Origin of the sequence: Actinoplanes palleronii (genome assembly GCF_016862315.1) — a bacterium.
GTDB classification, from domain to species: domain Bacteria; phylum Actinomycetota; class Actinomycetes; order Mycobacteriales; family Micromonosporaceae; genus Actinoplanes; species Actinoplanes palleronii.
This window is the reverse complement of the sequence record NZ_BOMS01000098.1, coordinates 1-57,194: the sequence shown is the minus strand read 5'-3', so window position 1 is coordinate 57,194 and position 57,194 is coordinate 1. Positions and strand designations below refer to the sequence as shown.

Sequence of the window (57,194 nt, the reverse complement as noted above, 5' to 3'; positions counted from 1 at the left end):
CCTTGATTACCGTGCAGGCATGAACGGACTGGCAGTCGCGTGCCGGCGGGTGGTGCACATCTACCGCGCCGAGGCGGGTGACGTGGTGGCCCTGGCCGGGGTCGATCTCTCCATCGCGCCGGGCGAGACGCTCGCCCTGGTCGGCCCGTCCGGGTCCGGCAAGTCCACCCTGATCGCGCTGCTCGCAGGCCTCATGCGCCCGTCCGCCGGCCGGATCAACGTAGGCACGTATGACCTGGGCAAACTCGCCGACAGCGAGATCTCCCGGCTGCGCGGCACCGAGATCGGCGTGGTGCTGCAGGGCGCGGCGCGCAACCTTCTGCCCTACGCGACGCTGCACCGCAACATCTGGCTCGCCCAGCGCCGTGCCGCGCACACCCGCGGCATCAAGCTCGACGACCCGGACCGCATCCTCGACCTGGTCGGCCTGCCCGGCCAGGGCCGCCGCAAACTCGCCGACCTGACGCCGGGTGGCCGTCAGCGCGCCGCGCTCGCGGTCGGCATCGCGACCGGCCCGGGGCTGCTGCTCGTCGATGAACCGACCAGCCGGCTGGACACCGCGGGCCGCGACGAGGTCCTGGATGCACTCGAAACGGTGAACGCGGAACGTGAAACGACGATCGTGGTGGTGACCCACGACAACGAGGTGGGCTCCCGGCTGGGCCGCGCGGTCACCATCCGTGACGGCCGGGTCGGCGCCGAGGGCCGCGACGGCCAGGACTTCGCGGTGGTCGCCGGCGACGGCACGGTCCAGCTACCGCCCGAGGTCCTCGGCTCCTACCCGCCGGGCACGCTCTTCACCGTCCAGCACGTCGACGGCGAGGTCACGCTCGTCCCGGGCGGCTCCGAAACCCCCTGAAGATCAAATTCAAGAGCTTGTGGTCGTGCGTCCGCCGGGGTACGGACCGCCGCTCCCGCCGGGACCCCTGCGGGCTTCGCTGGCCGCTGGCGCGTCCAGAACGCGAAGCCCTCCGGGGCGACGTCCGCGTGTGGTCCCGGTCAAACCCAGCGTGTGAAGTTCCGGCGCGCACCGCACCACAACTCCCCACGCTCCGGGGGTTAACCGCTTGCGTGGGGAGTTGTGGTGCGGAGCGAACCGAAAGTCCCCACGCAACGGGGGTTCGCCGCTTGCGTGGGGACTTTGGGTGCGGAGCGAACCGCAAGTTCACACACACGAGGGGTTCGCCGCTTGCGTGGGGAGTTCGGGTGCGGGTTGTCAGAAGGGGCTGCGGTAGCGGCGACGGCGGCGGGTGTCCGGGAGGAAGCGGCGGCTGGCGAAGGCCGCGATCCCGAACGCGGCGACCACCACGGCGATCAGGATCGGCGTGCTGACCAGCGCGGACGTCGACTGGCTCGACGACTCGGACGCGGACAGGGCGGCCGGTGCCGCGGCGGCCGAGCTGGTGGCCGCGGCCGGCGGCGGTGCGGTCGGCAGCGCGGCGAAGTCGACGATGCCGCTGCTCTCCAGCAGGGTCAGGTGGGTCATCACGAACTGGTTCGCCCGCTGCGCGAGTTTGCGGATCGTGTCGTTGCGGGTGCTGGTCCGGATCGTCGCGATGGCCGGGAAGATCTTGCCGTGGGCGGCCCGGAGCCGGTCGATGTAGATCTGGTCGAAATCGGTGCCCTCGGCGGCCCGCATCTCGCCCAGCCACTTCTGCTGGTCGGCGTTGGGCTTGTCGGGCAGCGGGATGTCCAGCTTGCGCGACGCGGCCCGGACCATCTTGTCCAGGATCACGTGCTGGGCGGAGATGTCCTTGCCGATCGCCTGGATCCGCGGATCCTTCGACTTCTGCTGGGCCATCTCGCCGGCCGGGATCTCCCACAGCCCGGCGAGCCGCACCTTCGTCGCGAAGTCCTTGTCCGCGTCGGAGAGGTCACCCTCACCGGTGTCGGTGATCAGCTGGTTCGGCGGGTCGGGCACACCCGGCTCGACGGCCGAGGCCGCGTGCGGCTGCAGCAGGATTAATGCCAGGGCGGTGACGGCGACTCCCGTCAGACGACGCCAGCGTGACCCACGTTCGACGGCGTGCACACGAACCCCTTCCACAGCGCTCACACAGCTTCGTTGTGGAACAGAACGGATCCGGACCCCTGATTGGATCAATTAAAGCCAGAGTCTTTGGGCCCTTGCACAAATAGCAAAGCTGGACTATAACCTGCGCTGCAGGTCACGGCCGCCGAGCACGGCCGCCAGCAGGTAGGGCGCCAGGATCCCCCCGCCCCACCAGAGCAGCACCCCGGCGCGCGGCCGGCCCGGCAACGGTAGGTCGGGCGGGTGCACCCCGGCCAGCGGCAGCGCCCACCCGGTCGCCCACCACCCGGCCAGCCCGACCAGCATGCCCACCAGGACCGCGGCGCTGACCAGCACCGGGTACGTCCAGAACGTCGCCTGCCCGGCCACCCCGCGACGCAAACCCTGCACCCGCATGGCGACCAGGTCCTCGGCGCGCCGCCCACGGTCCACCGCCACGGTGAGCACCAGCGCTCCCGTGCCGAGCAGTGTCGCCAGCACCGCCGCCAGCAGGTAGAACCCGAGGGACAGCGCCGGCCCCTGCCGGTCCAGCCGGTCCCGGATCGCCGAAGCCCCGGTGTCGTCGACCACGGTCAGCCCGTACGCGGCGAGCCGGGCCGGCGCGTCCGCGGGGGCGGCGGCGTTCAGCCACACCTGCGGCTGCGGGGCCCGCTTGGTGCCGGCGGTGAGCAGGCCGGCGTAGCTCAGGTCGGCCACGTACGCGTGCCGGCCGAGGGACGGTACGACCGGCAGGGTCGCCACCGCCGCCACCGGGATCGGCTGCTCGGCCAGCCCGGTGATCGCCACGGGTGCTTTCCCGGCGTACGCGATGGGGAGCGGATCCGGCACGCCCGCGGGCCGCAAGCGGACCACCTCCGCGTAGGCCGGGTTGACGTCGGCCCGGACCGTGACGCCTTCCGGTGCCGCGGAGAGGGTGCCGCGCTCGGAGGCGAGCCAGCGGTCGCCGAGGGAGTGGATGATCACGCGGCCGGTGACCCGCTCCCGGCCGGAGCCGCCGATCTCGACACCGTTGATCCGGCAGCCGGCCCGGCAGACCTCCGGGCGCTGCCGGTACGTCTGCCGCCCTTTCCGCAGCTCACCGATGTCGACCGAGGCTTCCCCGGCGGACGAGGAGACCAGCACGCTCAGCCGCAGCCGATCGCTGTCGCTGGTCACGTCGATCGCGAGTTCCGGCCCGGTCACGGTGACCGGCTCGACCACCGACGGCCGAATCTGATCAAGTCGGGGGAACGGCCCGTACGCGACCGTGGCCAGCCGGGTGCTGTCCACCGCGAGCCCGCCGCCGGGCAGCTGGGTGACCGCCATCGCCCACTCACCGGCCGGGTCGGCGGCGCGCACCGCGTCGAGCAGCTGGCGCCCGGAGACCGGCTGGACGGTGAGCACCCGTTCCGCGCCCGCGCCCAGCCGGGTCTGGGCGTCCCGGCCCTGCACCGCGGTGTCCACCGCGCAGCCCGCGTACCCGGCCACCGCCGCGGCCGCCGCCAGCAGCGCGAACAGCCGGGAGGCGCCGGGGCGCCGGGTCAGCTGGAGACCGGCCAGGGCCGGTCCGAGCCGGCCGCGGCGCAGCGCACCGGCGGCGATCCGGCCGATCACCGGGAGCACCGCCCGCGAGGCGAGCAGGGCCAGGATGAGCAGCGTGAACGCGGGGGCGAACAGGCCGACGCCGGTGAGCGAGCCGCCGGAGAGGACCAGCTGGGCGCCGGCCACCACGGCGAGGACCAGCAGCACCGCTTCGGCGTACGGCACCCGCCCGGCGCCCGGGCCGGGAATCCGCCGGAGCAGCCCGGCGACCGGCCGGGTGAGCTGCCGTCGCTGGGCCGCGACCGCGGCGAGCAGCGCGATCAGCGTGGCGATCGGGGCGTACCGCAGCGACGACCAGTCGGCGGCCGGCCCGACGCCGGGGAACCGGAACGCGACCACCGCGGTGATCAGCAACTGCCCGGCGAGGCAGCCGGCGAGCGCACCGGCCAGCACCGCGACCAGGCTCTCCCCGGTCGCCAGCCACCAGCGTGACCACCACCGGGCGCCGCGCAGGGCGACCACGGCCAGCTCGCTCTGCCGGCCCTCGGCGCCGTAGCCGACGGTCAGGTGGATGCTGAAGCAGGCGAGCAGCACCAGCGGCACGGCCAGCACCGGGACCAGCAGCGAGGCCGCGGCCCGGCCCTCGTCGATCCGGTCCAGCAGCCGCGGGATGTCGGTGTCGATCTGCAGGGTCTGGTCCAGCTCGGCGGCCGACGCGTCCAGGCGCCGCAGCTCGGCGCGCAGGCGGTCGAGGCGGTCGACGTCGAGGGCGCCGGGCGCGGCGATCCCGTCGATCGCCATTTCGGTGCGGACCACGTCCATCGCGGGCAGCGTCATCGAGGTGGTCAGCACGGGTTCGCCGGCGAAGCCGAGAGAGGTGACGAAGTAGCCGTGCCGACCCCAGTACGTCTCGCCCGGGCTGCGCGGGGTGTAGATCCCCGCGACGGTCAGGGTCTTGGGCTCGCCGGCCGGCACGAACCGCGGGACGCCGCCCGAGTTGTCCGGCACGGCCGAGGCCAGCGTGATCACGGCGCCCGGTGCCAGGCCGAGCCGTTCCGCGGTCCGCTCGCCGAGCAGCACGTCGCCCTCGCCGAACAGGCAGCGCCCGGCCACGATCCGCACGTGGGAGCAGGCGTCCTGCCGGAAGACCAGCCGGGTCGGGTCGCGGTCGGTCTTCTCCAGCCCGACCGTGGGCGTCTCCGCGGAGTAGTAGTACGTGAAGCCGGGCAGCGCGATCAGGGTCCCGCCCAGGTCGGCGAAGTCGTCGCCGGGCCCGTCGCCGGTCATCGCGTCCTGCACGGCGCGGACGGTCAGGCTCAGCTCCCCGGTCGCGGCGGTGGCGATCTGGCCGGCGGCCACCGCCCGGTCCGCGGCGATCAGGTAGGCCGGCGCGGCCACCGCCGACGCGACCGCCAGCAGGGCGAGCAGCGCGAGGGTGACCGACTGGCCGCGGCGGTGCCAGACCATCGCCAGCACGAGCATGATCACCGGCGGATTCCCCCGATCAGCGGGCGCAGTGCCGACCACGCGGGCAGACCCAGCAGGAGCAGGGCGCCGAGCGCGGCGGCCACCAGCACCCCGGGCGCCAGCGGCGAGGGCGCGGCGAGGACCTGCCAGCCGTCGGTGAACGGCGGCACCGCGCTGCCGGTCAGCGCCACACCCAGCACGGTGGCCAGCACCCCGGTCAGGACGCCGGTCAGGATCAGGACGGCTGGTCCGGTGTACCCCACGGTGACCGCGACCCGGGCCGGCAGCCCCTGATGGCGCAGCGCGCCCAGCTGCTCGGCGAGCGTGCGACGTTCCACGGTCAGCCCGACCGCCACGGTCACCGCGGCCAGCAGCAGCGCCGCCACCCCGGCGAGCAGCGCGAACCGCACCACCGCGGCCGGCCCCTGCCCGCCGAGCTGCTCCTCGCGGGCCGTGGCGGTGGTGTCGGTGCCGACCGTCAGGCCCGCCGCGGCCAGCGCGCCGACGATCCCGGGCGGAGCGCCAGGCGCCAGCCAGACCTGGAACCGGCCGCCCGGCTCGGCCACCGCGGTCAGCCGCCGGGTGGCATCCAGGTCGATCATCACCCCGGACCGTCCGACCACCGGGAGCGCCGCGACGCTCGCGGTCACCGCGACAGGCGTTTTTTCACCGTACGACCCGAGCAGCGCGTCGGTGTACCGCCAGTCGGACGGCGCCGGCCCGGCCAGCACGACCGGCAGCGGCCCGCGGGTCCCGGCCGCCCACGCCTGCGTGCCGACGTGCGGCCGGTCGCCGGTGTTCGGGTCGGCGACCAGGCGCAGGGCCCGGTCCGCGGCGACCAGGTCGAGCGCCGAACCGTCCGTGCCGGGCCGCCACCGCCCGATGTCGGCGAGCGCGGCCCCGTCCAGCACCACCGGGTCCGCCCCGTCCTGGCGCAGCTCGCGCAGGGTCACCGCGGCGCCGGCCGGTGCCGGGTCGGTGCGCCCGCTCGCGGACGGCGCGGTGGTCAGCGCCCAGTTCACGATCCGGCAGCCGGGCGCTGCGGCGCAGCCGCTGACCGTACCGGCCGCGGTCCGCTCCCCCGCGCCGAGCGCGCCGAACGAGACGGTGACCGGTGCGCCGGTGCCCTCGTGCCGCAGGGTCAGGGTGAGGCCGAGCGGGTCCGGGCCGTCCCGCCGGTACCGGACGGTCAGCCGGTCGCCGGTGATCGCCGGCGGCGCGGGGACGGTCGCCGCGGCGGTGGCCTCGGGCAGCGTGGTGACCGGGCCGTACTCCGGGCGCCAGGCCGCGACCGCGGCCAGCCGGGTGCTGTCCACCTCGAGGATCCGCAGCTCACCGTCGCGGGTGACGACCGCGGCCATCGCCTGGCGGCCGCTCGGGTCGGCCCGGCGTACCGCGTCGAGCAGCGCGGTCCGGTTCGTGTCGGGCACCGTGAGGACCCGGACCGCGCCCAGGTCGGCGGTGCTGCGCCCGGCCCGCGCCCGGTTTTCCGCCGACAGCGCGCCGGCCGCCGTGCCGAACAGCGCGACACCGACCACGACCAGCGCGAACACCCGTTCCACGCCGGGCGAGCGGGAGAGTCGCAGGGCGCTCAGGCCGAGCCGCAGCCGACCGGCACGCAGCGCGACCCGGCCGGTCCGGGCGGCGACCCGGCCCAGCAGCCGGGCGGTGATCAGCCCGACGGCGAGCGCGACCAGGGCCGGCGCGGCCACGCCCACCCCGGCCGCCGAGCCGGCCGCGCCTGTCCCGTCCGCCGCACCGGCCGCGTCTGTCCCGTCCGCCGCGCCGGAGCCGGCCTGGAACAGCGCGGCGCCGGCGACGGCCAGCAGCAGCACGTCGACCAGCCAGGACCACAACGGGTTGCCACTGCCGGACGCCGGACGCAGCAGCGCCGCCACCGGCCGGCCGAGCAGCACCGCCTCGACCACGGCCAGCACGGCCAGGCCGCCGAGCAGGACCGCGCCGGCCGCGGCGGCGGACCAGGCCAGCGCCGCCGCCCGGTCACCGGCCGCCGGGTGCGCGCCGGTCAGCGCCCGGGCCAGCAGGTAGCCGATCGGGGCGCCGGCCAGCACGCCGAGCAGCAGCGGCACCAGGTGCTGGCCCCAGGCCAGTCGCAGGGTGCCGGAGCGGCTGACCCCGCGCAGCTTGAGCAGGGCGGCGTCGGCCCGCCGGTCCCCGGACGTGTACCGCCCGGCCAGGCCGATCGCGAACCAGGTGAGGATCACCAGTTGCACCCCGGCGGTGAGCACGCCGCGCAGCACGGTGGCCCGGTCCTTTGCGATCGTGGTGAGCAGGCGGCCGGCGCCGGTGGCGAGCCGGACCTGGTCGGCGCCGAGGCGGGCGTCGGCAGCGGCCAGGTCCGCGGCGAGCGTGCGGTCGCCGCGGATCACCGCGTCGGGCAGCACCGCGTCGTACGCCTGGGCGACGTTCCACAGCGGCGCCGCGCGAAACGCCTCGACCGGCGCGAAGACCGGGTCCAGGCCGGCCGTCCCGCGGAACACCTCGTTGCTCCAGTACGGCCCGTCCGGATCCCGCCGGGTGTACCGGGCGACCACGGTCACCGTCACCGTCGCGGCCGTCAGCGAGCTGTGCAGCCGCAGCGACGCGCCCGGCGCGACCCCGAGGCGCTGCGCGGCCTCCTGGCTGATCGCGACCTCGGCGGGCCGGCCGGGGCACGGCCCGTCCAGCCGTACGTGCGCGCAGAAGCCGTCCCGGTACGCCATCCGGATCGGCGTGGCGGTCGCGCCCACCCGTACGCTGAGCAGCACACTCAGCCCGGTCACCGGCTCGCTCACCGGTATGCCAAGCCCCCGGCCGACCCGGTCGCCGAACGCCCGGAGCGCGGCCACCGGCTCGCCCTGGGTGTTCACGTCCTGCACCGCCGTGACCACCCGCTCGGCGGCGCCCGCCGCGGCCAGGTCGACGACCGCGGCGCGACCGGCCGACGCGTAGGCGAACCACGGCCCGGCCACCGCGACGGCGGCGGCCACCATGGTCAGGACAAGGATCGTCAGCACCTGCGCGGTACGGGCCCGCACCGCGCCGATCACCAGCACGAACACGTGGCGGCTACCGGCCGGTCATGAACGGGTCCAGGACGCGGTTCCGTCGGCCAGGTGCAGCTCCCGGTCGCAGGCCGCGGCGGCCTCCGGGTCGTGCGTGGCCAGCACCACGGTGGCGCCCCGGGCCGCCTCGGCGCGCAACAGCTCGAGGACCTTCTGCCGGTTCGCCGCGTCGAGCTCGCTGGTCACCTCGTCGGCGAGCACCACCCGGCCGCGCAGCGCCAGCCCGCGGGCGATCGCGGCGCGCTGCTGCTGCCCGCCGGAGAGCTCCTCGATCAGCTGGTTCGCCTGCCCGGCCAGCCCGACCGCGGCCAGCGCGTCGGCGGTCCGGCGGCGGGCGTCGGCCGGGGTGCCGCCGGTGGCGATCACCGCGACCGAGACGTTCTCGGCGGCGGTGAGGATCGCGGCAAGCCCGTTCTCCTGCGGGATCAGCACCACGCCCCGGCCGACCGCGGCGTCCCGGTCACCCAGCGGCGAGCCGTCCGCGGTGACCGTGCCGGAACGGGGCGCGAGCAGCCCGGCCAGCGCGCTGAGCAGCGTCGTCTTGCCCGCTCCGGAGGTACCGGTGACGGCCAGGATCTCGCCGGGGCGAGCGGTCACCGTCACGTCGCGCAGCACCGGATCACCGGCGCCGTATCCCAGGTCCGCGGTGGTCAGGTCCATGGTGAGCATGTATTCACTACCCCCGATCACCTGGGGACGCTACTACAGCCAGCCACGCTTCTTGAGGTAGTAGTAGAGCGCGGCGCCGGCGGCCACGATGAGGGCCGTGCTCAGCACGAAACCCCAGGGCTGCTCGTAGCCGGGATACGGCAGGTTCTGCCCGAAATAGCCGGTCAGCGCGGTCGGCACCGCGATGATGGCGGCCCAGGCGGCGAGTTTGCGGGTGGTGTCGTTCAGGATGTTGCTCTGCTCGTTGAGGTCGGCGTCGAGCAGCTCGGTGATCCGGGTGAGCGAGTGCTCGATCGACTCGAGGGCCCGCTCGGCGTGGTCCTGGACGTCCCGGTAGTACGGCCGCAGCTGGTCGTCGACCAGGTCGCTGTCCGCCCGGTTCACCTCGGCCACCACGTCCTGCATCGGCGCGACCGCCCGGCGCAGCATGGCCAGCGCCCGGCGCAGCCCGAACCCGTGCAGCCGGACCGCGCGGGGCGCGCCACCCTCGCCGAGCATCCGGTCCTCGATCGGGTCCATCGCCTCGTCGACCTGCCGGGCGGCGGCGTACTGACTGTCCACGACGACGTCGAACAGGCCGTACAGCAGGAAGTTGACACCGCCGGAGGCGGCCAGATCCGCGTCCTCGTCCCAGCGCTGGACCAGCTTGTCCACGTCGCCCTCGTCCTTGTGCACGGTGATCAGCGCCCGCTCGGTGACGAACGCGCTGATCTCCACCTTGTGCGCCTTCGGTGAGACGTCACCACCGTGGTCGAAGGCGACCGCGTAGACGTTGACGAACAGGTGGTCCGGGTACCGGTCGAGCTTGGGGCGCTCGTGCTCGGCGAGCGCGTCCTCGACGGCGAGCGGGTGCAGGCCGAACTCGGCGGCGACCGCGGCCAGGTCGGCCGCCGACGGCTCCAGCAGGTCGAGCCAGGCGACCGCCTCCGGGTGGTCGCTCAGGTGGCCGGCCAGCTCGCCGAACCCGAAACCCTGCTCGATCACCCGGCCTCCGGAGTAGAGGCGGGTCTGCACGGCACAGGAGATCGCGGTGGTCACCGGCCCACTATGCCCGGGTGGAAACCGGGCGGAAACTCGGCGCGGCCTACCATGAGCCGTGACTTGGCTCGATCACTGGCTGACCGTGTTCTACACCGCGAAGTGGCAGGTGACCCCGGATCAGGCGATCTACTGGCGGGAGATCGTCGGCAACGCCTTCGGGCTCGGCTCGGCGCTGTTCGGCCTGCGCCGCAACGCGCTCGCCTGGCCGATCGGGATCGTCGGCAACATCCTGCTGTTCACGGTGTTCCTCGGGCAGGCGCTCGGCAACGACCAGGGCACTCCCCTGTACGGCCAGGCCGCCCGCCAGGTGTTCTTCCTGATCACCAGCGTGTACGGCTGGTGGGTCTGGCGGCGCAACCGCCGGGTCGGGCACGGCGACGCGGTGGTGCCGCGCTGGGCCGGCCACCGGCAGCGACTGATCTTCATCCCGGGTGCGCTCGTCGCCGTGGTGCTCTGCTTCTTCGTCTTCCGCCAGGTCGGGGCAGGTTTCCCGGTCCCGTGGTGGTATTACCTGGCCGACTCGTGGATCTTCGTGGGGTCGATGCTGGCCACGTACGCGATGGCCCGCGGCTGGGTGGAGTTCTGGCTCTGCTGGATCGCCGTCGACCTGGTCGGGGTGCCCGAGCTGCTGCACTTCGGCTACTACCCGTCCGCGGTGCTGTACGCGGTCTACGCCGGGTTCGTGGTCTGGGGTTTCGTGGTCTGGCTGCGGATCTCCCGGCTCTCCCCGGCCGGCCCGGTCCCGGTGCCCGCCTGACTGTTTCGGCGCGCTGTCAGGATCAGGTGCACCAGCACGCCCGCCACCAGACCCCAGAACGCCGAACCGACGTGCGCCACGGTCATCCCGGACGCGGTCGCGGCGAGCGTGACCAGCGCGCCCTCCCGGGCCGGCCGGTCGTCGAGCGCGCCGGCCAGGCTGCCCAGCAACGCGCCCAGCAGGGCCACCCCGCAGACCGCGGCGACCAGCGGCTTCGGCAGCGCGGTGAAGAACCCGACCAGCCCGGTGCCGAGGAAGCCGCAGATCAGGTAGAAGACGCCGCAGGCCGCCCCGGCCACGTACCGGAGCCTGGGGTTGGGGTGGGCCTGCTCGCCGGTGCAGATCGCCGCGGTGATCGCGGCCAGGTTGATCGCGTGGCTGCCGAACGGCGCGAGCAGCACCGAGGTGAGCCCGGTACCGGTGAGCAGCAGCCGGTCGTCCGGCTGGTACCCGCTGCCGCGCAGCACCGCGAGACCCGGCGCGTTCTGCGAGGCCATCGTCACGATCAGCAGCGGCAGACCGATACTGACCAGCGCGGACGGGTTCAGCGTCGGCACCGTGAGGTGCGGTAGCGCGATCTCCAGCCCGACCCCGCCCAGGTGCAGGTCGTGCCCGGCCGCGGCGACCGCCACCCCGGCGCCGAGGGCGAGCAGCACCGCGTAGTTCGGCAGGAACCGCCGGCCCAGGAAGTACGCCCCGAGCACGGCCAGCACGATCGCCGGCGCCCCGGGCAGCTGCCGGAACGCGTCGAGCGCGAACGGCAGCAGGATCCCGGCCAGCATCGCCGAGATGATGCCCGGCGGGACCTTGGCCAGGATCCGGCCGAACAGTCCGGAGAAGCCCAGGACGGTCATCCCGATCGCGGCGAACAGGAACGCGCCGACCGCGTCCGAGTACCGGTACGCGCCCAGCGAGCCGACCAGCAGCGCCGCGCCGGGCGTGGACCACGCGGTGATCACCGGCATCTTGGTGATCAGGCTCAGCACCAGGCAGGTCAGGCCGCTGCCGACCGCGATCGCCCACACCCAGGAGGTGGTCTGCGCCTCGGTCAGGTGCGCGGCCGAGGCGGCGGTGAGCACCACCACGAACGGGCCGGAGAACGAGACGAGCACCGCGACCAGCCCCGCGACCAGGGCACTCACCGGAATTCTCACTGAAGGAGTCGAACACGGGTGTCCGACTCCCTCAGCACCGAGCGTCAGACCGTCTCAAGGACAGGGACCGGCTCCACCGCGCTGTCGCCGGCCCGCTTGGCGCGGAGCATCCAGAGGCTGAGCGGCACACCGACGGCGACCAGGGCCGCCGCGACGACCAGGGCGAACTGGTAGCCGACCAGGTAGCGGTGCAGTTCGGTGCCGGTGGTGGCACCGGCCCGGTTGTTCAGGATGGCGCCCAGCACGGTCACCCCGAGCAGCCCGAACACCTCGCGGGAGACGTTCAGCATGCTGGAGGCGATACCGGCGCGCTCGACCGGCAGCGCGTCGACGACCACGTTGCTCAGCGGGATGAGCAGGCCGCCGCCGACGCCGTAGAGCGCGAACCAGGGCAGCAGGGCCAGGTAGTGGGTGCCCTCGCCGTACTGCGCGATGCCACCGATCGCCGCGGCCATCACCGCGAGACCGAAAGCGGTCACCCGGGCGACACCGAAGCGGGCCTCGAAGCGCGGCGCGAGCATGGCGCCGACCGCGGTGATCAGAGCCATCGGGATGAAGCCGGCGCCCGCCTCGGTGGGCGAGAAACCGAGCACGTTCTGCAGGTAGATGGCCATGTAGAAGTAGATGCCGAAGACACCGAAGGCCCAGAGCCCCATCGCCAGCAGGCCACCGGTGAACATCCGGTTCCGGAAGAAGTCCAGGTTGACCATCGAGTCGGCGGTACGGCTCTGCTGGACCACGAACGCGACGGCGGCCACGGCGGCGACCGCGAACGACCCCAGGATCAGGCCGGACGTCCAGCCCTCGGAGTCACCCTCGATCAGGGCGTACGTGAGCGCGAACAGCGACAGCGACGACGTCGCCAGCCCGATCGGGTCCAGACGACGCCAGGCGCCGGCGGCCCGGGCCACGGTGGCTCGGCCGGCCGGCATGCTGATCATCGAGATGGCCAGCGTCGCCACGCCGATCGGCAGGTTGATCAGGAAGATCCAGCCCCAGGAGACGTGCTGGCTGAGCACCCCGCCGGTGAACGGGCCGATGGCCAGGGCGAGCGCGCCGACCGCGCCCCACACGCCGATCGCGGTGCCCCGCTCCTTCGGGTCCGGGAACAGCTCCCGGAGCAGCGCGAGCGCCGCCGGGGAGAGCAGCGCCGCACCGATGCCCTGCACGGCGCGGGCGCCGATCAGCAGTTCCTGGCTGCCGGCCAGGCCGGCCGCGACCGAGGCGACGGTGAAGACCGCCAGGCCGGAGAGGAACGCCGTCCGGTGCCCCAGGACGTCCCCGATCCGGCCACCGGCCAGCAGCAGACCGGCGAAGACCAGGATGTACGCGCTGGTGATCCACTCCAGCCCGGAGATGCTGAGGTTCAGCTCGCGCTGGATCGACGGCAACGCCACATTGACGACGTTGTTGTCGAGATACGTCATGAACGTCCCGAGGGCCACCGCGACCAGCGCCCACCACCGACGGTTCTGCTCCATGTTCTCCCCCTATACAAGGTACTTGTACGACGTACATGTACCTCGTACATGAGACCTGTACGTTGTATGGTTGTCAAGTGACCCCAGCGGAACGACTGAGCAAGGCGACCGTCGCCGAGCGCGCCCTGCGCCTCGCCGACGAGGAGGGCCTCGACGCGATCACCATCCGGCGCCTGGCCAAGGAGCTGGGCGTCACGCCGATGGCGCTGTACTGGCACTTCAAGAACAAGGACGAGCTGCTGCAGGGCGTCGTCGACCACGTGCTGAGCGGTCTGCGGGCCGACCGTGGCACCGGCGATCCGTGGCAGGTGCAGCTCCGCGCGATCGTGCAGACTGCGATAAACGTCATGCGCGCCCACCCGGCGCTGCCCGACCTGCTGCACTCGACGGACAAGACCCGCTCGGACAGCTTCGCCCGCGCCACCAACGACACCCTCGCGCTGCTGACCGAGGGCGGCTTCGGCGTCGAAGAGGCGTACTGGATCGCGATGTACCTGCTCAACGGCGCCATGGGCCTCGCCGCCGGCCAGCCCGACTGCCCGGCGACCGTGCCGCGGGAGCAGGCCCCGGAGTGGCGCCGGCAGAAGCGGGCCATGCTGGAATGCCTGCCCGCCGACCAGTTCCCCATGATGATCGAGTTCGCGAAGACCTACCAGCAGCCGCCCGACCTCGAGCACTACTACGCCTTCGGCCTCGACCTGCTGATGTCCGCGGTCGAGACGATGGCCGCCCGTCACCGTTAACCCTTTTCCGGTACGCATACCGAGCACCCGCCGCAGGCTACGAGCCGAGTCCCGCCCGTGAGGCCGCCGCGAGGCCGTGGCCACCCCGGGCCGCAGCGCGCCGCCGGCCCCCGGCTGGCTCTCAGGGGTGCCTCAACACCCGGGAGACACCCCTGAGGACCAGCCGGGTGGTCAGCTGACGGGTTTTCCCTCGGCCAGGCGGGCGGCGTCGCGGCGGTCCTGGAGGGCCTCGAACCAGCGCAGGCCGGCGGGGCCGCACTCGTCGCGGATCTGGCATTTGAGGTCGGCGGTGCGCACGTTCAGGGTCTGCACCAGGTCGCGGTTCCGCGTCCATTCGGAGCGCAGCTCGCCCGCGGTCCCGGCCAGCCCGCCGGTCTCGGTGCGCAACTGGACGAACGCCACCCGCGCCTTGCGGTTCACCGCGCGCCGGACCACCCCGCTCGGCTGCCAGCCGGTGATCCGCACGCTGCGGACCAGCTGCGAGACCAGCCCCAGCGACTCCTCCACCGACCGATAGTGCACATAGACGCTGTCCGCGCAGCCGTACGACTCGTGGTGCATGGTGCGCAGCACGGCGAAGTCCCGGCGGGTGTGCGCGTCGGTGAGCTTGGCCTCCAGCTTCGCGACCATCCGGGTCACCCGCTCGTTGTCGGCACGGATCCGGCGGAGCTCCTTGCGCGCACGCTGGTTGTGCGCGCGGACCTGTTCGACGGTGACCGGCGCGACGTACGGCCGGTCCCAGCCGCGGATCCCGACCAGCACCACGATCAGCGTGCCGCCGACCGCGCCGAGCAGGATCATCGTCTCCACGCCGGCCATCGGCCCGTACATGTCGTGGCCGCTCCACGCCAGGCACAGGGTGACCGCCGAGGTGGAGCCGACCAGCAGGAGCATCCGGTCGAGGTATCCGCGGATCGGGTGCGGGCGGCGGGCGCGCAGACCCGGCCGCCGGGCGCGGGACGCCGGCGGGTGCCGGTCACCGCGGCCGCGCAGCCGTCCGCCGGCCGGGCTCGCCCAGCGGACCAGCACGAACGCGAGCACCGGCACGGCGGCCAGCAGCACCAGCCAGACCGTGCGGTCCTTGGCGAACGAGGACGGGTGGTTCAGGTAGACGTAGGGGGCCAGCACCGGGGTGGCGAAGGCGGCGACGCCGTAGGGGGCGAGGCAGGGGCTGGCGAGCAGGGCGAGGATCGGCAGGCACCCGCTTCTCGCCCCGCTCATCTGCTGCCGCCTCCGCGCACCGGCCCGCGCCCGCGCCCGCCACCGGCCCGGCGGGGCGCCGCACTGCCCGCGAGCCGGGGTGCGGCGTCGCCATTGAGGACCATGTCGATGCCGGTGAGCACCTGGCTCCCCTGCTGGGAGTGATGGCTGAGCAGGTCGGCGCTGAAGCCGTGGATCAACTCGGCGTAGACCCGCGCCTCGTCCGGGGTGGTGCCGCGGCGGCCGAGGGCGCGCTGCATGTTCCGGATGCACTGACGCAGCGCCTCGGCGGTCAGGTCGGTGCGGCCCACCTGGCGGCGCAGTTCCCGCAGCGAGGCCGCGGCGTCGGTGCGCCGGTTGGCCAGCCGGGTGAGCGTCACCTCGGTGTCGGCGTCGATCCGCCGCCCGGCGACGTCGAGTTCCTTCATCGCGACCGTGCAGGCGGTCGACTCGGCGATGATCCGGGCGGCGGCCCCGAGCGGGCTGAGCGATTCCGCGACCCGGGCGACCGCGTCGCCGAACGCGACCCGCCCGTTGGCGACGGTGGCTAACTGGTTCGTCACCCCGGGGAGCCTATGGGCACATTTAGATCTTTTGCACCGTTCATCCGGGTTCGCTGAGCCGCCATACGGCTTCCCCCTGACGGCTGACACCGCCGGTTCACCCGCGGTCCCGGCTGGTTCTCAGGGGTGTCTCCGCGTCGCGGAGACACCCCTGAGAACCAGCCCACCACCTGCAGGCGCGCCACGGCCCTTCACCGCAGCCCCGCCGCGCGCGAGCACCGCGGTCGAGCACCGCGGTCGAGCACCGCGGTCGAGCACCGCGCGAGATCAGCGCGCGATCAGCGCCACCGCGCCCAGGACCATCGCCGCGATCAGCGTGACTCCGAGCGCGCCGAGCCCGAGGACCGACCCGACCCCGGACCGCACCGGCGCCCGATCCCACCGCCGCCCCGGCACCGCGCCAGAAGGCGACGCCGCGCCGGACCGCGCGGCCCCGCCGGGAGGCGGGACCGGGCGGGGAGACGAGGCCGGGCCGGGAGGCGGCGAGGACGGGGAGGACGGGCCGAGGAGTGCGATCACCACCGTTGCGGCGAAGCCCAGGATGCCCGCCACCCAGCTCACCTGCTCCAGGCTGTCCACACCCCACCACACCACCGCGACGAGGAAGGCGACCGCGGTCACGACGACAACACCACCGACAGCCCACCAGCGGCCACGAGTCATGACAGGCAATGTTGCCGCGCGACCGCCGCTGAGCGCAGGACCCCGGACGGGTGACTACTGCCGATACGTCGACAGGAACGTCGCGATCCGCCCGACCGCGTCGTCGAGCACGTCGGTCGGCGCCAGGAACACCAGTCGCAGGTGGTCCGGTGTGTCGATGTTGAAGCCGGTGCCGTGCGAGATCAGCAGGTGCTGCTGCTCGAGCAGGTCGATGACCAGCTTCTCATCGTCGTGGATCTTGTGGACCTCGGGGTCGAGGCGGGCGAAGAGGTAGAGCGCACCGGCCGGCTTCACGCAGTCCACGCCGGGGATGGCGACCAGGGAGCGCCAGGCGTGGTCGCGCTGCTCCAGGAGACGGCCGCCGGGGCGGATCAGCTCCTCGATGCTCTGGTAGCCGCCGAGCGCGGTCTGGATGGCGTGCTGGGCTGGCACGTTCGGGCAGAGCCGCATGTTGGCGAGCAGCTGCAGGCCGTCCAGGTAGTCGTCGGTGCTGGAGAAGCCGCTGGTGGCGAGCCAGCCGGAGCGGAAACCGGCGGCCCGGTGGGTCTTCGACAGGCCGCCCATGCTGACCACCGGCACGTCCGGGGCGAGCGCGGCGAGGGTGTGGTGCACCGCGCCGTCGTACACGATCTTGTCGTAGATCTCGTCGGCGAAGATCACCAAGCCGTGCCGGCGGGCCAGCTCGATCATGCCGAGCAGGACCTCCTCGGAGTAGACCGCGCCGGTCGGGTTGTTCGGGTTGATCACCACGAGGGCGCGGGTGCGCTCGGTGATCTGCGCCGCCATGTGCTCCAGGTCGGGGGCCCAGCCGGCGCTCTCGTCGCAGCGGTAGTGCACGGCGCGGCCACCGCAGAGGCTCACCGCGCCGGTCCACAGCGGATAGTCCGGGCTCGGCACCAGGACCTCGTCGCCGGTGTCCAGCAGCGCCTGCAGCACCATCACGATCAGCTCGGAGACGCCGTTGCCGAGCAGCACGTCGTCCGGCTGGACGCTTGTCACACCGAGGGTCTGGTAGTGCTGGGCGACCGCGACCCGGGCCGAGTAGATGCCGCGGGCATCGCTGTACCCCTGCGCGTCGACGAGGTTCTGCACCATGTCGGCGACGATCGGCGCGGGCGTGGCCAGCCCCCACGGGGCCGGGTTGCCGAGGTTGAGCTTGAGGATCCGGTGCCCGGCGGCCTCCAGCTCCTGTGCCCGGCGCAGCACCGGACCCCGGATGTCGTACCGGACGCTCTTCAGCCGTTGCGCCTGCCGCATCGGACCTCCTCCACTCGGCGTTACCCCCGGGAACGATGCCAGCCCCGGCCGGGATCCACCACCAGGTTGCCCCGGAAGACACCCGTGACCAGGACGAATCCGGTGGTCCCGACCGTCCGCCCGTCCCGGATGCTGAGCATTGGCAAGGCGACTTTTTCGTACGTACGAAAAAGGGGTCAGACCGTGGTCGCAGCGGCCTGGAGCGCGTCGGCGACAGCGGCCTTGATCCGGGCTTCCTCCCGGGCCTTGCGCCGTCGCCGGGCCCGGCGGGCCAGCAGGACCCCGGCGACGACCGCGGCGATCGCGACCAGCAGCAGGATCGTCCACGTCCAGGGCAGCACCCACAGGTGTGCGGTCGCCGAGACGTCGGCCAGCGCCGTCGTCGAGCCGGACTCGTCGGTGACCAGCGGGGTCAGCGTCGCGGTCGCGGTCATCAGCACCGCCGGGGTGAGGTCCTCGACCGGCACGGTGACCGTCCAGCTCTCGCCGGGCAGCAACTCGGGCGGCGCGGCGATGGCCGGCGCCTCGGTGCGGAACCAGCCGAACGGACCGGTGATCGTCACGGCCTGCCGGGCGGACTGCACCGCGTTACCGGTGTTGTGGATCTTGTAGGTGACCGCGGTCCGGCTGACCGACATGTCCTCGATGGCCAGCGCCGGGACCAGGTCACCGCCGACCCGCAGCTTGATCTTGATGCCGAGCCGGCGTTCCACGTTGACCTGGGCGGTCGAGTCGGGCGCGGTCAACGAGGTGACGATGCCGCCGACGTAGTCGCCGGGGGTGGCGTTGGCCGGGACGGTGACCGCGAACGGCACTTCGGCGGCCTTGCCGGCCGGGATGGTCACGGTGCCATTGCCGGCCTTGACCCAGACGCCGACGCCCTTCGACGTCTTGTCCCGGGCGAGCAGGTCGAGCTGCCCGGCCGAGGTGGTCAGGCCGTCGGCGGCGTAGACCGTGAGGGTCAGCGGCGTCGTGCCCTTGTTCGCGACGATCAGGCCGTCCTCGGTGGTGCCGCCCGGGTTCACCGCGTAGCTGAAGCTGGACCGGGCGGAGCCGTAACTGTTCGAGGCGGTGCGGACCGTCCAGGTGACGTCACCGCCCTCGGCCAGGGCGGGTGCGGGGCTGAGGCCGACGACCGCGAAGGCGGCGGCCAGGAACGCGACGGTGCGGCGCATGGCGAAGTCCTTAAAAAGGTGGGCGGGACGCCGGAGCGCCCCGCCCAGGAGAACAACGGTCAGCTGCTCAGCGCAGTGATCGTCAGGGTGGTGCGGTAGTTGCCCTTGTCGACGCTGTCCGGGAACTTCAGACCCAGGTCGGCGCCGAGCACCGCGGAGCCACGGGCGTGGCCCTGCGCGGCCGAGCCGAGCACCGCCGACTCGGAGAGACCCTTGCCGCCGTTGTCGTACCCGGAGGCCACCGCGCTGCCGGCGGTCGCGCCGGCGCCCTTGGTCACCAGGTACGGCGACCAGCCGAGGTACGCGCCGGAGAAGGACTTCGCGGCGTCGGCGAAGTCACCGACGCTGGCCGAGAGCGCCCAGGGCGAGAGCGTCCGGCGGCTGTCCGTCACCTTGATCGGGTTGATCTTGCCGTCCGCGCTGAGGAAGAACGCGTCCTTCTGCTGCGCGGCGGTGCCCAGGTCAACCAGGCCGTTCTGGCCGTCGATGGTCCAGCCGAACTCGCCCGGCGCCAGGGCCGGCACGTTCACCTGGATGTCCTGGTTGTCACCGTGGTACGGGTGCACCGTCACCTTGTCGACGACCGTGCCGACGCCCTTGGTGGCGGCGTCGTTGCTGCACGACAGGCCCAGCTCGACCGACGCGTTCGGCGCGGCGCAGGTGCCGCTCCGGACGTCCTCGACGACCAGCTTGTCGTTGCGCACCTGGACCTTGACGTACGACCGCACGTGCTCCTGGTTCTGCACGGAGTTGTACCAGTAGTCCTCCGGCTTCAGCGGGTCGGCGCCGTTGCCCGCGCCGCTGGTCCCGCTGCTGTCCGGGGTGGTGATGTCGTAGTACTTGGAACCCGAGGCCGAGTTCGCCGTCACGTACAGCACACCGCCGGGACCGGCGAACACCTCGGACTGGCCGGGCTGCTCGTCGGGGTTCGCCTTCGCGCCGTTCTTGATCAGGTAGCTGCGGGTGTAGACGTGGTCGTGGCCCTGCAGCACCAGGTCGACGCCGAGCTTGGAGAACGTGGCCGGGAAGTCGACCCGGCGCACCTTGTTGTCCGCGTCCTTGGCGTGCGACGCGGCCGAGTAGATCGAGTGGTGGTAGACCAGCACGGTCCACTTCGCCTCGGAGCCGTGCTTGTTGATCACGTCGGTGACGTACGCGACGTGTGCCGCGTCCCCGCCGCCGCCCTGCGAGGTGGCGTAGCTGTTGCTGTTCAGGTCGATGAACAGGGTGTCCTTGTAGACGTACCAGTAGTCACCGCCGGAGGTGGCGGTGCCCTTGCCGTCCGCGTAGTACGCGGTCGACCGGTCGGTGTTCGGCGTGTAGAGGTGCTGCTCGTACGCCTTGCCGCCGACGTCGTGGTTGCCGATGGTGGCGGCCCACGGGTACTGACGCAGCTTGTCGGAGGCCAGGAAGGCGTTCCACTGCGACTCCGTGTTGGCGGTCTCCACCTGGTCGCCGCCGGAGACCAGCAGCTCGGCCTTGGGGTTGGCGGTCAGCGACACGTCCAGGGTGTCGGTCCAACCGGCCTGGTCCTTGGCCACGTTGCCGGACGCGCCGATCTGCGGGTCGCCGTAGAACAGGAAGTCGTAGTCGCCTTCGAAGTCCTGCGTGCTGAACGCGTACGCCGTCGACCAGTCACCGGCCGAGCCCACCCGGTACGAGTACGAGGTGTTCTCCTGCAACCCGGTGATCGTCGAGTGCCGGTTGAACCCGCCGCTGGTGGCGATGTTCGCCGCGCCGGTCGCGGCGAAGGTCACCGCGTCCGCCGGGAACTCGCCGTTCGCGCCGAGCTTGGCGGTCGGCGCGACCTGGACCTGCTGCGCCACGTCCACCGTGGAGTACCAGGTGACGATGCGCTGTGCCTCGTTGGCGCCGACGCCGAGGATGACGGCGGAGACCGTGGTGCTGTCCGCGAAGGCGGGGGTGGCGAGACCGCTGCCGAGGGCGACGCTCACGCCGAGGAACACCGTGGTGGCGCTGACGGCCAGACGATGCCGGTGATTCGTTCTCATCGGTGTCCGTTCCTTTTCCTGATGAGAGAAGTGGCTTCCCAGTGGGAAAGTTCGGGGAAGCGAGATCAAGCTGGCCCTGCCCGGTGAACCGCCGGTGAACAAGATCAAGATCACTGTCGACGCACGCCGGAAGGCTCAGCCCTCGAGCAGGCGCTGCCCGAACCAGATCAGTCCCATCACGGACACACCCGCCGAAACGATCCCGGTGGCCCACCGTCCGGCCCGGGGTGACCTGCGTCGCAGCACGATCAGCAGAGGGAAGACCAAGGCGATCACGCTCAATTGAACGGTCTCGATGCCGACGTTGAAGACCAGCAACGACCAGAGCAGGGTCCAGGAGAACGCCTCGTCGATGCCGAGCGCGCCGGCGAACCCGAGCCCGTGCACGAGCCCGAAGAGGAAGACCACCCCGAGCCGGCCGTTGTTGTCCGGCCTGTCGAAGTACGCGGCGATCAGGTTCCACCCGGCCACCACCGCGATCGACAGCGCGATGACCGGCTCCACCACCCGGGCCGGCACGTCGACCAGCCCCAGCGCGGCCAGCATGAACGTCACCGAGTGCGCCACCGTGAACGCGGTCGCCGCCAGCACGATCTCCCGGAGCCGCCGTGACCCGGCGATCAGCGCCAGCAGGAACAGGATGTGATCGGTCCCGGTGAGCAGGTGCTCCGCCCCGAGCAGGAAGAACTCGCCGAACCGGTGCTGCCAGGACTGCCCGGTGGAGAACGTCGGTGCGCTCGCGTCCAGCGCGGCACTGCCGGTCCGGCCGTCCAGCGCGTACGTCACGATGGTCTTGACGCCCTTGACGTACGTCTCGGTGTCCGGGAACAGCGCGCTGCGCACCTCGTGGGCGTCACCGCCCGGCGGGCAGGTCCAGTCCAGGAGCATTGTCGCGTACGGGACACCCTCCCGCGCACCCATGGTGAAGTCACCGGACGGCGCGCCCGTGCAGGTCTCGTCGGAGCTGATCCCGAACCGCTCGGTGACGTACCGGACCGCGGACTCCCGGTGGGCGTTGAGCGCCGCGCCCATGGCGACGGCGTCCTCGGCCTCGAACGCGTCGGTGCCGGCCCGGAACAGCGGATCGTCGGACTCGTAGTCGGCGGCCGACACGATGAACAGGTCGTACTCCAGCTCGACCGTGGTACGCACGCGACCGGCGTCCCCGGCGGTGACGTCGACGTAGACGGTGGAGCTGAAACCGTGCGCGAGCGCCGGCGCGGCACTCAGCAGGACGGTCGCCGCGGCGGCGACCCCCAGGGCGGCGACGGTGAGGAAACGGCGTAACAAGGTGGCTCCTTAGAGGTGGCCTGAGCACCGTGCACGCCCCCGGTTAACAAGATCCAGACGGCGGGCGAACCGCTGACGACAACGTGATCCGGTGATCTCGGAACGCCCCGGATCCGGTGTAGGAAGGGTGTTCCGTCCGCTCGTTCTTAGGCAGAACCCCTTGCGCCACCCGCTCCGCGCCGTCGCCGCCCTCGCCACGGCCGCCACCCTGCTCACCGGCTGCGGCTCCGGCGACGACTGGTCCGAGCCGCACGCCGCACCGGTACCGGCCGGCACCCTCGGCCCGGGTTTCCTGGCCTCCTCGGCCACCCCGGCACCGGAGAGCACGATCACCCCGGCGCCCGGTTCCTGGTCCGGCGTTCACCCGCCCGAGGGGTACCGCGTGGTGCTGCTCGCCACCGGCGACGACGCGCCGACCCGCGCCCTGGTCACCGCTGTGACGTCATGGGCCACAACCGAAAAAGCCGATTTGCGGACGATCACCGCCGACGCCACCGACCCGATCCCGGACATCGCCGAGGCCGTCCGGCTGGCCCCCGACCTGATCGTCAGCGCCGGCGAGACCCTGATCGACCCGCTCGCCGTGGTCACCGCGAACCACCTGGACCAGCAGTTCCTGGTCGTCGGCGCGGAGCTGGCCGAGCCCACCGGCAACGTCACCGCGGCCGACTGGGCCGGCGCGTCCTTCCGCGGCGAGGGTCTCGGCTCGGCCACCACGTACGACCCGGCCTCGTTCACGGCCGCCCGCTGCGGTGACGCCGTCCGGGCCGGGGTCGCCGCCGTGCTGCACGACGTCACCGGTGTCATCGTCTGGCTGAGTTGACCCCGGCAGGATTTACCGCGGTGGACATCGACACTTAGGATCAGGTGGTTCGTACCGCCCCGGACCCCGGCGGCCCGCCAGCATCAGCAGGCTTCCGGGAGCACCATGGGGAATTCCTTGCCGTCAGGACATGCCGAGTTCTCGCAGTCCCGGCAGATGACCGAGGTCCTCTACCGCGCCGCGGCGATGGCCGGTTACGCACCCTCGGTGCAGAACCGGCAGCCCTGGCGGTGGTCCCTCGGTTCCGACCACCTCGACCTGCTGCTGGAGCGTTCGCGCACCCGGGACATCGACGACCTCCACGACCGGCTCACCCTGCTCAGCTGCGGTGCGGCGCTGCACCACGCGCGGGTGGCGTTCGCCGCGTACGGCTGGTCGGTGGACGTCCGGTTCCCGCCGGCCGGCTCGACCGGGCATCTGGCCCGGCTCCGCCTGGACGCGAACGTACCGACCGAGCTGGCCTCGGTCCGGCTGGCCCAGCTGATGCGGTGGCGGCACACCGACCGGCGCCGGGTGCCCGGCGCCGGTCCGTCCGCGGCGCAGATCGACGCCGTCGGCGAGGCCGTTGGCGCACGGCGCCGGGTGGCGCCTGCTCACCGGCGCGGAGACGGCCGCGCTGACCGGCACCGGGCCGGCCGGTGGCGGCCGCCCGGCGGTGTCCCAGTGGAACGACGAGCTGCGCGCCGGGCACCCGGCGACGGCCGCGTTCGCGGTGCTGCACGGCACGGCCGGCGACGTGCCCGGCTGGCTGCGGGCCGGCGAGGCGCTGTCGGGCGGCTGGCTCGCCGCGACCCGCCTCGACGTGGCCGTCCTGCCGCTGAGCGCGCCGGTCGTCGACACCCGGATCGGTGACCGGTTGCGATCGATGGCCGGCGATCTCGGCCAGGTATACCTGGCGCTACGCCTGACCCGGGACTCCGACGGCGCGCGGAGCGGCACGCCGCGGTTGCCGGCTCGTCAGCTGATCAGCCGCGGCTAGGTAGTGTTTCGGAACCCGGTCGGGTTCCGAAACACGAGCCAGCCGGGTGTCGCCCGATAACGGGCGATATCGAAAGGCGTACACTGCGACCACGGCTTAGGCCGTCGCCGCCCCAGACCCTGGCGGGGAACCGACTCATTCGGCCCCCAGGAGTTGCCGTGCCGGCATCTGCCCATCTCGCTGTCCGCCGCCCTCCGGCCGGTGCCCGATGACCGGGTCACCGCCGCCGGACGAGGTCGGCCGCCTGGTCGTGCGCCTGCGCGCGGCCGGCGGCACCGAGGCGGTCTGCCAGCACTGCCGCGCCGCGATCGGGACACCGACCGGGGTGGGCCTGACCATGTTCGCCGGTCCCGAGGGCCGGTTCCGGGCGTCGCACGCCGGTGAGCTCGCCGACGAGGTCGAGGACCTGCAGATCAGCCTGGCGCAGGGTCCCGGCGTCGAGGCGGCCCGCACCCTGCGACCGGTCCTGGTCGGTGACCTGACCGCGGCGTCGGCGGCCGGGCGCTGGCCGGACTTCGCACCCCGGGCCCGGGACCAGGGCGTCGCGGCGGTGTTCGCCTTCCCGGTCCTCAGCGCCGACCACCCGGTGGCGGTGCTCGACCTGTGCCGGGCCGAGCCGGGCCCGTTGTCCGACGACGATCAGGGCACGGCGTCGCGCTACGCCGCCGCGACCGCGCTGCTGCTGCTCGGCGACCTGCTCCGGGCCGAGCCGCAGAGCGGTGCGGAGCTGCCGGTCGAGGCGGCCCGGACCCAGCAGGCCGTCGGCATGGTGATCGCCCAGATCCACGCGGACGCCCCGGCGGCCATGCGCCGGCTGCGCGGGCACGCCGAGGACCGGCGCCAGTCCCTGTCCGAGGTGGTCGAGGACGTGTTGAGCGGCCGGCTGCGGTTCGAACGGGGCCTGGATCGGTGACCTCCCCAGACGGCTCCGGCCGTGACCTCGCGCCCGCGGACCGGGTCGGCCGCGTGCTCGTCACCCTCGCCGACACTCTCGGCGACGACTTCGACCTCCCCGCCTACCTGCAGCAGCTCACCCAGCACTGCCGGGACCTGCTCGGCGTCGACGGGGCCGGCGTGCTGCTCGCCGACACGGTCGGCACGCTGCGGATAGCGGCCCTCTCCGGCGCCGACGTGCGCCGGCTGGAGCAGGCCGGCCTGACCGGTGGCGACGGGCCGTCGGTGATCGCCTTCCGGACCGGTGAACCCGTCGCGGACGCCCGCCTCGATCCGGTCGAGGCGCGCTGGCAGTCGCTGGCCGACCCGGCCCGCGCGGCCGGGTACCGCCGGGCACACGCCGTCCCGATGCGTCGCGGCGATCAGGTGATCGGGGCGCTGAGCCTGTTCAGCCGGTCCGCCCGGCCGCTGCAGCCGCCCGGTCAGCGGCTCGCGCGGGCGCTGGCCGACCTGGCCACGATCAGCCTGTTGCAGCATCGGGCGCTGACCACCCAGCGGCTGTATGCCGCGCAGCTCCAGCAGGCGTTCACCACCCGGGTGGTGATCGAGCAGGCCAAGGGGGTGCTGGCGGAGCGGCACGACATCCCGATGGACGTGGCCTTCACCCGGCTGCGCCAGCAGGCCCGCAACAGCAACCGGCGGCTGGCCGACCTGGCCCGGGAGATCCTCGGCGCCGCCGCGGACGACCCGCCGGACGGCACCGGACCGGCTCAGGCGTAGAGGTCGGGCGCGTTCTTCTGGTCGTTGACGATGGTGTGCGCCAGCTCGCTCAGCCGCTGGTTGTTGCGCCGGGCGTAGGACCGCAGGAGCTGGAACGCCTGGTCGATCGGTACGCCGTTCCGCTCCGCGATCGCACCCTTGGCCTGCTCGATCACGATCCGGCTGTTCAGGGCGCCCTGCAACTGCCCGGCCAGCCGTTCGCTCCGGCTGATCGCGCGTTCCTTCAGCAGCGCGATGGTCGCCCCGTCGGCCAGCGCCCGCAGGACCAGCACGTCGTGGGTGGCGAGACCGGCGCCGGTGGCCGTCCAGAAGACGCTCATCGCACCGATCACCTGGTCCCGCAGCCGCAGCGGGATCGCGTGCACCGAGCCGAACCCGGCTCTCGCGGCCCGCGCCGCGAAGCGCGGCCACCGGTCACCGGCCGCGCCGAGGTCGATGTTGATCACGGTGGCGCCGGTCCGGAACGCGTCCAGGCCGGGGCCGTCCCGGTACTGCAGCTGGAACGACTGCAGCCGGTGGACGTTCACGTCCGAGCCGGCCGTCAGCTCCGGCCGGCCCTGCGGGTCGGCCAGCATCAGCCCGACCGCTGACGCGTCGGCCAGACCGGCCGCCCGGACAGAGAGCATCTGCAGGAAAGCAGTCAGCTCGAACTCGTCGCCGAGGGTGTCGGCCACCTCGACGAAGATCGCCGCGAGCCGCTCGGCCGAAACGGTAGTCATGATCGCCTCCCGGCGTCCTCGGTCATCGAGGCCATCATGGCGCTTCCCGACGAGAACGGGGTGGCCCCGAGCGGGTTCACCGCGTCAGGGCCACCCCGGAGTCCGTCGTCAGGCGCTCTTCCCCGCCCGTTCCTCGCGCAGCGGCGCCCCGACCTCGTGCAGGAAACGCAGGGCCTGCCGGTACGACTCGATCAGCCCGGTCTGCACGTACGGCACGCCGATCTCGGCGCAGTACTGCCGGACGATCGGTTGCGCCTTGCGCAGATTCGGGCTCGGCATGGCCGGGAAGAGGTGGTGCTCGATCTGGTGGTTCAGGCCGCCCAGCGCGACGTCGACGAACCAGCCGCCGGTCACGTTCCGGGACGTCACCACCTGCTTGCGCAGGAAGTCCTCGTCACCGGTCGGGTGCGGCATGCCCTTGTGGTTCGGCGCGAAGGTCATCCCCAGGTAGAGGCCGAACAGCGCCTGGTGCACGACCGCGAACGCGATCGCCTGCAGCGGGGACAGCACGATGAACAGCGCGCTCAGGTAGACGGCGAAATGCACGACGAGCAGCACGCTCTCCAGGACCGGGCGCTTGACCAGGCCCGCCCGGATCGCCTTGACGCTGGCGAGCTTCAGGTCGAGGCCGAGCAGGGTCAGCAGCGGGAAGAACAGTCCGGCCTGGTGACGTGTGACGAACCCGGCCAGCCCCCGGCGGCCGAGCGCCGACTTGGTCGCCCAGATCAGCACCTCGGGCGCCACGTCCGGGTCGAGGTCGTCGTGGTTCGGGTTGCTGTGGTGGCGCGAGTGCTTCTCCATCCACCAGCCGTAACTCATCCCGATGCCGAGGTTGCCGGCCACCCGGCCGGCGATCTCACTCGGCTGCCGGGTGCGGAACACCTGCCGGTGGGCCAGGTCGTGGGCGACCAGCGCCAGCTGCGCGAACGCCACGGCCAGGAAGACCGCCGTGACCAGGTTCCACCAGGACTCGCCGATCACGGCGAAAGCCGTCCAGCCCGCGATCACCAATAGGCCCACCACGGTCAGACGCACGGCGTAGTAGGCCGGTCGTCGCCGCATCAGACCGAGCGCGTTGATCCTCCGATTCAGCTCTGCGAAGTCACTGCCGGAGTGCGGGGCCCGCCGGGCTGCGGTTGTCGTCATCCTTCCAGTGTCCGGAATCCGGGCCTGGTGGTCAGGAGTATCAGAGCCCAGCCGCTTTGGGGTGCCAGCACCCTTGCGACCGCCGGACGATTTCGCGGAAGCGCCATGATGGTGGCATGACGCCCCGAGCCCGGGTCCGCGCCGGCCTTCTCGCAACCGTGGACGGCCTGTTCGCCACCGTGCTCGGATTACTCAACGTGCCGGTGCTCACACTCTGGCTGATCGGACTGCTGCTCAGCCCGATACCGACTCTCGGCATCGAGCTGCTGAGCGTGACCACCACCGTCGTACGGTGGCGTGCCGACCTCGAACGCCGCCTGGCCGCACGGGCCGGCATCCCGATCCGCCGGCCCTACCCGCCGGCGCCGGACCGCGCCGAGTTCGGCGGCCCGGCGTGGCTGCGCTGGATCGTCCGGGACCCGGCCACCTGGCGGGACGTCGCCTGGCTGCTGCCCGGCGCGCTGGTCGGGGTGCTGCTCGGCCTGATCACCGTCGCGATCCCGGTCTACGGGCTGGCCGGCGTCGGCCTGCTGCCGCTCTGGCTGCACCTGGGTGACGTGTGGTTCGGCTACGGCGTGTTCTGGCCCACCACCGACCTGCGCGAAGCCTGGCTGGCCCTCCCACAGGGGCTGGCGATCCTGGGGGCCGGCCTGCTCCTGGCCCCGCAGCTGCGGCGGGTGGACGTCCTCTTCGCCCGGCTCTTCCTGGCGCCGACCAACTCCGCCGAGCTGCGGCTGCGGGTCGCCTACCTGACCACCACCCGGGCCGACGCCATCGACGCGCAGGCCGCCGAGCTGCGCCGGATCGAGCGTGACCTGCACGACGGCCCGCAGGCCCGGATGGTGTCGGTGGGCATGACGATCGGGCTCGCCGAACGCCTGGTCCGCCACGACCCGGCCGCCGCGCTCAAGCTGCTCGCCGAGGCTCGGATGGCCAGCACCGCCGCGCTCGTCGAGCTGCGTCACCTGGTCCGCGGCATCCACCCGCCGGTGCTGGCCGAGCGGGGTCTGGAGGGCGCGGTGCAGGCCCTGGCCATGAGCCTGCCGGTGAACACCGAGGTCTCCTCGCATCTGCCGGGCCGGCTGGACACACCCGTCGAGTCGGCGGTCTACTTCGCGGTGGCCGAGACGCTGGCGAACATGGTGCGGCACAGCAAGGCCCGTTCCGCCCGGGTCGCCCTCGGCTACACCGCGGGCATCCTGACCGTCGCGATCGGGGACGACGGCCGGGGCGGCGCCGACCCGGACCGCGGCACCGGCCTGCACGGCATCGAACGCCGGCTCAACGCTTTCGACGGCACGCTGGCGATCTTCTCGCCGCCCGGCGGCCCGACCCTCGTGACCATGGAGTTGCCGTGCGCGTTGTCATCGCCGAAGACCTGACCCTGCTGCGGGACGGGCTGACCCGGCTCCTCGAGGCGTTCGACTTCGAGGTGGTGGAGGCCGTCGACAACGGGCCGGCCCTGTTGCCGGCCCTGCTCGGGCACCGGCCGGATGTGGCGATCATCGACGTACGGCTGCCGCCCACGCACACCGACGAGGGGCTGAAGGCGGCCATAGCGGCCCGCACCGCGATCCCCGGCCTCCCGGTGCTGGTGCTGTCCCAGCACGTCGAGCCGCTCTACGCCCGGGAGTTGCTCACCGACCGCACCGGCGGGATCGGCTACCTGCTCAAGGAACGGGTCTCGGACGTCGAGCAGTTCGTCCACGCGGTCCGGCAGGTGGCCGGCGGCGGCACCGCGTTCGATCCGGAGGTGGTCGCGCAGCTGCTGGCCCGCCGGGAGCCCCTGGCCGGGCTGAGCCCGCGCGAGCTCGAGGTGCTCACCCACATCGCCGAGGGCCGGTCGAACGCGGCCATCGCCGGCCGGATGTTCATCACCGAGAAAGTGGTGAGCAAGTACATCAACAACATCTTCACGAAGCTCGGCATGCCGCCGTCCGAGGACGACAACCGGCGGGTGCTGGCCGTGCTCAAGTTCCTCGACGCGTGATCCCGCTCTCCCATGGATCTTGACCGCCGTGTCCGGCCGGACCGGGACGCGTAGAGTGGCCTTGCTCCAGTCCCCCGGTCAGGGCCGTACCCCGGCGGACTCCGGCCCCGTGGGGAGCCCCGGGCCGGCCCGCGCCTGACCATCAACGCGACCCGAGGAGCACCGTGCCTCTGACACCAGCCGAGATCCACAACATCGAGTTCGGTAAAGCCTCCCTCGGCAAGCGGGGCTACGACGAGGAGCAGGTCGACACGCTCCTGGACGAGATCACCCAAGAGATGATCCGGCTGCTGGAGGAGAACAACGCCCTGCAGAACCAGCTGCCCCGCAACGCGCCGCAGCAGCAGCCGTCCGGACCCAGCACCGAGGCCGCCGAGGCCGCGATCGCGGCGGCCGCCGCCGAGCTGGACCGCGCCCGCCGCGCCTGCGACCAGGCCGAGCAGAATGCCCGCCAGGTGCACCGTCAGCTCGAGCAGGCCCGCCCGGCCGCCGCGGCGGCCACCGCCATCATCTCCACCACCAGCGAGAACCAGCTGCAGGACCGTGTCCTGGCCGCGGCGCAGCGCACCGCCGACAACTACCTGCAGGACGCCGGCGAGGAGTCACAGGCGTTGATCGCCGACACCCAGCTGCGCTGCGACCGGCTGATCGACGACGCGCGCCGGGCCGCCGGCGACATCGAGCAGAACGCCCACCGCCAGCACAGCGAGGCGGTGGCCACGCTCACCGCCCGCCGCGCCGACCTGCTGCGCGAGATCAGCGACCTGACCAAGTTCGCCGCGGACTACCACGCCGCGCTGCAGAACCAGATGGCTCGCCAAGGCCGCCTGCTGGACGGCACCGCCGAACCCCTCTGACGATCCGCTGTCCGTTTCCGGTCACCCCTTTTCCGGTACGGACACGGAGCGCCCGCCCGCAGGCCACGAGCCGGGTCCCGCCCGTGAGGCCTCCGCGAGACCGCTGCCACTCCGGGCCGCAGCGCGCCCCCGGGTCCTGGCTGGTTCTCAGGGGTGTCTCGAGGGCGCGGACACACCCCTGGAAGCCAGCCGGGGGCCGGAGGCTTATCGGGGGCCTGGAACGGGCAAGGGATCTTCATGGTGCTTCCCGGACCCGATCCCGAGCTCTACCCGCCGATCGACCCGAACGAGCCGGTCCCGGACGACCCGGGCGAGCTGTCCCCGGACACTCCGGAGACGCTGCCGGCCGCGCCGATCGAACCGATGCCGGGCCCGGACGACCCGGATTCGGTGCCGTTCGGCGAACCCGAACCGGTCTGACCCGACCCTGCGCTCCACCGCGTGCCCGTCCTCCGTCGAGGGCGGGCATTCTGTTTGACCGAGGGACGGCGCAGGTCGCTCATGCATTGACACGTTTCGATTCGAACGTAACCATGTTCACACGAACGTAATGGGAGCGCTCCCGAATCGGAGGCGAGTCATGCGACGATGCATCGTTCTGGCGACGACCGCGCTGCTGAGTCTCGGCGGCTGGCTGATCGCCCCACAGGCCCGGGCCGCCGTCGGGGACGGGTCACCGAGCGACACCAACATCAGCTTCGTGGGCCGCTGGAACACCACGAACACCTCCGCGTACGTGCCGTACTGGGCCGGCGCGTACCTCCGGGTCGGTTTCACCGGCCGGACGGTGAAGCTCAGGCAACGCAACGCCGTCGACCTGTGGGCGAGCGTCGACGGGCGGGCGTTCACCGCGTACGGCAAGGTCTCCGGCACGGTCGACCTGACACCGGCCGGGCTGGCGAGCGGGAACCACACGCTGATCGTCAGCTACCGGCAGGTGGCCGGGTCGTACACCGGTGACGCGGTCTTCCAGGGGCTGGTGCTGGACGCCGGCGCGGCCACGTTCAAGGCGCCGGCCCGGAGCCGGCTGATCGAGTTCGTCGGCGACTCGATCACCGCGGGCACCACGAGCAGCCAGCTCGCCGTGACCGACTACGGCTTCGTGACCGGTGAGCGGCTGGGCGCCGACCACACCCAGATCGCGATCGGCGGCATGTGCCTGTCGGAGACCTCGGACGGCTGCTGGGCGCACGAGACCCGCTACTGGATGTCCAGCGGCGGCCAGGCCGGCACCGACCTGTGGAACTTCAGCCGCTACACCCCCGCCGCCGTGGTGATCAACCTGGGCACCAACGACAAGAGCCACGGCGTGAGCGGCACGGACTTCCAGGCGAAGTACGTCACGTTCCTGACCAGGATCCGGGCCAAGTTCCCGAACGCCAAGCTCTACGCGATGCGCACCTTCATCGGCCGGTACGCGGCCGAGACCAAGGCGGCGGTCCAGGCCCGCAACAGCGCCGGTGACGCCGCGGTGTTCTACGTCGACACCACCGGCTGGCTGCCCGCGGACGGCCTGAGCGACTCGGTCCACCCGAACGACAAGGGCCACCTGGCGATCGCCACCAAGCTCGTACCGATCCTGTCCTGACCATCCCCAGAAAGCGCAGGAGCATCCCCGTGAAAACCCTCCTCGTGGCACTGGCCACCACCCTGCTCACCGCCGGCCTCGGCACCCCCGCCCGAGCCGCCACCACCGACCCCGCCCCGGCCGTCCCCTGCGCCGGCACCGCCGCCGGCACCGGCACCCGGGCCGCCGCCCTCCCGGCGATCAAGGTGTGGATGGCCGGCGACTCGACGATGATGAACGCCAGCACCTGCCCGATCGGCTGGGGCAGCCAGTTCCCGTCGTACCTGACCACCGACGCGACCGTGCAGAACAGCGCGGTCGGCGGCCGCAGCATCCAGACCTGGCTGTACGAGGGCAACGTCACCAGCGTGAAGAACGCGGCCGGCGAGTGCACGCTCAGCTCGACGGCGTACAGCACCCGGTGGTCGGCCATGCTAAACGCGACCACCGGTATGAAGTCCGGCGACTACCTGATCGTCCAGTTCGGCATCAACGACGGCGACTCGGCCTGCCCGCGGCACGTCGGCACGGCCCGGTTCCAGCAGCTGCTCGGCGTGATGGCGGCGGCCGCCAAGGCCCGCGGCGCCAAGCCGATCTTCGTCACCCCGGTCGCGGCGATCACCTGCAGCGGCAGCACCGCGGTCGGCAACCGGGGCTTCGTCACCGAGACGAAGAACGCCGCCACCGCCAACGGGGTGCCGGTCATCGACCTGCACGCCCGCAGCGTCGCGCTCTACAACCAGCTGAAGCTCTGCCCGAACAACGGCGATTACACCCAGGGCGCGGTCGGCGCGTTCTTCTGCAACGACCACACCCATTTCGAGGCGGCCGGCGCCAAGCAGATCGCCGCCCTGATCGCCACCGCCCTCCGCGAGCAGAGCATCCCCCTGGCGGCCTACCTGGCCTGACCCAGGACGTACCCCTCCGCGTCCTGAAGTCGGCCACGACCCTCGAACGGTGCCACCAGACCCGCCTCCTGAGCCGATCCCGCCTCAGGAGGCCGCTGGGTTAGCTATCTGCCAGGCTGCGCGACGGTCTGCAAGCAATCGCTCGGCCGCCGCCTCAGCCACTGTCGGCAACTGGATGCTGTTCAGCCGGTTTACGGCACCTCGCATGCCTGTCAGGAACCGTTCCCCGGCCGACGTCAGCAGATCTGAGCCAGCGAGCGTATCGAGCGCTTCGGATACCTGAGCGCGGGACTCGGCGAACTCCCGCTGCGCCCGTGGGAACCGCTCTGGGACGGCAGACAGCCTGGCCCAGGTATCGGCTACGGCGATAAAGGCATAGACGCCTTGAAGAAGGCCACTGATCGGCCGTGCGTCGGTGCGCCACGGCGCAAAGAACAGACGGTCTGACGGACGGTACAGGTCTAGGACATCCAGTACGCTCGAGAGCTTGGAGTGCTGGAACTCGTGTATCAGTGTGACTGCTAATTCGGCCGGATCCTTCGGCAGGTCCAGGCCAATCACTCCGATGGCATCTCGCGCGGTTGCGCTGTGCGCCGTCCGGTTCTCGGGTTCCGGGAACGGCACTAGTGCGTGCAGGCCCGCCGACAATTCCAACACCCTCTCGGGGCAATACTGCGTCAGAATTTGCCAAGCTGCATCCAATGCACGACGCCAAACGTCAAAGTCCGAGTCACTAAGCCGTTCAGCGGCCCGGATATGGAAGGTGTCACGGCAGGGATCGATGTCCTCCAACTGCACGTCGGTATCGTCGCCAACCGTCACCGTACGTGCGTGCTGCCATCCCGGATCATCAAGGTCCCGATCAAGGCCGTCCACGCTCAGCAGACCCTTCGTCACGACGAGCCGCACCGGCCCGGACTGCTCAGACACCGGCAACCGGCCGATCGTTGGAATGCTCACCCACCCGTTGCGGGACCAGCCGCGGGTCTCGACGTCGGATTCGGCCCACATCGCGGCAGCCACCGCGATCTCATTCAACCGCACGATATCGGCCAGCGGCACCGTCTCCCGGGGTGCGCGACGGACGATGCCCGCGGCCCACAGCGCGACCATCGGATCGACCAAAATGGCGCGGACGAGTTCCGGCTCGCGGTCCTCCGCCTCGAACACTGCCTTGAGCGCCGTACGCCGGTCTGTCGTATCGGCGAGGTGGTCGTGAGCTAGCTTGAACAGAAGGAGCCGACGGCTCTCCTGCCCGCGCCAAAGCTCGGCAACGGCCTCGGCACCGCCATACCCGTCAGCCAGTGCTTGGAGCGTCGTGGCGGAGAGGGCATGCTGCTCCACGACACCCCCTCCCGAATCGGCCATCAGATGCCCCCCTTAGGCAGGGCTGCCAAATCGGCACTCAGACGTCCGCCTATGTGGCCGATGAGGGAAAGCATGTCGGCGCAATAGACGGACGGATGGCGGAAGCCCTCACCCGCACGGTACCGGTGAACATAGTGGCCACCGCCGCAGACCCGGCCGACTGGACAGGCACGACACGCATCGCTCAATGCCTCCACACCGATCTGCCGAGCGACCACACCCGGATGATCTAGTGCTGCGTCAAGCTCATGCTCCCGGACGTTCAAGGCTGTGGAGCATGCTCCCGGATAAGCGCTTTTCAGTGAATCAACGAGCTCGATGTCCCCATCGGTCTCGATCACTACCAGTGCTACTGGACTGGCCCCGACCTGCTCGGACCGGCTGCCCTGACCGAAGAGCAGACTGATGATCTCCTCGAACAACCGAACACTGGTCTCTCGGCGAGGTGCGCTGTACCAGCGATCGAAGATCGCTATAAGCCAGTCGGCGTGCGGCGTAGCGTGCCCAGGCTCACGCCTGGGCGGACTCTCCCAATTCGCGTGCGGGAGCAACAAGTCGATGGCGGGCGGGGAGTACCGCAGCAGCGCCTCGTAGGTTTCCACAGGCGGCGCGTCCGTATCGACGATACTGAGCAGACCTTGGTAGGAGGAACGGAAACGCGAACTTGCGAGAAGGTTCAGGGCACGCTCCACAGCGGCATGACTGCCGCTCCCGTTGCGGCCACGGCGGTGCTGATCGTGGGTTTCCCACAGGCCATCGATACTCACGCCGATCCGAACCTCCGCCTCCGATAGCTGGAGGAGCGCCTCCTCATTCAGGGCAATACCGTTGGTCTGAATGCCAACGGTCACCTCGGCCGGGATCGAGGCCCTCAGTTCGGTGGTGAGGTCGACTAGGCGGTCCACACCAGCCAACAGTGGCTCCCCCCCGTGGAGGACCACGCTCACCCGAAGGAGCCCATGGCGCCGGACGTGCTCAGCGATGCGCTCAACAGCTGCCGCGCAGACGGCCGCCGACATGATGTTCGGACGGTCTCGCCAGCTCTGATCTGGCGATTCATATACAAAACAGTAGTCACACGACAGGTTGCAGCGTTGATGGACCTTGAGCACGAACTCATGGAAAGGAACAGGCTCACAGCCGGCACGGCGGAGTTGATCGACGTCAAGACTGCGATGCGGCCAGTCGGGATGGTCAAAATCAGTCCTTCGCGCTGCAAGGTTAAGCGACACAAAATCTCTCATCGGGATTCCTCCCTAAGCAGCCGACTACAGAATCTGAGAGGTGGCCGGCTCGCGCGGCGGGGAGGGCGGCCCATTGCCCTGCCATTGTGGGCGACACGAGCATGCGTACTGCGTTCGCCACCCCGCCCCGACCGATGGATCGGCTACGACTCGGGTGGTTCAATGTCGACTTCGGCCCGCCCGTGGTCCGATGGGTTGACGGAACCGGTGATCCGTCCCGCCGCCGCCAGGTCAAGGGCAAGGTTCGCCTCGAAGGCCAGGGTGACCGGGTGACCCGGCCCCAGCGCGTCGGTGGCACGAGCCATCACCGAACGGGAAAGCATCAACGCGGCTTCGAATTCCTGCGCCAGCCTCAAGTCAATGGCCAGCCCGTTCATGGCAACCAGTGTGTATGGGTGGTTATCACCCACCGATCTAGTAAGCGCCTGGACGGTGACCTGGTCGATGCCAGCCGCTTCGCTGCGGACCCCCATCGACCGCAGGATCGCCGCGAAGTTGGTGGCGGCAGCCAGTGTCACTGGGTTATACGGACCAAACGCGTTGCGCAGCCGGGCGAGCGACTCGCCGGCCTTCTCCTTGGCGCCGTCCAGATCACCTGCCGATCGCAACGCATTGGAATAGGTGATCATGCTGAGCAGCGTGGTCTCGTGAACTGGCCCGAAGATGCGCTCGGCGTTCAGGAGGTTCGTGCTGGCAACCTGCACCGCCTCAACGGGTTGCCCGGTGCGGCGCAGGCCGATCGCCCGCATCCGCGTTGACCAAAGTACATACTCGTGCCTGCCCCCGTGCAGGGAGATTTGAACAGGTAGAACCCGCTCGATCTCATCCAGGCACTTCTGGTAATGGCCGAGACCATGCAGATCCTTGGTCAAGTTCGCTGCCGCGAGTAATACCCGTGGGTCGTTCTCGCCGAAGCGGCGCCGAGAGGCATCGTGGACCCGGATATCGACTGAGTACGCCTCGTCGAACTTGCCGTTCATGCGTAGGCTCACTGCGAGATTTCCGACGGCCCGCAGCGTCGCCGGATCATCCGTGCCGTTGAGACGTTCGCGGCGCTCCACTACGTCCCGGTCGATGGCCTCCGCCTCGGCGTACGCACCAGTAATACGCAGGTAAATACCAACCGTGCCAGCCAGGTCCAGGGTCAGTGGGTCGTCCTCGCCATGTACTGGACTGCTCCGAAGATGCCTCAGCGCGTCCTCGGTCAGTCGGCGCGCCTCCTCGTACGAGCCGAGTGCACGCATCGCATTCGCGGTCTCCCTGATCGCGCGAAATGTAAGTCGGTCCTCAGTGCCGAGGTCGTGGTCGCCCTGCGCACGCCGCCAGACCGTGATGGCGAGTTCACCCAGCCGCCGGGACTCGTGGTAGTCACCCCGGCGTTCGAGATAGCGGACCTGGTCGACGACGGCCCGCCGAGCCCCGAAATCTTCGGAATAGACGGCGTCACTGGCGATCAAGTGGGGCCCGATGTCAGCGTGCAGCGACCACGTACTCGGATCGTCGGGCCGTCCCGGATTCGCAGCGCCGAGTAGGCGGTGCGTGGTCGCCCGGACTTCGGCGGCACGCTCGGGGTCGAGCTGTTCGCGCAGCACAGATCGGATCAGCCTGTGCACCTGGATACGCTGGCTCCGAGGTTCGATCCGGGCGACACCATAGCGGACCAGCTGACCAACGACCCGCTCGATGAAGTCAAACTGAAACAGTGCGCGGCCGAGCGGTGCCTCGATGCCGGCAGTCCGGCCAATCCGGAAGAGGCTGACCGGAACCGGCTCAGAACCGAGAAACGCAAACAACTCGAACAACTGGGCGGCGGCCGGAGTCCGCTGGCGCAGGCTGTCCATGGCGAGGGTCACGAATGCCACGACACTGGTGGGATGATCCTGCTGTGGTCGCGTCGCCAAGAGGTCGCTAATGTGCTCGGAGTAGAGGCGGAGATACTCAGTCACAGGCATGCCGGTGGCCGACTGCACGGCTGCAACCTGTTCCAGTGCCAGCGGCAGGTCACCGAGCTGCGCAGCAAGTCGGTCGGCGTCGGCCGGCACGATGCCCGCACCCAGCTGGCAGAGTAACTTGACACTTTCCTGCCGCTGAAAGACATCCACCTCAAGAACCTTGCAGGCCCTCGGCCACCCGAGTGCCCGCGTCGTGGCGATTACATCACCACCGCTGGGCAGCATTGGGCCGATGGCCACTGGATCATCGACGTTATCGAAGATTAATAGCCAGCGCAGCCTGCTGTCCTCGAGGGCGCCAAGGGTCTGTTGAGCAGTCTGGGCGAGATCCCAGCTACGGGACAGGCCAATCCGATCAGCGAGAGCCGCGAACGCGGCCCGAGCAGAGGCCAACTCAGCGGCCGGGATCCACCAGACAACCTCGTAGTTGGCGGCATGGAGATGGATGTACTCGGCGACCAACTGAGTCTTCCCCACGCCTCCAATACCTCGCAGCACCAGAGGGCTGCGGGGCGAAGCGCCGAGTAGGTTCTGCATGCGCTCGAGGATCTCGGCTCGCCCGACAAAGGTTGGGTTACGGGCCGGAGCGTTCGACGTGAGGACGGCCACGGACGGCGTCAACTCGTTGGGCAACTGTCGCGGCAACACCGGGTCGACGACGGTAGGCGGCGAATCGGTGACCGCGCGCCGCAAGGCCACAGCAACCGCGGCATCGTCGGCCTCCAGCCACATCGCGTGAAACCGTCGCACCTCGGCATCCGCCTCCGGCTGGGATACCGCCCAGGTCACCAGCACCCGGACCAGGCACTCGAGCTTTCGCCAACGGGGTAGGGCGTCGCCGCGCAGGATCGCGCTGACGGTCTCGTGGCTCACCGTGTCGCGCAGGTCGTTGCGACGCCGGATCTCGGTGCTGATCTGCCGCAGACCTGGCCGTCCCGCATCGTTGTAGAGGTCATGGATAGCCTGGATCAGGCGGCGAAGCGGCCCGTCAGGAAGACTTTCCCGGCCGCGCATCGCCACCGCCATGTAAGGACCCCCCGCTCGTGCCAGCGATAGCTCCGCGTCAGCAAGCGTCAACTTTCGTCAGTGCCCAGAATCGCACAAGAGTCACTTAGATCAACAGCTGTCAGTTTGCGTCGCATTACGACAGGTAACGATCGCTGCCTACTGCGCTCGTCGATGCTGGAGACAGGGCATCGAGAGTCGAGGTGAAGGTGGGATGGAGCGATGGCGGCGATTCGTGAGCTGGCTCTGGCAGGTGGCAGATGTCGCCACCTTGGCAGGGGCCACAGCTATGTGGTGGTTCGTACTGCGGTTCGATCACCGGCTGGTTGACGTTGTCGACAGCGCTTCCTACCTGATCATGGTTTTCTCACTCTGGCGGGCAATCCGCTCGCTGGCCATCCGGTTTGGATCAGATCGGTTCGGGATCCGGCGGAGCGAAGTTGCCGAACCCGGCGAGCAGGGGTGTGTTGGTGTCGCTCCCGAGGTCTGCGGCGAGGCGCCGGAGGGCATAAGCCAGGGCATTTTCGCCGGACGCAAACACGGCGGCGGCACGCACCGAGCCAAGATCGGGCAGGCCTCTCCCGTCGGGTGCCGCCACAATCGGGTGATCCGTCGCCGAATTCTCATCGTCTTTCATCGCGCGCCACGATAGCGGCTCAGCGCCTGGCATGGCGGCGACTCGGCGTTCACCAATCATCTCGTGACGACAGCCGTTTCTTGGGACCGGCCTCAAGGAACGGCTCACCACCCGCAAACCATCATGCTCCGGGGGTGCGAGGGGTGCGCGTATCTACGGACAACGGACCACAAACGCGGTCCACCTCGGTCTACGGATCTGCCGATGCCCGGCGGTCGCCCAACTCGATCCTGATTCAGATGTCAGTGCTGACAGCGTTCGGAGGCAAAGGTGGGGAACAGAAGACCGACCTGGCTCCTCGGCATCACCTCGCTTACTGATCTCCGAGGTGCTGGCCATCGCCGTGCGCGTCCTCCACGTCATCATGCAATTCGACTCCACCTCCGCCTTGCCAGTGCTCTGACCGGAAAAGTTGACCGGGTTGGGGTCAGGCTGCGCGTGTGGCGGGTTGGCCCCATCGGTGTTGGCGTTCGCTGCGGACCCGGGCCCGTGCGCGGCGTTGGTCGGCCAGGACGTCGGGGTGGCGGGCGTTGGCGTTGCGCCAGCGCAAGTATTTGTGCAGGGCTCGGGTCGCGACGGTGTGGTTGGGATGGTTCGAGCCGGCGACCACGAACGTGCGTAGGGCCCGAAGTGCGCTTCGATCGGGTTCGCCCAGGACGCATACGTCGGGATGGAAACATAGCTCGACGTTGTTACGGGCCGCCCAGCTGCGGATCTGGGTGCCTTTGTGGGCGGACAGGTTGTCGAGAATGACATAGATCGGTGCCCCGTCCGGACGTGCCCGGCGGATCGATTTCAGGGCGGCGAGCGGGTTGTCCGCGGATTTGCGGGCGCGGACGATGCCCCACAGGGTGTCGTCGCCGATCGAGCAGCAGGCGTGGAACTGCCGGACACCGTGCAGTTTGTGATAGTTCGCGGGCAGCCGGTCCGGGTGTCCTTGCTCGGTCCAGCAGGAGCCGAGGTGCCGGCGGATCGTCAGCGGCCCGAATTCGTCGAACGCGAACACCCGATCCGGGAAATGGCTGGTCACGTGTTCGATGCGGGCGAGTTTCGCCTCCCATTGCGGGTCGTTGGGTTCTTTCCAGGTCTTGGTCCACTGGAAGCTGATCTTGTGTTGGTGCCGGAACTCCCGCAGCCGTTCGCGGCTGACGCTCACCCGGCGAACGCCGCGGTTGAAGTCCTGGTAGTGGGCGAGTTTACGCAGGCTCCACCGGGTGAACGGCTGGTCGAGGACTTCAAGTCTGGTGCGGGCCGTCGCGACGATGAACGCTTCGTCGTCTTCATTGATCCGGCGGGGACGGCCACCCGCTCACTGAGGGTCCAGACAGGCCAGCCCGATCTCGTTGAACCGGTGGATCAGCTCACGGATCGCATCCTGATCGCCCTGCACCAGCTGGGCGATCGCCGCGACGGTGTTCCCTCTGGCCGAGGCCATGATGACTATCGCCCGGCGCAGCCGGATCGAGGATCCGGTCTGCCGCCGCACGATCTGCTGTAATCGCCGGCCTTCGTCCTCGGTAGGCCGCCGTGCCCCAACAGGATCTGCCATGGCGACAGCCTGAACGCTAACTCCGACCTCGCCGCGAACCCCGACCGGCGTGTCACCCAACCCGGCCAACGTTTCCGGTCAGAGCACTAGCAAGATCTGAACATCGCTTTGCGAGGGTGCCCGTCATGTCATATCGAATGCGCTACGTGGCGGCGACCATCAGCCTCGCCTTCCTGCTCACCGGCTGTTCCAGTGGGAGCGGCGCGAAGGATGCGCCGCCGGTGGCCACGTTGCAGAGCGGGGCGGCGCCGTCCGGTGCGTCCGACAGTGATCAGCGACCGGTGTATCCGATCGATGCCACCGCCGATCAGATCGCAGCGATCGTCAAGCCGTGGACAGACTGCCTGAAGAAGGAGGGCGTAAAGAAGCCCGACGTAGCCGTGTTGCTGGTGGTGCAGAAGGGTGTCACCGGCGAGCATCCGGAGGACATCGGGTCCGAGGCGGATGTGGCCGCCTGGAAGGCCTGCGAGTCGCGGCAGCCGGAGTCGGCCGAGCAGCATCTGTTGCGTACCAACCCGGCCGAATTGAAGGACAACCAGCGCGAGATGTACCGGTGTGCCCAGGCTGCGGGCTACAAGCTGACCGCCCCCGACCCGCAGACCGGCCAGTTCGGTCTCACCGAGATCGGCCCGAACGGCGACTTCAACTCGGAGAAGATGCAGGAGTGCCGCCGCCAGGCGTTCGCGAACTGACCCGCACGGCACGGCAGAGGTGATGTCAGGAACCGATTAGCTTTGCGGGTGGCCGCCCGGCGTCCGGTTATGGTCCTCGCCGTGGGCGGATATCTGCTGGTGGCGGAGGACGACAAGGGTCAGGCGGAGGTGCTCCGGCGCTATCTGACCGCCGAGGGCTACGACACGGTCGTGGTGCACGACGGACTGGCCGCGCTTGATCACGTACGGCGGCGCAGCCCGGATCTTCTGGTCCTGGACGTGATGATGCCCGGGCTGGACGGCCTGACCATAGCCCGCATCCTGCGGGCCGAGTCGGCGGTCCCGATCCTGATGCTGACGGCCCGGGCCGGCGAGGACGATCTGCTCGCCGGACTCGACGGCGGCGCGGACGACTACCTGACGAAGCCCTACAGTCCGCGCGAGCTGACCGCACGGGCACGGGCGTTGCTACGGCGCAGCAACGCCCGGGCCCGTGCGGACGAGACGGTGTTGACGGTCGGAAAGCTCGTCGTCGACAGCGGGCGACATCAGGTGCATGCCGACGGCGAACCGGTGCAGTGCACGCCGGGGGAATTCGCGATCCTGGCAGCGCTGGCCGAACAGCCGGAGCGGGTGTTCACGCGAGCGCAACTGCTGGAGCACACCAACGGTGTGGAGCGGGACTCGGTGGAACGGACCATCGACGTTCATGTTCTCAACCTGCGGCGCAAGATCGAGCCGAACCCGAAACGGCCGGTCCGTCTGGTAACGGTGTACGGGATCGGCTACAAGCTGACCGCGGGTCCGGCGTGACCCGCGTACCCCCGCATCGCAGTCTGGTCCTTCGCCTGCTGGTCACCTCGGCGGCGATCGCGATCGCCGCCGTCCTGGCGACGTCCTGGCTGTCCGCCCGGTCCACGTCGCAGACGATCCGGCAGGAGATCGGCCAGTCGTTGAGCGACGACAAGAGCGTCTACGACGAACTGCTCACCTACGGCGCGACCCACAACGACTGGTCGGGCGTCCAGCCGCTGGTCGCCGACCGGGCCCGCGCCCTGGGTCGTCGGATCACCCTGATGACCGAGAACCGGGAGGTGATCCTCGATTCGGCGGCCGGCCCGTCGCTGGAACTCGCCCGGCCCTCCGCGCTCGTTGATCCGCTGTCGGTGGACCTGTCGCTCACCGGGGGTACCGAACGCATCGATCCTCGGATTGTCGGGCCGTATCGGCTGACACCCGCGGATCAGAAGCGGATCCACCGGCAACTCGACGAGGCACTGGAGTGCGTGCGCAGCTTCGGCAGCGAGGCGATCATCACGCCGGGGCCGCACGGGCGTCCGAGGCTGTCGCTCACCCGGGTGATCAAGCAACCGTACCTGTGCTCCCTCATTCCCGGCGTGACCAGAAGCGAACGCGGCCCGCTGGAGGCGCTGCGGAAGCTCGTCGCCGCATGCGCGGACGACACGGCCGTGACGATCACCCCGGACCTCGTCGTCACCGTCCTCGACCCGGCCAAGAGAGTGCCGATCCCGGACCGGACCGATCGGGCCGCTCAGTGCCTCAACAACGCTCGACACACCCAGCTCCAGTCGTACGTCGCGCCGCCCGCACTACTCTTCGTAACCGGCCCGGGGGACCCGGCCGCCCCGCCGGTCTCCCCGTTCTCCCGGCGCAACCTGGTACGTCTCGGCACCACCACCACCGTGGTGCTGATCCTCGCCGTGCTGCTCACCGTCGTGGTCGGCGGCCGGATGGTCCGGCCGTTGCGGACCCTGACCGAGGCGGCCCGGCGACCCGGCGGGTATCGGCGTGCGCCGGTGACCGGCAAGGACGAGATCGGCCTGCTGGCGGCCGCGCTCAATGAGATGGCCGAGCACCGGGAGCACTCCGAGGATCAGCGCAAGGCCATGGTCAACGATGTCGCCCACGAACTGCGCAACCCGCTGGCCAACATCCGTAGCTGGCTGGAGGCGGCCCAGGACGGCCTGGCCACGATCGACGGCCCGACCCTGACGTTGCTGTACGACGAGACCGTGCACCTGCAACACATCGTCGACGATCTGCGTGACCTGGCCGCCGCCGACGCCGGCAGCCTGCGGATGCATCCCGAACCGATGCACCTCGACGACGCGATCGAGCAGGTGCTCGAGGTGCACCACCCGAGCGCCGCGACCGCCGGCGTGTCGCTGGCCCTGTCCTTCGACGGCGAACCTCTGGTGGTCGCCGACCCGGTGCGGCTGCGTCAGCTCGTCGGCAACCTGCTGTCGAACGCCATCCGGCACAGCAGCCGGGGCGGTACCGTCACCGTTCGGGCATCCGCCGACGCGGGCCGGTTGACGATCGCGGTGGCCGATACCGGCGACGGGATCGCCGAGCCGGACCTGCCGAGGGTTTTCGACCGTTTCTGGCGGGCCGACAGATCGCGCGCCCGCTCCACCGGCGGCAGCGGCCTGGGCCTGTCGATCGCCCGTAAGATCGCCGAGGCGCACGGCGGGAACATCACCGTGGCGAGCACGCTCGGCGCCGGTACGACGTTCACCGCCGTCGTGACCGAACAGCCTTCCCCGGTGAGCTGAGGCCAGGCACGCCGCGGAACGTCTCGCGCGGATCCGATGGCGCTCGGCGGCTCACCGAGGCCAAACAGGATCCTGATGTCGAGGTCTCATGATCTCGGCCATGAGTAGGAGCCGAAGAGCACCGATCGTTCTGGCGGTGGTTCTGATCGTGGGTACGACGGTCGTCGCGGCCTGGTGGGCACGCCACCGTGACGACACGGGTGACCCGGCGACACCGCCGTCGGCCCTGGCCACTGCGGAGCTCGTCCGGCAGGACATGTCAACGAGCATCTCCCTGGCCGGCCGGCTGGGGCACGGGACCGCCCGCCAGGTGAAGGGCGGCCGTCCCGGCATCCTCACCTGGTTACCGCCGCCGGGCAGGACACTGAAACGCGGCGGGACGCTCTACCGCGTCGACGACGACCCGGTTCCGCTCCTCTACGGCAACACCCCGCTCTTCCGTACGCTGGACAAGGTCAACACCGTGGGCCGTGACGTGCGCGTGGTGGCCGAGAACCTCCAAGCCCTCGGCTATGCGGTGGGGCGGCGTCACCAGCCCGGTGACCGCGTACGGCAGACGACCACCGTGACCGCAGAGGAGCAGAGCGCCCCAGCCGTGGCGGGTTCTGCCGGGCCCGGCACCGGACAGCCGGCCACGCCGCCCGCCTCGGTCACGACCTGGGTCACGGTGCGCAAGGGCGAGGACGTGCTCACGCCGACGTTGCTCCGGGCGATCAAGAAGTGGCGCGACCACGCCGGACTCCTCCCCTCGGGCTCCCTGGGGATCGGTGACGTCGCGGTGCTGCCCGGGGCGGTACGCGTGGAGAGCACCATCGCACAGGTGGGCGACAGCGCCGAGACGGCGATCCTGACCGTCACCTCCACGAGCAAGGTCGTCACCGTCGACCTCGAGCCCACCGCGGCCGCGAGCATGCGACGGGGCGACAAGGTCGAGATCCGGCTGCCGGACGAAAAGACGCTGCCCGGAGAGGTGGACACCGTCGCGACCGCGGTGACCGACGACCCCGACGGTGCCCCGAAACTCACCCTGACCATCTCGCTGGACGCCCCGTCGGCGGTCACGAACCTGGACGCCGCCCCGGTCGAGGTGACCTTTCCCGGGGAGACCCACCGTGACGTCCTGGCCGCGCCCGTCGGCGTGCTGGTCGCCCTGGCCGAGGGCGGCTACGCCGTACAGGTGGCCGGCGGGGGACTGGTCGAGGTGCAGACCGGGATCTTCGCCGGCGGGCTGGTCGAGGTCAGCGGCGCCGGGGTGAGCGAGGGCACCCGCGTGGTGACCACCTCATGACCGTCTACGGCACCCACGCCGCTGCGACGCCGGTACTGGGCGTGCGGGACGTCAGCATGGTCTATCCCGGCGGCGTGACCGCTCTCGACGACGTCTCCCTGACGATCCGGAAAGGCGACCTGCTGGCCATCGTCGGCCCGTCCGGATCAGGAAAGTCGACCCTGCTCAACGTCATGGGCACCCTGGACCGCCCGACGGCCGGCACCGTGCTGGTCGGCGAGGACGACGTCGCCGGCCTATCCGACCGGCAGCTGTCGGAGCTGCGCAGCCGGCGGCTGGGCTTCGTGTTCCAACAGTTCCATCTGAGCAGTGGGCTTACCGCTACGGAGAATGTCGCCACCGGCCTGCTCTACGCCGGCGTGCCGCGACGACAGCGACGCCCGATGGCGCGGGAGGCACTCGCCCGTGTCGGACTGGCCCACCGTGTCGACCACCGTCCCCATCAACTCTCGGGGGGCGAGCGGCAACGGGTGGCCATCGCCCGCGCCGTGGTCAACAACCCCGACCTCGTGCTGGCGGACGAACCCACGGGTGCCCTCGACACCCGCAACGGGCAGGCCGTACTCGAACTGCTGCGCCGGTTGAACGCCGAGGGGGCCTCCATCGCCGTCATCACCCACGACCGCGACATCGCCGCCGCACTACCGCGGCGTGTCGAGATCCGGGACGGACGTCTGGTGTCCGACCGATGAGGCTCAAACCGCTTGACCTGCTCGAACTCGGGTTGCTCGGCGTCCGTACACGGCGTGCGCGGGCCGCTCTGTCCGCGCTGGGCATCGCCATCGGCATCGCCACCATGGTCGTGGTGACCGGCATCCCCGCGTCGAGCGGCGCCGCCCTGCAACGCACACTGGCCGCGCTGGGCGCCGACATGCTGCAGATCGTTCCCGCCCAGCAGGATCGGCCGATCCCGCTGCCCGCCGAGTCGGTGGCGATGGTGCAGCGGATCGGCCCCGTGACCGCGGTCAGTGCCGTCGCCGGCACCTCGGCGCTGGTGCGCCGCTCGGACCGCCTCGACCCGGCCGACGGCTCGGGCCTGATCGTCCGCGCCACCCGGTCCGACCTGCTCGACGTGTTGCGCGCACGGGTCCGATCCGGGCACTGGTTCACCGCGGCTGAGCAGCGTTATCCCACCGTGGTCCTCGGCTCGGTAGCGGCCGTCCGGCTCGGCTTCGACACCCCCGGCCAGCAGGTCGTCATCGGCAACCACCCGTTCACGGTGACCGGAATCCTGGACACGATCGCCCTCTCCCCCGAGATCGACCGATCCGTGCTTGTCGGCTGGGAGACCGCGCGAACGACGCTCGGCTACCGGGGTGGGCCCACCATGATCTTCGTAAGGGTCAGGGAGGACGCGGTGGAGGCGGTCCGGGCGGTGCTGCCGGAAACCGTGCATCCGGAACGTCCGGACACGGTCACCGTAACCCGGCCGTCCGACGCCCTGGCCGCGAAACGCGCCGCCGAGTCGACCTTCTCCGTGCTCATGCTCGCCCTCGCGGCGGTGGCCTTGCTGGTCGGCGGGGTCGGTGTGGCCAACACCATGGTCATCTCCGTGCTCGAACGCCGCTCCGAGATCGGACTGCGAAGAGCCCTGGGCAGCAGCCGAGGACAGATACGGGCCCAGTTCCTCACCGAGGCGGTCGTCCTGTCCACCCTCGGCGGCGCGGCGGGCGTTGCGCTGGGACTACTACTCACGGCAGCCTATGCCCTCCACCAGGATTGGCCGCTGGTCATGCCACTACCGGCGTTGCTCGCCGGCTTGGCCGGCTCGATCGTGGTCGGTGGCGTGGCCGGCGTCTACCCGTCCGTCCACGCCGCCCGGCTGACGCCCACTGAGGCGCTCGCCTCGTGACGGCTACACCTGCTGAAGAGTCCCCTCCTGGGAGCAGTCAGGCAGGAAACAGAACAATCCTGATCCCGGAACCATGACAAAAGGTCCACCGCATTGGATCATCGCGGTGGACCTTTTCGCAGCTCAAACTACTTGTGGGCGATACTGGGATCGAACCAGTGACCTCTCCGGTGTGAACGGAGCGCTCTCCCGCTGAGCTAATCGCCCTCAACGAGATAGAACTCTACCGGACGGCTTTCCCGCCGCGCGAATCGGGGTTCCCACCATGTGTCATCGCTGCGCCAGCCAGTCCTGCGCGACCTGGATCAGGTCGATGCCCAGGCTGAGCCGGAGGGCACCCCACACCACCGCGGTCACGAAGATCATCCCGAGGACGCCGATCAGACCACGCATCGGCCAGCTCTGCCGGCCGATCCAGTGGGTCCAACTCAGCACGTGCCGCTTGGTGAACTCGAGCAGACTCTTCGCCCAGGCGAACTCGAGCGCCAGGATCGCCAGGCCGAGGATCACGATGGCCCAGCCCGGCCCGGGGAACGGGATCAGGACGATGCCGACCGCCACCACGAGGGTGCCCAGCACCCCGATGCCGATCTTGAGAGCCAGCCGCCCGCTCGGGTTCGAACGGATACGGTCGAGCAGACGCACGCCCGTAGCCTCGTCGTCCGGTTTTACACCCATTTCATCCCCCAGTGTTCCGGAGCCCCGTCACTACCCGGGAGGAATGGACGTTACCGGAGTAAGTCAACTGCTGGACCACCCGACGCCGGGCGGAACCGAGTACATGGGCATAACAGGACAAGATATCTAATTGCGTCCTGGACGGCGGGCTTTTCGGAACCGTCTTCCCACTACTGGGTGAGATCAGCGTATGGCGGAGCGTAACGACAGGGATCACCTGAGTATGGGAAACGCGGGGTTCACCAGCCTCGCAGCGGTGCCGGGGGGAGTTCGTCCATGAGTACCATTCGTCCAACGACCGTCGAGGTCGAAACCTCGCTGCGGCTCGTAGCACCAGACGCGACGGCACTGCCCGTTCGCGCCAGTCTGCGCTACGACCCGGCGGACCCGTATGCGGTACATGTGTTGTTCCACGCAGAATCAGCCGGTGGGGAAGCCGTGAGCTGGTCCTTTGCGCGGGAACTGCTGGTTACCGGGCTCGATGAGCCGGCGGGTATCGGCGATGTCCGGGTGTGGCCGTGGGCCACACCGCGAGGGGATTTCGTCGCACTGGCGCTGTCGTCACCCGACGGCAACGCGCTGTTCGAAGTGCCGCGCAGCGTCCTCGTCCGATTCCTGCGGCGCACCTACGTGGTGGTGCCGCGCGGACGGGAATCAGACCACCTGGATGTGGACGCGGCGGTCAATCGCCTGCTCGCCGGACGGTGAGGGGCAGCGTCACCTAGAAGTACCGATCGCATGTGAACAGGGCGACCCGCACGGCCTCTGCCGGTCCGTGCGGGTCGCCCTTTATCCGGGAAAGGTCCGGATCTCCGAAAAGAGATCGGAATCGGACGTATAGCGAATACCGAGGCACTAAACGGACATATAACCCGGTCGGTGCAGTAAGGGATGCGTCGACGTCCATCGACGGTTACCGTCAGGCACGATGCCTGTACTCACTCACCGCGCCGAGCGTGCACCTGACTGTGAACCGCCCACCTGGGCGGGGGTCGGTGGCTGCGCCCTGCCGGTGGCGGCGGGAGCCGCCACCGGGTTGCTCGAGTGCCATGCACTCGTGCTGACGACCACGGGGCCGTTGCTGGTCGACGTCGATTTCACCTCCCATCTGGCCGGACCGGGCACCCTCCTCTGGGTACGTCCGGGCCAGGCCATCCACTTCGACATCCCGGGCGAACGCCACGCGGGGGACGACAAGCGGCGCGACGACGCCGTGACGATCGTCTTCCGGGCCGGACTGTTCGCATCCGAGGAACTCCCGGGCCTGACACCGGATGATCCGGACGGTCCGGCCCGTACCCCTCTGGTCCTCCCGGACCCGGAGGTCTTCCGCGCGGCGATGGACCACCTCGCCGCCGACGCGGCCGGCCCACCGGGCCGGATCGCCACCGCCCTGCTGCACCATCAGCTCGCGGCCCTGCTGTTGCGGGTGCGTCTGCTGGACAGCGGCGGGGACGACCCCGGCAACGTGGAGAGCCGCACGTTCGAGCGGTTCCGCCGCCGGCTGGAGGACGGTTATCCGTCCAGCCGCCGGGTCGAGGACTACGCGGCCGAGCTGAACTGCTCGGTGCGCACCCTGACCCGGGCCAGCCTGTCGGTGACCGGCCGGACCGCCAAACAGGTGGTCGACGACCGGGTGGCCCTGCAGGCCCGCCGGCTGCTGGCCGCCACCGATCTGTCGGTGGCCGAGGTGGGCCGGATCCTGGGGTTCGGCGAACCGACGAACTTCGGCCGGTTCTTCCATCGGGAGACCGCCTTGAGCCCGGGCCAGTTCCGGGCCCGATTCGCCGACCGTCCGGGTGGCATTCCCGGACAGAGACTGCCCGCTGACTGAAAGTTAATTCCCATATCGCCCTGGGGTATGTGCACCGGGGATGCGTGGGCGAGGCAGAATAGCCGAGTGCAGATCTCCGCGCGCGGCGACTACGCGGTCCGGGCAGCGCTCAGCTTGGCGCAGGCCTACCCGTCATTGATGTCCGCCCAAGCCATCGCCCAAGACCAGGAAATGCCTCGCAAGTTCCTCGAGGCAGTGCTCGCCGATCTGCGCCGCGCCGGGGTGGTGCGGGCGCAGCGCGGCGCCGAGGGTGGGTACACGTTGTCCCACCCACCGCGGGACGTGACGATCGGCCAGATCCTGCGGGCCGTCGACGGCCCGCTGGCCGGTGTGCGCGGCCTCCGCCCGGAGGAGACCCAGTACGCGGGGGCCGCCGAGAATCTGCCCAACCTCTGGGTCGCGGTGCGAGCCGCGGTCCGCGAGGTGGTCGACGAGGTCAGCCTGGCCGAATTGATCAGTGGCCGGATGCCGGCGCACGTCCGCAAACTGACCACGCGGCCGGACGCCTGGCAACCTCGGTAAAACCACGTTTGTCGAAACGTCCGATAGGGAATTCAGGGTGCGATCGCACAACTGTTCCCCCTCGAAGGAGACGTTCCGATGGGCCTCATGTTCCGCAGCCGCAAAAAGTTCGGCCCGCTGATCCTGAACTTCACCGAGAACGGTTTCTCGTCCTGGAGCATCAAGATCGGTCGCTGGTCCTGGAACTCCAAGGCCCGTGCCCACCGCGTCGACCTGCCCGGCCCGCTCTCCTGGAAGCAGGACAAGTCCAAGTCCCGCTAGGACGCGGTGATCTGGACGTCACCACCGAGCCGGCCGGTCTCGGGGCTGCGGGTCACCACCCCGGCTTCGAGCATCAGCCGTAACACCCGGGTCGCGTCCGCGGCCCGGTAGACCGTCTCGGTCAGCGTGAAGGTCCGCAGGTCGCTCACCGTTGCCGCACCCACCTCGGCCAGGCGCGCCAGAAGTTCCCGGCGCAACGGGCCGGGGTGCGGCTGCAACGAGATGTCGATCAGGCTCCGTTCCGGATCGCCGAGGTCGCGCAGACGCACCCCGGCGAATTCGTCGACCGCCCACAGTGCCTCCTTGAAACCCTCGAGGCTCTTGCCCGAGCCGGTGGCGAAGACCACCACCTGCCCCGGTTCCTCCCCGGTGGCCAGCTCGGCCGCGGTGAACAGCGGGAATCCGGCCGCCCGATAGGGCTCGACCGACGTACCCGGCGCCAGCACCAGCAGCACTTCGGCCGGACGGCCGACGGCCAGGGCCGCCACGGTGCGCACGGCAGGCGGTTCACTCGCGGTCCCGGCATCCAGAAAACCCAGCAGGGGTACGCCGGTGGCGCCGGCCGCCTTGAGCGCCACCTCGACACGGACGTCGGTGCCGCCGCCGATCCCGAGCACCGAGAGCCCGGCTCCGGCGCCCGCCTCCCGCTGGACCGCGCCGAGTCGATCAGTGATTGTCGTCATGTCGTCACCGACCGCCACCATGGACAGCTCCCGGCCCCGGGCCAGATCGGGCAGGTCGGCGAGCGCCCGGATGGCCGCGGCGGCCGCCGCACCGTCATCGGTGTCGGCGTATCCGTGCAGATAGATGGCCCGGCGGCCGCGATGCACCGCTCCCGCGGCCCACGCTTCCAGGTGGCGGATCAGCAGTTCGTGTTTGACCGTCGTGACAGACATGCGGTTGTTCTACCCGGTCCCCTTCGCACCGGTCGTGACACCCCAAGACTTGTACCTAAGGTAGTCACCCGAGCACTATGAGGTACGTGGCCCCTCCGCTCGCCGTACTCACCGCACAGGCACAGACCTTGACGTCGTCCGGGGATCTCAGCGGCGCCCGAGCCGTGTTGTCCGAGGTCCTGCGCACCGCGGATGCCGACCCCCGCCGCGCCACCGCCGAGCTCGCCGTGGCCGCGGCCCTGTTCGCCCGGGTCCTGATCGCCCTCGGCGACCCGCCGTCGGCCCGGCTCTGGGCCGCGTTCGCGCACGCCGCCGAGGAGCAGCTGCACGGCCCCCGCGACGAGCGCACCATCGCCGCGGCCGCCACCCACGCCGCCGTCCTGCACCGCGTCGGGCAGTACGGCCGGGCCGCCCTGGTCTATCACGACCTGGTCGGCGAGCTGTCCCGGATCGACGAGCAGGACGCGCCTCGGGTGCTGGCCGCCGAGGCCGACCTGGCCACCGCGGAGCACGCGGCCGGCCACTGCGCCGCGGCCCGCGCCCGGCTGACCGGCGCGTGGCGACGCCACCAGCAGAAGTACGGCGAGTCCTCACCGGCCGGGATCAAGATGCTGGCCCGCCTGGGCGCGATGGAACGCGAGTGCGGCCGGGACGCGGCGGCCCGCGAGCACCTGGCGGCCGCCCAGCGCCTCAGCGAGCGGCACCTGCCCGCCGACCATCCGCTCGCCCGGCAGGCCGCCGCCCTGGTCGACGGTGAGCGCTCCGGCCGGCACACCTGTGGCCGGATGACCCGGCCGGGGCGCAACGACGACACCGAGCTGCGCCCGGGCGGGTTCCGGCCGTTCCCGCGCCGGCCCACCGTCCCCGACCCCGGGACGAAGCCGGCCCGCCGGTTCCCGCCGGCGCCGGACGACACGTTCGACGACTCCACCCAGCCGCCACCGGACAACCTGACCACCGACCCGAACGGCACCGTCTATCAGCAGCCGTTCTACCTGAGCGACCTGAGCCTGCCGGGTGACCTGACCGGCCGGCACGCCCGGGCCGACACCCCGCCGCCCCGGCGCGGGAGCCGTGCGCCCGACTACGGGCCGGACGGCCGGGCCGAGCCGGTCGGCACCGCGCCCGCGTCCACCGTCACCGCGCCGCCGAACAGTCCGGAGGTGGTGCCGGTCGGCGCGTTCGGCGAGCGCTCCGGGCACCCGGTGTGGCTGGCCCTGGCGCTGGCCGCGGGGGTCGCGACGGCCGCCGCCGTGGTGATCCTGACCCTGCCGGACGCGGACGGTGCCACCACGCCGCAGGCCGGGTCACCGGCCGCCACCGCGCCGGTCAAGCCGACGGTCGCCACCGCGGGGCCCGGCACGCCGGGCTCGCCGTCCGGGGTGACACTCCGGGACAACGGCGCGAGCGTGAGCCTGACCTGGGCGTACCCCGCAGCGGCGCGGGGGCCGGTGGTGATCGCCGGCGGGCGCGCCGGGCAGACCCCGGCGGAGTTCCAGCGGCTCCCGGCCGGCGCCGTCGACTTCCAGGTCTACAGCCTCAACGACCGGCTGGACTACTGCTTCACGGTCGCCGTCGCGTCGTCCGGCGGGCGCCTCGCCGCCTCCGCGCCGGTCTGCACCGCCCGATGAGCCGGATTCAGTAATCATGCAACCGCTTTGCACCCGTCCGGGAACCACGCTGCCACCGTCACGACAGACTGTTGGTCGTCACGGCGACTACAGGAAGTAGGGACAGTGACGACCGAGACGGCGAACTGTGTCCCCACCGAGTTCGATCGACTCGGAGCACTTGAGGCCGCCGTCGCGGAACTCGAGAGCCGGGCGAATTCTCAGTTCCGGACGGTGCGCGAGCCGGCCACCCGGATACGGCGGGAGGCCGAGGAACTCGGCGCCGAGGAGCTCTACCAGCGCGCCGAATTGCTGATCGCCTCGGTCGACCTGCGCGAGGGCCGGGTCGGTGAGGGTGGGCAGTCCGCGCACCGGGTGCAGGCCTGGGCGGAACGCCACGACTCGTCGTACCTGCTGGCCCGCGCGCACCGCCAGCTGTCGGTCTTCTATCGGTACGTGGGTGACGCCGCCGACGGGCTGAAGCACGCCGTGCAGGGTGTCGCGCTGCTCACCGACGACTGGCCGGTCAGCATCCGGGCCCAGCAGCTGATGGCGCTGTCGGTGGCGCTGGAGGAGACCGGCTCACCGGTCGACGGCGAACGCCGGGCCCGGGAGGCGCTGGCGCTGGCGATGGCCGCCGGTGACCACGAGACCACCCTGCTCGCGCTGAACAACATGGTCTACAGCGCGTACGAGAACAACGACGAGCCGGCCGCCCGGGCGATGGTCGCCGAGATGCACGAGATCCAGGCCCGGACCGGCCACCGGTTCGGCGCCAACGAGCTGGACACGATGGCCCGGGTCGAGCTGATGGGCGCCCACTACGACGCGGTCGAGGACCTGCTCACCCCGGTGATGGCCGACCTGGTCGTGGCGAACGAGGGTGACGCGGTCGCCGAGTGCCTGCTCACCCTGGCCCTGGCGCGCCGGCTGGCCGGGCGCTACCCGGCGGCGCAGGCCGCGCTCGACGCCAACCTGCGGATCTGCGGGCAGCGCGGGCTGGCCGCGATCCGTGCCCGGATCCGCGAGGAGCAGGCCGCGCTCTACGCCGCGACCGGGCGGTACGCCGAGGCGTACGAGGAGCACCGGGCCTTCCACGCGGATTCCGCCGCCCTGCTCTCGGTGCAGCGCGACGCCCGCGCCCGGGCCCTGCAGGCGGTGTTCGACGCCAACGAGGCGCGCCGGGCCAGCGAGCACTTCCGCGAGATGGCCCACCGGGACGCGCTGACCGGTCTGCACAACCGCCGGTACGTCAACGAGCGGCTGCCGGCCCTGCTGCTCGAGGCGGCCGCCGAGCGCCGGCCGATCTCGATCGCCATCGTCGACCTGGACCACTTCAAGCGGGTCAACGACACCCTGTCGCACGCCACCGGCGACACCGTGCTGCAGCACGTGGCCGAGATGCTCGCCGACGCGGTGCCCGGCCCGGCCCTCGCCGCCCGGATGGGCGGCGAGGAGTTCATGCTGGTCTACCCCGGCATCGGCCCGGAGGAGGCGGCGGTCCGCTGCGAGCGGCTGCGGCTGCGGATCCGCGCGCACGCCTGGGGCCCGATCACCGGCGCCCTGCCGGTCACCACCAGCATCGGGATCACCACCTCGATGGACGGGCACGGCACCCTGTCGTCCCTGCTCGCCCAGGCCGACCGCAACCTCTACACGGCCAAGCGGGCCGGCCGCGACCGGGTGGTCGGCGACATCGCCGCCTAGCTAGCCGGTCATTCGCCGACCGCGCCGACCGCCAGCTCCACGACGACGTCCAGGTGCCCGACGTGCCGGGCGTACTCCTGGACCAGGTGGAACAGGATCCGCTCCAGCGTGGGTGGCTGGGCGCCGTCCCAGCGTGGGCCGGGCTGGCCGACCGTGGCCAGGTCGGTCCGGACGACCAGTTCGGTGGTGTGCGCGCCCTGCGCCCGCAGCGCCTCGGCCAGCTCGGCGAAGGTCTCCTCCGGCGCGACGTACCAGCGGTCGACGTTCCGGTCGCCCCACGGGTCGTCGATCGGGACACCCTCGAAGCCCCACTCGATCCAGCGCAGTTCCACGTACCGAAGGTGTTTGACCAGCTCGACCGGCGTCCAGCCGGACGGGAGCCGGCTGGTCCGGCGCTCGGACTCGGGCAGCGCGGAGACCTTGGCGAGCAGCGTCTCGCGGAAGTACGCCAGGTAGCCCGCGAAGACGTCGGCGGCGCCGGCGGCGGGACGGGTCGGCGAGGGGAACTCGATCGTCATTCCGATGAGTATGCGGCCTGCCGGACCGGCATGACGGCTCACCCGCCGCGTGCCGCCGATCCGGAACACGCCTCGGTGATGACGGCTGTAACACGACGGAAACGATCAGGCCCACAGACCGAAACCGACCATGGTGACTCTGGTCCCCGGCAGCGCGGCCATCGGAGATCCGTCACCGGCCCAGGAGGTCGCATGCCCGCTCAACCGGATTCCGGGGACACCGCCTGGCTGTTGGTCAGCGCGGCGATGGTGCTGCTGATGATCCCCGGTCTGGCGCTCTTCTACGGCGGCATGGTCCGGATCAAGAGCACGCTGAACATGCTGATGATGACGTTCGCGGCGCTGGCCGTGGTCAGCGTGGTCTGGGTGCTCTACGGCTACTCGCTGGCGTTCGGCCCGGACACCGGGCACGGCCTGATCGGCGACCTGAGCCTGGCCGGGATGGCCGGGATCGGGCCGGACTCGGTCACCGGCTCGTCGCCCACCCTGATCTTCGCGGCGTTCCAGATGATGTTCGCGATCATCACGGCCGCCCTGCTCAGCGGCGCGATCGCGGACCGGGCCCGGTTCAGCACCTGGGTGATCTTCGTGGCCGCCTGGGTGACGCTGGTCTACGCGCCGATCGCGCACTGGGTGTTCACCCCGGACGGCTGGATCGCGCACCACCTGCGGATCCTCGACCTGGCCGGCGGCACCGTCGTGGAAATCAACTCCGGGGCCTCCGGGCTGGCCCTGGCGATCGTGCTCGGACCGCGGCTCGGCTTCCGCTCCGAGCCGATGCGCCCGCACAGCCTGCCGCTGGTGGTGCTCGGCGCCGGCCTGCTCTGGTTCGGCTGGTTCGGGTTCAACGCCGGCTCGGCCCTCGCCGCGAACGGCTCGGCCGCCTTGGCGTTCTTCAACACCCAGGTGTCCGGCGCGGCCGGGATCGCCGGTTGGCTGCTGATCGAACGCCGTCGCGACGGGCACGCCACCACGCTGGGTGCCGCGTCCGGGGCGGTGGCCGGGCTTGTCGCGATCACCCCGGCGTGCGGGTCGGTGAACCCGCTCGGCGCGCTGCTGATCGGGCTGGCGGCCGGCGCGCTCTGCGGGTACGCGGTCGGCCTCAAGCACCGGCTCGGCCTGGACGACTCGCTCGACGTGGCCGGAGTGCACGGGGTCGGCGGCTTCCTCGGCACCGTGCTGATCGGTCTGCTGGCCACCGCCACGGCCACCGGCGGGCCGCGCGGGCTCTTCTTCGGCGGCGGGTTCTCGCTGGTCGGGCGGCAGACGCTGGCCGCGGTCACGGTCGCGCTCTTCGCGTTCGGGGCGACCTGGGTGATCGCCACGGTGCTGCACCGGACCGTCGGTTTCCGGGTCACCCCCGAGCACGAGCACGGCGGCCTCGACCTGGCGGTGCACGGCGAGTCCGCCTACGACCTGGCCGGCGCCACCTGACGCTCGTGGTTGTCCGGCTGGTGCTCAGGGGTGCCTCGCGTTCCTTGAGGCACCCCTGAGCACCAGCCGGGGACCCGGACCGGGCTGCGGTCAGAGGTCGAGGTCGACGCGGACCGGGTAGTGGTCGGAGGCGTGCTCGGCGGCGCCGCCCCGGATCACCCGCATGTCGTGGGCCTTCCCGGCCACCGCCGGGGTGGCCAGCACGTAGTCGAGCCGCATCCCGCCGAACTCGCGCCCGCCGCCCTGGGTGGTCGGCACCGTCCGCGGGTCGCCGCTGCCCACCGTGCCCCACAGGTCGACCAGGCCCGCCGCGCCGAACGCGGCCAGGGCGCGGCTGTCCACCGTCCCGTCCGGGAAGAGGTGCCGTTTGCGGAACATCGAGTGCTGGCTGGCCAGCGCCTCGGTGTGGTCGCCGACCGGGTCCAGCCCGTTCAGGTCGCCGGCCAGCACCACGTGCTCGCTCCTGACGTAGCGCGCGGCCAGCCACCGGGCCTCGCGCATCCGCCGGTACGGCCAGAACGGGTCCAGGTGCGTGCTGACCACGGTGAGCGGCCCGGAGCCGGTCTCGACCACGACCACCGCCGCGGCGTGGTGCAGCCGCCACGTCACGCTGCCGGTGTGGGTGATCCGCAGCGGTTCCCGGACCAGCACCGCCACCGGCATCCCGAACCCCGACCGGGCCAGGTGCGCGGTCATCCCGAGCGCGCCGGCCAGGTCGGTCATCCGCCGCTCGTCGTCGCGGTGGAAGTCGCGCAGCTCCTGCAGGGTGAGCACGTCCGGCGCCTCGGCCGCGATCACCTCGGCGATGGCCGGCAACCGGATCCGCTGCCCGCGGTCCACTCCCCCGGTCTTGATGT

Annotated in this window: 50 protein-coding genes, 1 tRNA gene and 1 pseudogene; 26 read left to right on the top strand and 26 right to left on the bottom strand. The window is 70.9% G+C overall.

The features are described 5' to 3' along the window. The first annotated feature begins 19 nt into the window (after positions 1–19). Positions 20–859 (top strand): ABC transporter ATP-binding protein, encoded by an 840-nt coding sequence (locus Apa02nite_RS31130; protein ID WP_067692633.1) that lies wholly within the window; start codon positions 20–22, stop codon positions 857–859. Between the two features lie 357 nt (positions 860–1,216). On the opposite strand, the gene Apa02nite_RS31125 is transcribed toward Apa02nite_RS31130, so the two are convergent. The 5 genes from Apa02nite_RS31125 to Apa02nite_RS31105 form a co-directional block, all read right to left on the bottom strand. Further along, positions 1,217–2,056 (bottom strand): DUF4142 domain-containing protein, encoded by an 840-nt coding sequence (locus Apa02nite_RS31125; protein WP_239164688.1) that lies wholly within the window; start codon positions 2,054–2,056, stop codon positions 1,217–1,219. Between the two features lie 93 nt (positions 2,057–2,149). Further along, the gene (locus tag Apa02nite_RS31120) at positions 2,150–5,035 is read right to left on the bottom strand and encodes an FtsX-like permease family protein (RefSeq protein WP_239164690.1); all 2,886 of its coding nucleotides are present in this window, start codon (positions 5,033–5,035) and stop codon (positions 2,150–2,152) included. Positions 5,036–5,037: 2 nt separating this feature from the next. Further along, positions 5,038–8,082: an ABC transporter permease gene (locus Apa02nite_RS31115; protein ID WP_203828197.1), complete on the bottom strand. Its 3,045-nt coding sequence runs from the start codon at positions 8,080–8,082 to the stop codon at positions 5,038–5,040. An 18-nt stretch (positions 8,083–8,100) separates the two neighbouring features. Further along, entirely contained in the window at positions 8,101–8,754 is a 654-nt protein-coding gene (locus Apa02nite_RS31110; RefSeq protein ID WP_203828206.1) for an ABC transporter ATP-binding protein, read from the bottom strand. Between the two features lie 33 nt (positions 8,755–8,787). Continuing rightward, positions 8,788–9,792, bottom strand: a complete 1,005-nt coding sequence (locus tag Apa02nite_RS31105; RefSeq protein ID WP_239164687.1) for a magnesium transporter CorA family protein — start codon at positions 9,790–9,792, stop codon at positions 8,788–8,790. Positions 9,793–9,850: 58 nt separating this feature from the next. Between Apa02nite_RS31105 and Apa02nite_RS31100 the strand changes: the two genes are divergently transcribed. Further along, the gene (locus Apa02nite_RS31100) at positions 9,851–10,552 is read left to right on the top strand and encodes a nicotinamide mononucleotide transporter family protein (protein ID WP_067692621.1); all 702 of its coding nucleotides are present in this window, start codon (positions 9,851–9,853) and stop codon (positions 10,550–10,552) included. On the opposite strand, the gene Apa02nite_RS31095 is transcribed toward Apa02nite_RS31100, so the two are convergent. Next, positions 10,465–11,694, bottom strand: a complete 1,230-nt coding sequence (locus Apa02nite_RS31095; protein ID WP_239164686.1) for a benzoate/H(+) symporter BenE family transporter — start codon at positions 11,692–11,694, stop codon at positions 10,465–10,467. The genes Apa02nite_RS31100 and Apa02nite_RS31095 overlap by 88 nt on opposite strands. Positions 11,695–11,750: 56 nt before the next feature. Further along, entirely contained in the window at positions 11,751–13,187 is a 1,437-nt protein-coding gene (locus Apa02nite_RS31090) for an MFS transporter (RefSeq protein ID WP_203828195.1), read from the bottom strand. A gap of 77 nt (positions 13,188–13,264) precedes the next feature. On the opposite strand from Apa02nite_RS31090, the gene Apa02nite_RS31085 reads away from it, so the two are divergent. Then, positions 13,265–13,930, top strand: coding sequence for a TetR/AcrR family transcriptional regulator (locus Apa02nite_RS31085; protein ID WP_232344212.1), 666 nt, complete (start codon positions 13,265–13,267; stop codon positions 13,928–13,930). A 171-nt stretch (positions 13,931–14,101) separates the two neighbouring features. Here Apa02nite_RS31085 and Apa02nite_RS31080 read toward each other — a convergent pair whose 3' ends face one another. The 7 genes from Apa02nite_RS31080 to Apa02nite_RS31050 all read right to left on the bottom strand — a co-directional run bounded on the left by Apa02nite_RS31080 (position 14,102) and on the right by Apa02nite_RS31050 (position 22,090). Continuing rightward, complete coding sequence (locus tag Apa02nite_RS31080; RefSeq protein ID WP_203828194.1) at positions 14,102–15,151, bottom strand: hypothetical protein; 1,050 nt, start codon at positions 15,149–15,151, stop codon at positions 14,102–14,104. Then, positions 15,148–15,693, bottom strand: a complete 546-nt coding sequence (locus tag Apa02nite_RS31075) for a hypothetical protein (protein ID WP_203828193.1) — start codon at positions 15,691–15,693, stop codon at positions 15,148–15,150. The genes Apa02nite_RS31080 and Apa02nite_RS31075 overlap by 4 nt, the downstream gene beginning before the upstream one ends. Positions 15,694–15,960: 267 nt before the next feature. After that, a complete protein-coding gene (locus tag Apa02nite_RS31070; protein WP_203828192.1) occupies positions 15,961–16,356 on the bottom strand; it encodes a hypothetical protein in 396 nt (131 codons plus the stop codon). Between the two features lie 54 nt (positions 16,357–16,410). Further along, positions 16,411–17,613: a pyridoxal phosphate-dependent aminotransferase gene (locus Apa02nite_RS31065; protein ID WP_203828191.1), complete on the bottom strand. Its 1,203-nt coding sequence runs from the start codon at positions 17,611–17,613 to the stop codon at positions 16,411–16,413. A gap of 176 nt (positions 17,614–17,789) precedes the next feature. Further along, positions 17,790–18,788 carry a WxL protein peptidoglycan domain-containing protein gene (locus tag Apa02nite_RS31060; RefSeq protein ID WP_203828190.1) on the bottom strand — a complete coding sequence of 333 codons (999 nt, stop codon included), beginning with the start codon at positions 18,786–18,788 and terminating at the stop codon, positions 17,790–17,792. Positions 18,789–18,847: 59 nt separating this feature from the next. Then, entirely contained in the window at positions 18,848–20,800 is a 1,953-nt protein-coding gene (locus Apa02nite_RS31055) for a purple acid phosphatase family protein (protein WP_203828189.1), read from the bottom strand. Positions 20,801–20,935: 135 nt separating this feature from the next. Then, positions 20,936–22,090 carry a HupE/UreJ family protein gene (locus Apa02nite_RS31050; protein ID WP_203828188.1) on the bottom strand — a complete coding sequence of 385 codons (1,155 nt, stop codon included), beginning with the start codon at positions 22,088–22,090 and terminating at the stop codon, positions 20,936–20,938. 160 nt (positions 22,091–22,250) lie between these two features. Here Apa02nite_RS31050 and Apa02nite_RS31045 point away from each other — a divergent pair, with 160 nt between their 5' ends. From Apa02nite_RS31045 to Apa02nite_RS31030, 4 genes are all read left to right on the top strand, one after another. Beyond that, on the top strand, positions 22,251–22,913 hold the full coding sequence (locus tag Apa02nite_RS31045) for a hypothetical protein (RefSeq protein ID WP_203828187.1): 663 nt from the start codon (positions 22,251–22,253) through the stop codon (positions 22,911–22,913). A 565-nt stretch (positions 22,914–23,478) separates the two neighbouring features. After that, positions 23,479–23,892, top strand: coding sequence for a hypothetical protein (locus Apa02nite_RS31040; RefSeq protein ID WP_203828186.1), 414 nt, complete (start codon positions 23,479–23,481; stop codon positions 23,890–23,892). Positions 23,893–24,100: 208 nt separating this feature from the next. Further along, entirely contained in the window at positions 24,101–24,805 is a 705-nt protein-coding gene (locus Apa02nite_RS31035; RefSeq protein WP_203828185.1) for a GAF and ANTAR domain-containing protein, read from the top strand. Next, positions 24,802–25,566, top strand: coding sequence for a GAF and ANTAR domain-containing protein (locus Apa02nite_RS31030; RefSeq protein ID WP_067692586.1), 765 nt, complete (start codon positions 24,802–24,804; stop codon positions 25,564–25,566). Before Apa02nite_RS31035 ends, Apa02nite_RS31030 begins: the two co-directional genes overlap by 4 nt. Here Apa02nite_RS31030 and Apa02nite_RS31025 read toward each other — a convergent pair. Both Apa02nite_RS31025 and Apa02nite_RS31020 read right to left on the bottom strand, forming a co-directional pair. Beyond that, positions 25,557–26,285, bottom strand: coding sequence for an ANTAR domain-containing protein (locus Apa02nite_RS31025; RefSeq protein WP_203828184.1), 729 nt, complete (start codon positions 26,283–26,285; stop codon positions 25,557–25,559). The genes Apa02nite_RS31030 and Apa02nite_RS31025 overlap by 10 nt on opposite strands. A 108-nt stretch (positions 26,286–26,393) precedes the next feature. Continuing rightward, positions 26,394–27,431: a fatty acid desaturase family protein gene (locus Apa02nite_RS31020; RefSeq protein ID WP_203828183.1), complete on the bottom strand. Its 1,038-nt coding sequence runs from the start codon at positions 27,429–27,431 to the stop codon at positions 26,394–26,396. A gap of 116 nt (positions 27,432–27,547) precedes the next feature. On the opposite strand from Apa02nite_RS31020, the gene Apa02nite_RS31015 reads away from it, so the two are divergent. The 6 genes from Apa02nite_RS31015 to Apa02nite_RS30990 all read left to right on the top strand — a co-directional run bounded on the left by Apa02nite_RS31015 (position 27,548) and on the right by Apa02nite_RS30990 (position 32,753). Continuing rightward, entirely contained in the window at positions 27,548–28,813 is a 1,266-nt protein-coding gene (locus Apa02nite_RS31015) for a sensor histidine kinase (RefSeq protein WP_203828182.1), read from the top strand. Continuing rightward, positions 28,786–29,421, top strand: coding sequence for a response regulator transcription factor (locus Apa02nite_RS31010; RefSeq protein ID WP_067692574.1), 636 nt, complete (start codon positions 28,786–28,788; stop codon positions 29,419–29,421). The genes Apa02nite_RS31015 and Apa02nite_RS31010 overlap by 28 nt, the downstream gene beginning before the upstream one ends. 164 nt (positions 29,422–29,585) lie before the next feature. Beyond that, positions 29,586–30,278 carry a DivIVA domain-containing protein gene (locus tag Apa02nite_RS31005; protein WP_067692571.1) on the top strand — a complete coding sequence of 231 codons (693 nt, stop codon included), beginning with the start codon at positions 29,586–29,588 and terminating at the stop codon, positions 30,276–30,278. Between the two features lie 237 nt (positions 30,279–30,515). Beyond that, positions 30,516–30,698 carry a hypothetical protein gene (locus tag Apa02nite_RS31000; RefSeq protein ID WP_067692568.1) on the top strand — a complete coding sequence of 61 codons (183 nt, stop codon included), beginning with the start codon at positions 30,516–30,518 and terminating at the stop codon, positions 30,696–30,698. A gap of 160 nt (positions 30,699–30,858) precedes the next feature. After that, a complete protein-coding gene (locus Apa02nite_RS30995; RefSeq protein WP_239164685.1) occupies positions 30,859–31,866 on the top strand; it encodes an SGNH/GDSL hydrolase family protein in 1,008 nt (335 codons plus the stop codon). 29 nt (positions 31,867–31,895) lie between these two features. Then, positions 31,896–32,753: an SGNH/GDSL hydrolase family protein gene (locus tag Apa02nite_RS30990; RefSeq protein WP_239164684.1), complete on the top strand. Its 858-nt coding sequence runs from the start codon at positions 31,896–31,898 to the stop codon at positions 32,751–32,753. Positions 32,754–32,837: 84 nt separating this feature from the next. Here the strand turns inward: Apa02nite_RS30990 and Apa02nite_RS30985 are convergent, their stop codons facing one another. From Apa02nite_RS30985 to Apa02nite_RS30965, 5 genes and pseudogenes are all read right to left on the bottom strand, one after another. After that, positions 32,838–34,097 (bottom strand): HEXXH motif domain-containing protein, encoded by a 1,260-nt coding sequence (locus tag Apa02nite_RS30985; protein WP_203828181.1) that lies wholly within the window; start codon positions 34,095–34,097, stop codon positions 32,838–32,840. Positions 34,098–34,120: 23 nt separating this feature from the next. Next, a complete protein-coding gene (locus tag Apa02nite_RS30980) occupies positions 34,121–35,365 on the bottom strand; it encodes an FxsB family cyclophane-forming radical SAM/SPASM peptide maturase (RefSeq protein ID WP_203828180.1) in 1,245 nt (414 codons plus the stop codon). 143 nt (positions 35,366–35,508) lie between these two features. Continuing rightward, positions 35,509–38,343 carry an FxSxx-COOH system tetratricopeptide repeat protein gene (fxsT, locus tag Apa02nite_RS30975; protein ID WP_203828179.1) on the bottom strand — a complete coding sequence of 945 codons (2,835 nt, stop codon included), beginning with the start codon at positions 38,341–38,343 and terminating at the stop codon, positions 35,509–35,511. Positions 38,344–38,731: 388 nt separating this feature from the next. Continuing rightward, positions 38,732–38,959 carry a hypothetical protein gene (locus tag Apa02nite_RS30970; protein WP_203828178.1) on the bottom strand — a complete coding sequence of 76 codons (228 nt, stop codon included), beginning with the start codon at positions 38,957–38,959 and terminating at the stop codon, positions 38,732–38,734. Positions 38,960–39,386: 427 nt separating this feature from the next. Then, positions 39,387–40,508, bottom strand: a pseudogene (locus Apa02nite_RS30965) (IS630 family transposase). A gap of 146 nt (positions 40,509–40,654) precedes the next feature. Here Apa02nite_RS30965 and Apa02nite_RS30960 point away from each other — a divergent pair. The 6 genes from Apa02nite_RS30960 to Apa02nite_RS30935 all read left to right on the top strand — a co-directional run bounded on the left by Apa02nite_RS30960 (position 40,655) and on the right by Apa02nite_RS30935 (position 46,877). Beyond that, positions 40,655–41,200, top strand: a complete 546-nt coding sequence (locus Apa02nite_RS30960) for a hypothetical protein (protein ID WP_203828177.1) — start codon at positions 40,655–40,657, stop codon at positions 41,198–41,200. Positions 41,201–41,269: 69 nt separating this feature from the next. Beyond that, positions 41,270–41,974 carry a response regulator gene (locus Apa02nite_RS30955; protein WP_203828203.1) on the top strand — a complete coding sequence of 235 codons (705 nt, stop codon included), beginning with the start codon at positions 41,270–41,272 and terminating at the stop codon, positions 41,972–41,974. After that, positions 41,971–43,737, top strand: a complete 1,767-nt coding sequence (locus tag Apa02nite_RS30950) for a sensor histidine kinase (protein ID WP_203828176.1) — start codon at positions 41,971–41,973, stop codon at positions 43,735–43,737. Before Apa02nite_RS30955 ends, Apa02nite_RS30950 begins: the two co-directional genes overlap by 4 nt. Before the next feature lie 136 nt (positions 43,738–43,873). Beyond that, positions 43,874–45,025: an efflux RND transporter periplasmic adaptor subunit gene (locus Apa02nite_RS30945; protein ID WP_203828175.1), complete on the top strand. Its 1,152-nt coding sequence runs from the start codon at positions 43,874–43,876 to the stop codon at positions 45,023–45,025. Next, on the top strand, positions 45,022–45,717 hold the full coding sequence (locus Apa02nite_RS30940) for an ABC transporter ATP-binding protein (RefSeq protein ID WP_203828174.1): 696 nt from the start codon (positions 45,022–45,024) through the stop codon (positions 45,715–45,717). Before Apa02nite_RS30945 ends, Apa02nite_RS30940 begins: the two co-directional genes overlap by 4 nt. Next, the gene (locus Apa02nite_RS30935; protein ID WP_203828173.1) at positions 45,714–46,877 is read left to right on the top strand and encodes an ABC transporter permease; all 1,164 of its coding nucleotides are present in this window, start codon (positions 45,714–45,716) and stop codon (positions 46,875–46,877) included. Before Apa02nite_RS30940 ends, Apa02nite_RS30935 begins: the two co-directional genes overlap by 4 nt. A gap of 135 nt (positions 46,878–47,012) precedes the next feature. Here Apa02nite_RS30935 and Apa02nite_RS30930 read toward each other — a convergent pair. After that, positions 47,013–47,084: transfer RNA gene (locus Apa02nite_RS30930), tRNA-Val, on the bottom strand. A 63-nt stretch (positions 47,085–47,147) separates the two neighbouring features. Beyond that, the gene (locus Apa02nite_RS30925; protein WP_067692541.1) at positions 47,148–47,555 is read right to left on the bottom strand and encodes a TIGR02611 family protein; all 408 of its coding nucleotides are present in this window, start codon (positions 47,553–47,555) and stop codon (positions 47,148–47,150) included. Between the two features lie 276 nt (positions 47,556–47,831). Between Apa02nite_RS30925 and Apa02nite_RS30920 the strand changes: the two genes are divergently transcribed. From Apa02nite_RS30920 to Apa02nite_RS30905, 4 genes are all read left to right on the top strand, one after another. Beyond that, positions 47,832–48,263, top strand: coding sequence for an SsgA family sporulation/cell division regulator (locus tag Apa02nite_RS30920; RefSeq protein WP_014446635.1), 432 nt, complete (start codon positions 47,832–47,834; stop codon positions 48,261–48,263). A gap of 220 nt (positions 48,264–48,483) precedes the next feature. Then, entirely contained in the window at positions 48,484–49,389 is a 906-nt protein-coding gene (locus tag Apa02nite_RS30915) for an AraC family transcriptional regulator (protein ID WP_203828172.1), read from the top strand. A gap of 66 nt (positions 49,390–49,455) precedes the next feature. Beyond that, on the top strand, positions 49,456–49,911 hold the full coding sequence (locus Apa02nite_RS30910) for an RrF2 family transcriptional regulator (RefSeq protein WP_067692535.1): 456 nt from the start codon (positions 49,456–49,458) through the stop codon (positions 49,909–49,911). A 78-nt stretch (positions 49,912–49,989) separates the two neighbouring features. Then, positions 49,990–50,172, top strand: a complete 183-nt coding sequence (locus Apa02nite_RS30905) for a DUF4236 domain-containing protein (protein WP_067692532.1) — start codon at positions 49,990–49,992, stop codon at positions 50,170–50,172. Here the strand turns inward: Apa02nite_RS30905 and Apa02nite_RS30900 are convergent. Further along, the gene (locus Apa02nite_RS30900; protein ID WP_067692529.1) at positions 50,169–51,068 is read right to left on the bottom strand and encodes a hypothetical protein; all 900 of its coding nucleotides are present in this window, start codon (positions 51,066–51,068) and stop codon (positions 50,169–50,171) included. The two genes, Apa02nite_RS30905 and Apa02nite_RS30900, sit on opposite strands and share 4 nt — an antisense overlap. A 77-nt stretch (positions 51,069–51,145) precedes the next feature. Between Apa02nite_RS30900 and Apa02nite_RS30895 the strand changes: the two genes are divergently transcribed. Continuing rightward, a complete protein-coding gene (locus Apa02nite_RS30895) occupies positions 51,146–52,699 on the top strand; it encodes a fibronectin type III domain-containing protein (RefSeq protein WP_203828171.1) in 1,554 nt (517 codons plus the stop codon). Positions 52,700–52,804: 105 nt separating this feature from the next. Further along, positions 52,805–54,385, top strand: a complete 1,581-nt coding sequence (locus Apa02nite_RS30890) for a GGDEF domain-containing protein (RefSeq protein ID WP_203828170.1) — start codon at positions 52,805–52,807, stop codon at positions 54,383–54,385. Positions 54,386–54,393: 8 nt separating this feature from the next. On the opposite strand, the gene Apa02nite_RS30885 is transcribed toward Apa02nite_RS30890, so the two are convergent. Continuing rightward, entirely contained in the window at positions 54,394–54,903 is a 510-nt protein-coding gene (locus Apa02nite_RS30885; protein ID WP_067692519.1) for a mycothiol transferase, read from the bottom strand. Between the two features lie 192 nt (positions 54,904–55,095). Here Apa02nite_RS30885 and Apa02nite_RS30880 point away from each other — a divergent pair, with 192 nt between their 5' ends. Further along, positions 55,096–56,337, top strand: coding sequence for an ammonium transporter (locus tag Apa02nite_RS30880; protein ID WP_203828169.1), 1,242 nt, complete (start codon positions 55,096–55,098; stop codon positions 56,335–56,337). Between the two features lie 90 nt (positions 56,338–56,427). Here the strand turns inward: Apa02nite_RS30880 and Apa02nite_RS30875 are convergent, their stop codons facing one another. Next, complete coding sequence (locus Apa02nite_RS30875) at positions 56,428–57,192, bottom strand: endonuclease/exonuclease/phosphatase family protein (protein WP_203828168.1); 765 nt, start codon at positions 57,190–57,192, stop codon at positions 56,428–56,430. Between the last annotated feature and the right edge of the window lie 2 nt (positions 57,193–57,194).

Bases quoted from the DNA above. Each gene is read 5' to 3' on its own strand.
- Apa02nite_RS31130 (WP_067692633.1), top strand. From the start codon at position 20: ATGAACGGACTGGCAGTCGCGTGCCGGCGGGTGGTGCACATCTACCGC.
- Apa02nite_RS31120 (WP_239164690.1), bottom strand. From the start codon at position 5,035: ATGCTCGTGCTGGCGATGGTCTGGCACCGCCGCGGCCAGTCGGTCACC.
- Apa02nite_RS31110 (WP_203828206.1), bottom strand. From the start codon at position 8,754: ATGCTCACCATGGACCTGACCACCGCGGACCTGGGATACGGCGCCGGT.
- Apa02nite_RS31090 (WP_203828195.1), bottom strand. From the start codon at position 13,187: ATGGAGCAGAACCGTCGGTGGTGGGCGCTGGTCGCGGTGGCCCTCGGG.
- Apa02nite_RS31080 (WP_203828194.1), bottom strand. From the start codon at position 15,151: ATGAGCGGGGCGAGAAGCGGGTGCCTGCCGATCCTCGCCCTGCTCGCC.
- Apa02nite_RS31070 (WP_203828192.1), bottom strand. From the start codon at position 16,356: ATGACTCGTGGCCGCTGGTGGGCTGTCGGTGGTGTTGTCGTCGTGACC.
- Apa02nite_RS31065 (WP_203828191.1), bottom strand. From the start codon at position 17,613: ATGCGGCAGGCGCAACGGCTGAAGAGCGTCCGGTACGACATCCGGGGT.
- Apa02nite_RS31060 (WP_203828190.1), bottom strand. From the start codon at position 18,788: ATGCGCCGCACCGTCGCGTTCCTGGCCGCCGCCTTCGCGGTCGTCGGC.
- Apa02nite_RS31055 (WP_203828189.1), bottom strand. From the start codon at position 20,800: ATGAGAACGAATCACCGGCATCGTCTGGCCGTCAGCGCCACCACGGTG.
- Apa02nite_RS31035 (WP_203828185.1), top strand. From the start codon at position 24,101: ATGACCGGGTCACCGCCGCCGGACGAGGTCGGCCGCCTGGTCGTGCGC.
- Apa02nite_RS31025 (WP_203828184.1), bottom strand. From the start codon at position 26,285: ATGACTACCGTTTCGGCCGAGCGGCTCGCGGCGATCTTCGTCGAGGTG.
- Apa02nite_RS31020 (WP_203828183.1), bottom strand. From the start codon at position 27,431: ATGACGACAACCGCAGCCCGGCGGGCCCCGCACTCCGGCAGTGACTTC.
- Apa02nite_RS31015 (WP_203828182.1), top strand. From the start codon at position 27,548: ATGACGCCCCGAGCCCGGGTCCGCGCCGGCCTTCTCGCAACCGTGGAC.
- Apa02nite_RS31000 (WP_067692568.1), top strand. From the start codon at position 30,516: ATGGTGCTTCCCGGACCCGATCCCGAGCTCTACCCGCCGATCGACCCG.
- Apa02nite_RS30995 (WP_239164685.1), top strand. From the start codon at position 30,859: ATGCGACGATGCATCGTTCTGGCGACGACCGCGCTGCTGAGTCTCGGC.
- Apa02nite_RS30980 (WP_203828180.1), bottom strand. From the start codon at position 35,365: ATGAGAGATTTTGTGTCGCTTAACCTTGCAGCGCGAAGGACTGATTTT.
- fxsT (WP_203828179.1), bottom strand. From the start codon at position 38,343: ATGGCGGTGGCGATGCGCGGCCGGGAAAGTCTTCCTGACGGGCCGCTT.
- Apa02nite_RS30970 (WP_203828178.1), bottom strand. From the start codon at position 38,959: ATGAAAGACGATGAGAATTCGGCGACGGATCACCCGATTGTGGCGGCA.
- Apa02nite_RS30955 (WP_203828203.1), top strand. From the start codon at position 41,270: ATGGTCCTCGCCGTGGGCGGATATCTGCTGGTGGCGGAGGACGACAAG.
- Apa02nite_RS30940 (WP_203828174.1), top strand. From the start codon at position 45,022: ATGACCGTCTACGGCACCCACGCCGCTGCGACGCCGGTACTGGGCGTG.
- Apa02nite_RS30935 (WP_203828173.1), top strand. From the start codon at position 45,714: ATGAGGCTCAAACCGCTTGACCTGCTCGAACTCGGGTTGCTCGGCGTC.
- Apa02nite_RS30925 (WP_067692541.1), bottom strand. From the start codon at position 47,555: ATGGGTGTAAAACCGGACGACGAGGCTACGGGCGTGCGTCTGCTCGAC.
- Apa02nite_RS30920 (WP_014446635.1), top strand. From the start codon at position 47,832: ATGAGTACCATTCGTCCAACGACCGTCGAGGTCGAAACCTCGCTGCGG.
- Apa02nite_RS30915 (WP_203828172.1), top strand. From the start codon at position 48,484: ATGCCTGTACTCACTCACCGCGCCGAGCGTGCACCTGACTGTGAACCG.
- Apa02nite_RS30905 (WP_067692532.1), top strand. From the start codon at position 49,990: ATGGGCCTCATGTTCCGCAGCCGCAAAAAGTTCGGCCCGCTGATCCTG.
- Apa02nite_RS30900 (WP_067692529.1), bottom strand. From the start codon at position 51,068: ATGTCTGTCACGACGGTCAAACACGAACTGCTGATCCGCCACCTGGAA.
- Apa02nite_RS30895 (WP_203828171.1), top strand. From the start codon at position 51,146: ATGAGGTACGTGGCCCCTCCGCTCGCCGTACTCACCGCACAGGCACAG.
- Apa02nite_RS30885 (WP_067692519.1), bottom strand. From the start codon at position 54,903: ATGACGATCGAGTTCCCCTCGCCGACCCGTCCCGCCGCCGGCGCCGCC.
- Apa02nite_RS30880 (WP_203828169.1), top strand. From the start codon at position 55,096: ATGCCCGCTCAACCGGATTCCGGGGACACCGCCTGGCTGTTGGTCAGC.